The sequence below is a fragment of the Mesorhizobium sp. M0698 genome (genome assembly GCF_040320455.1).
Taxonomy (GTDB): Bacteria; Pseudomonadota; Alphaproteobacteria; order Rhizobiales; family Rhizobiaceae; genus Mesorhizobium.
The window spans coordinates 1-57,671 of record NZ_JAMYPQ010000023.1 but is presented as its reverse complement, the minus strand read 5'-3'; the positions used below and the strand labels follow the sequence as shown (position 1 = coordinate 57,671).

General features: G+C 59.6%; 48 protein-coding genes and 11 pseudogenes (1 of these 59 running past the window's edge). 42 read left to right on the top strand and 17 right to left on the bottom strand.

Translation table 11 applies throughout. The features are described 5' to 3' along the window. The 11 genes and pseudogenes from NKI16_RS29470 to NKI16_RS29420 all read left to right on the top strand — a co-directional run. Window positions 1-1,016 carry the 3' portion of a cytochrome P450 gene (locus NKI16_RS29470; RefSeq protein ID WP_352924126.1) on the top strand. It extends 274 nt beyond the left edge of the window, so only the last 1,016 of its 1,290 coding nucleotides appear in the window; its start codon lies beyond the left edge, outside the window; its stop codon occupies window positions 1,014-1,016. Further along, window positions 1,000-1,143: pseudogene (locus tag NKI16_RS29465) on the top strand (ferredoxin); the annotation flags it as partial. The gene NKI16_RS29470 and the pseudogene NKI16_RS29465, both read left to right, overlap by 17 nt. A 168-nt stretch (window positions 1,144-1,311) precedes the next feature. Then, a complete protein-coding gene (locus NKI16_RS29460; RefSeq protein ID WP_352924138.1) occupies window positions 1,312-2,157 on the top strand; it encodes an SDR family oxidoreductase in 846 nt (281 codons plus the stop codon). Then, window positions 2,157-3,500 (top strand): cytochrome P450, encoded by a 1,344-nt coding sequence (locus NKI16_RS29455; RefSeq protein WP_352924124.1) that lies wholly within the window; start codon window positions 2,157-2,159, stop codon window positions 3,498-3,500. Before NKI16_RS29460 ends, NKI16_RS29455 begins: the two co-directional genes overlap by 1 nt. Window positions 3,501-3,654: 154 nt before the next feature. Next, the gene (locus tag NKI16_RS29450; protein ID WP_352924136.1) at window positions 3,655-4,647 is read left to right on the top strand and encodes a polyprenyl synthetase family protein; all 993 of its coding nucleotides are present in this window, start codon (window positions 3,655-3,657) and stop codon (window positions 4,645-4,647) included. Then, on the top strand, window positions 4,644-4,796 hold the full coding sequence (locus NKI16_RS29445) for a hypothetical protein (protein ID WP_352752918.1): 153 nt from the start codon (window positions 4,644-4,646) through the stop codon (window positions 4,794-4,796). Before NKI16_RS29450 ends, NKI16_RS29445 begins: the two co-directional genes overlap by 4 nt. Then, window positions 4,793-6,343 carry a hypothetical protein gene (locus NKI16_RS29440; RefSeq protein WP_352924121.1) on the top strand — a complete coding sequence of 517 codons (1,551 nt, stop codon included), beginning with the start codon at window positions 4,793-4,795 and terminating at the stop codon, window positions 6,341-6,343. Before NKI16_RS29445 ends, NKI16_RS29440 begins: the two co-directional genes overlap by 4 nt. After that, window positions 6,340-7,242 (top strand): terpene synthase family protein, encoded by a 903-nt coding sequence (locus tag NKI16_RS29435; protein WP_352924119.1) that lies wholly within the window; start codon window positions 6,340-6,342, stop codon window positions 7,240-7,242. Before NKI16_RS29440 ends, NKI16_RS29435 begins: the two co-directional genes overlap by 4 nt. Window positions 7,243-7,327: 85 nt before the next feature. Continuing rightward, window positions 7,328-8,377, top strand: a complete 1,050-nt coding sequence (gene fni / locus NKI16_RS29430) for a type 2 isopentenyl-diphosphate Delta-isomerase (protein WP_352924117.1) — start codon at window positions 7,328-7,330, stop codon at window positions 8,375-8,377. Between the two features lie 257 nt (window positions 8,378-8,634). Continuing rightward, complete coding sequence (locus tag NKI16_RS29425; protein WP_502897634.1) at window positions 8,635-8,928, top strand: hypothetical protein; 294 nt, start codon at window positions 8,635-8,637, stop codon at window positions 8,926-8,928. A 44-nt stretch (window positions 8,929-8,972) separates the two neighbouring features. Further along, window positions 8,973-10,022, top strand: coding sequence for a beta family protein (locus tag NKI16_RS29420; RefSeq protein WP_352924115.1), 1,050 nt, complete (start codon window positions 8,973-8,975; stop codon window positions 10,020-10,022). A gap of 15 nt (window positions 10,023-10,037) precedes the next feature. Here NKI16_RS29420 and NKI16_RS29415 read toward each other — a convergent pair. Beyond that, window positions 10,038-10,574 (bottom strand): annotated as a pseudogene (locus tag NKI16_RS29415) (sce7726 family protein); the annotation flags it as partial. A gap of 141 nt (window positions 10,575-10,715) precedes the next feature. Here NKI16_RS29415 and NKI16_RS29410 point away from each other — a divergent pair. From NKI16_RS29410 to NKI16_RS29320, 19 genes and pseudogenes are all read left to right on the top strand, one after another. Then, complete coding sequence (locus NKI16_RS29410) at window positions 10,716-11,108, top strand: hypothetical protein (RefSeq protein ID WP_352725472.1); 393 nt, start codon at window positions 10,716-10,718, stop codon at window positions 11,106-11,108. A 494-nt stretch (window positions 11,109-11,602) separates the two neighbouring features. Then, window positions 11,603-11,779 (top strand): annotated as a pseudogene (locus NKI16_RS29405) (ISKra4-like element ISMet1 family transposase); the annotation flags it as partial. Between the two features lie 742 nt (window positions 11,780-12,521). After that, complete coding sequence (locus NKI16_RS29400; protein ID WP_352725512.1) at window positions 12,522-12,848, top strand: helix-turn-helix domain-containing protein; 327 nt, start codon at window positions 12,522-12,524, stop codon at window positions 12,846-12,848. Next, window positions 12,823-14,079, top strand: coding sequence for a type II toxin-antitoxin system HipA family toxin (locus NKI16_RS29395; protein ID WP_352725474.1), 1,257 nt, complete (start codon window positions 12,823-12,825; stop codon window positions 14,077-14,079). Before NKI16_RS29400 ends, NKI16_RS29395 begins: the two co-directional genes overlap by 26 nt. Before the next feature lie 487 nt (window positions 14,080-14,566). Beyond that, window positions 14,567-15,460 (top strand): nitrogenase iron protein, encoded by an 894-nt coding sequence (gene nifH, locus NKI16_RS29390; protein ID WP_023801970.1) that lies wholly within the window; start codon window positions 14,567-14,569, stop codon window positions 15,458-15,460. Window positions 15,461-15,559: 99 nt separating this feature from the next. Further along, a complete protein-coding gene (nifD, locus tag NKI16_RS29385) occupies window positions 15,560-17,062 on the top strand; it encodes a nitrogenase molybdenum-iron protein alpha chain (RefSeq protein WP_352924114.1) in 1,503 nt (500 codons plus the stop codon). Window positions 17,063-17,189: 127 nt separating this feature from the next. Continuing rightward, window positions 17,190-18,731 (top strand): nitrogenase molybdenum-iron protein subunit beta, encoded by a 1,542-nt coding sequence (nifK, locus tag NKI16_RS29380; RefSeq protein ID WP_352848376.1) that lies wholly within the window; start codon window positions 17,190-17,192, stop codon window positions 18,729-18,731. A 63-nt stretch (window positions 18,732-18,794) separates the two neighbouring features. Then, window positions 18,795-20,285 carry a nitrogenase iron-molybdenum cofactor biosynthesis protein NifE gene (nifE, locus tag NKI16_RS29375; protein ID WP_352924112.1) on the top strand — a complete coding sequence of 497 codons (1,491 nt, stop codon included), beginning with the start codon at window positions 18,795-18,797 and terminating at the stop codon, window positions 20,283-20,285. A gap of 7 nt (window positions 20,286-20,292) precedes the next feature. Next, the gene (nifN, locus tag NKI16_RS29370; RefSeq protein ID WP_352924110.1) at window positions 20,293-21,675 is read left to right on the top strand and encodes a nitrogenase iron-molybdenum cofactor biosynthesis protein NifN; all 1,383 of its coding nucleotides are present in this window, start codon (window positions 20,293-20,295) and stop codon (window positions 21,673-21,675) included. Then, complete coding sequence (nifX, locus tag NKI16_RS29365; protein WP_352924108.1) at window positions 21,641-22,138, top strand: nitrogen fixation protein NifX; 498 nt, start codon at window positions 21,641-21,643, stop codon at window positions 22,136-22,138. Before nifN ends, nifX begins: the two co-directional genes overlap by 35 nt. Before the next feature lie 17 nt (window positions 22,139-22,155). After that, window positions 22,156-22,635 carry a NifX-associated nitrogen fixation protein gene (locus NKI16_RS29360; protein WP_352924106.1) on the top strand — a complete coding sequence of 160 codons (480 nt, stop codon included), beginning with the start codon at window positions 22,156-22,158 and terminating at the stop codon, window positions 22,633-22,635. A gap of 27 nt (window positions 22,636-22,662) precedes the next feature. Beyond that, on the top strand, window positions 22,663-23,448 hold the full coding sequence (locus NKI16_RS29355; RefSeq protein WP_352924104.1) for a response regulator transcription factor: 786 nt from the start codon (window positions 22,663-22,665) through the stop codon (window positions 23,446-23,448). Window positions 23,449-23,555: 107 nt separating this feature from the next. Then, window positions 23,556-24,239 (top strand): universal stress protein, encoded by a 684-nt coding sequence (locus tag NKI16_RS29350; RefSeq protein WP_352924102.1) that lies wholly within the window; start codon window positions 23,556-23,558, stop codon window positions 24,237-24,239. Window positions 24,240-24,333: 94 nt separating this feature from the next. Further along, on the top strand, window positions 24,334-24,444 hold the full coding sequence (locus NKI16_RS34140) for a hypothetical protein (RefSeq protein ID WP_502897635.1): 111 nt from the start codon (window positions 24,334-24,336) through the stop codon (window positions 24,442-24,444). 1,323 nt (window positions 24,445-25,767) lie between these two features. Further along, window positions 25,768-26,937, top strand: a complete 1,170-nt coding sequence (locus tag NKI16_RS29340; RefSeq protein ID WP_352924098.1) for a TlpA disulfide reductase family protein — start codon at window positions 25,768-25,770, stop codon at window positions 26,935-26,937. 421 nt (window positions 26,938-27,358) lie between these two features. Beyond that, window positions 27,359-27,673: pseudogene (locus NKI16_RS29335) on the top strand (DUF269 domain-containing protein); the annotation flags it as partial. Between the two features lie 90 nt (window positions 27,674-27,763). Then, window positions 27,764-27,967: a CCE_0567 family metalloprotein gene (locus tag NKI16_RS29330; protein WP_023801957.1), complete on the top strand. Its 204-nt coding sequence runs from the start codon at window positions 27,764-27,766 to the stop codon at window positions 27,965-27,967. Continuing rightward, the gene (fdxB, locus tag NKI16_RS29325) at window positions 27,964-28,281 is read left to right on the top strand and encodes a ferredoxin III, nif-specific (RefSeq protein WP_352924096.1); all 318 of its coding nucleotides are present in this window, start codon (window positions 27,964-27,966) and stop codon (window positions 28,279-28,281) included. The genes NKI16_RS29330 and fdxB overlap by 4 nt, the downstream gene beginning before the upstream one ends. 83 nt (window positions 28,282-28,364) lie before the next feature. Beyond that, window positions 28,365-28,508, top strand: a complete 144-nt coding sequence (locus NKI16_RS29320) for an exopolysaccharide production repressor protein (protein WP_352924094.1) — start codon at window positions 28,365-28,367, stop codon at window positions 28,506-28,508. Between the two features lie 176 nt (window positions 28,509-28,684). On the opposite strand, the gene NKI16_RS29310 is transcribed toward NKI16_RS29320, so the two are convergent. Continuing rightward, window positions 28,685-30,001 carry a YgeY family selenium metabolism-linked hydrolase gene (locus tag NKI16_RS29310; RefSeq protein ID WP_352924092.1) on the bottom strand — a complete coding sequence of 439 codons (1,317 nt, stop codon included), beginning with the start codon at window positions 29,999-30,001 and terminating at the stop codon, window positions 28,685-28,687. A gap of 37 nt (window positions 30,002-30,038) precedes the next feature. Next, window positions 30,039-31,376 (bottom strand): diaminopropionate ammonia-lyase, encoded by a 1,338-nt coding sequence (locus NKI16_RS29305; protein WP_352924090.1) that lies wholly within the window; start codon window positions 31,374-31,376, stop codon window positions 30,039-30,041. 34 nt (window positions 31,377-31,410) lie between these two features. Between NKI16_RS29305 and NKI16_RS29300 the strand changes: the two genes are divergently transcribed. Next, window positions 31,411-31,569 carry a hypothetical protein gene (locus NKI16_RS29300; RefSeq protein ID WP_352924088.1) on the top strand — a complete coding sequence of 53 codons (159 nt, stop codon included), beginning with the start codon at window positions 31,411-31,413 and terminating at the stop codon, window positions 31,567-31,569. Between the two features lie 128 nt (window positions 31,570-31,697). Here the strand turns inward: NKI16_RS29300 and NKI16_RS29295 are convergent. From NKI16_RS29295 to NKI16_RS29260, 8 genes and pseudogenes are all read right to left on the bottom strand, one after another. Then, window positions 31,698-32,352: pseudogene (locus tag NKI16_RS29295) on the bottom strand (transposase domain-containing protein); the annotation flags it as partial. Window positions 32,353-32,421: 69 nt separating this feature from the next. Further along, a complete protein-coding gene (gene tnpB / locus NKI16_RS29290; protein WP_352924086.1) occupies window positions 32,422-32,733 on the bottom strand; it encodes an IS66 family insertion sequence element accessory protein TnpB in 312 nt (103 codons plus the stop codon). 28 nt (window positions 32,734-32,761) lie between these two features. Continuing rightward, window positions 32,762-32,890 (bottom strand): hypothetical protein, encoded by a 129-nt coding sequence (locus tag NKI16_RS29285; RefSeq protein WP_352924085.1) that lies wholly within the window; start codon window positions 32,888-32,890, stop codon window positions 32,762-32,764. A 606-nt stretch (window positions 32,891-33,496) separates the two neighbouring features. Next, window positions 33,497-33,979 carry a GNAT family N-acetyltransferase gene (locus NKI16_RS29280; RefSeq protein ID WP_352924083.1) on the bottom strand — a complete coding sequence of 161 codons (483 nt, stop codon included), beginning with the start codon at window positions 33,977-33,979 and terminating at the stop codon, window positions 33,497-33,499. Between the two features lie 360 nt (window positions 33,980-34,339). Next, window positions 34,340-35,614 (bottom strand): threonine synthase, encoded by a 1,275-nt coding sequence (gene thrC / locus NKI16_RS29275; protein WP_352924081.1) that lies wholly within the window; start codon window positions 35,612-35,614, stop codon window positions 34,340-34,342. 39 nt (window positions 35,615-35,653) lie between these two features. After that, entirely contained in the window at window positions 35,654-36,685 is a 1,032-nt protein-coding gene (gene sbnB / locus NKI16_RS29270; protein ID WP_352924079.1) for a 2,3-diaminopropionate biosynthesis protein SbnB, read from the bottom strand. A gap of 10 nt (window positions 36,686-36,695) precedes the next feature. Next, entirely contained in the window at window positions 36,696-37,682 is a 987-nt protein-coding gene (sbnA, locus tag NKI16_RS29265; RefSeq protein WP_352924077.1) for a 2,3-diaminopropionate biosynthesis protein SbnA, read from the bottom strand. 313 nt (window positions 37,683-37,995) lie between these two features. After that, window positions 37,996-38,982, bottom strand: coding sequence for a D-alanine--D-alanine ligase family protein (locus tag NKI16_RS29260; protein WP_352924075.1), 987 nt, complete (start codon window positions 38,980-38,982; stop codon window positions 37,996-37,998). 1,087 nt (window positions 38,983-40,069) lie between these two features. Here NKI16_RS29260 and NKI16_RS29255 point away from each other — a divergent pair. Next, window positions 40,070-40,637 (top strand): annotated as a pseudogene (locus tag NKI16_RS29255) (IS110 family transposase); the annotation flags it as partial. Then, window positions 40,625-41,072 (top strand): annotated as a pseudogene (locus tag NKI16_RS29250) (transposase); the annotation flags it as partial. The pseudogenes NKI16_RS29255 and NKI16_RS29250, both read left to right, overlap by 13 nt. A gap of 475 nt (window positions 41,073-41,547) precedes the next feature. Here the strand turns inward: NKI16_RS29250 and NKI16_RS29245 are convergent. The 4 genes and pseudogenes from NKI16_RS29245 to NKI16_RS29230 form a co-directional block, all read right to left on the bottom strand. Further along, window positions 41,548-42,162, bottom strand: coding sequence for a cysteine peptidase family C39 domain-containing protein (locus tag NKI16_RS29245; RefSeq protein WP_502897633.1), 615 nt, complete (start codon window positions 42,160-42,162; stop codon window positions 41,548-41,550). 458 nt (window positions 42,163-42,620) lie between these two features. After that, complete coding sequence (locus NKI16_RS29240) at window positions 42,621-43,844, bottom strand: ATP-grasp domain-containing protein (protein WP_352924071.1); 1,224 nt, start codon at window positions 43,842-43,844, stop codon at window positions 42,621-42,623. An 813-nt stretch (window positions 43,845-44,657) separates the two neighbouring features. Further along, window positions 44,658-45,295, bottom strand: a pseudogene (locus NKI16_RS29235) (transposase); the annotation flags it as partial. Window positions 45,296-45,398: 103 nt separating this feature from the next. After that, window positions 45,399-45,724, bottom strand: a pseudogene (locus NKI16_RS29230) (IS30 family transposase); the annotation flags it as partial. 308 nt (window positions 45,725-46,032) lie between these two features. Here NKI16_RS29230 and NKI16_RS29225 point away from each other — a divergent pair. From NKI16_RS29225 to NKI16_RS29195, 7 genes and pseudogenes are all read left to right on the top strand, one after another. Further along, window positions 46,033-47,631, top strand: a complete 1,599-nt coding sequence (locus tag NKI16_RS29225; RefSeq protein ID WP_352924069.1) for an ABC transporter substrate-binding protein — start codon at window positions 46,033-46,035, stop codon at window positions 47,629-47,631. Beyond that, complete coding sequence (locus NKI16_RS29220; RefSeq protein WP_352924133.1) at window positions 47,631-48,572, top strand: ABC transporter permease; 942 nt, start codon at window positions 47,631-47,633, stop codon at window positions 48,570-48,572. The genes NKI16_RS29225 and NKI16_RS29220 overlap by 1 nt, the downstream gene beginning before the upstream one ends. A 1-nt stretch (window position 48,573) precedes the next feature. Next, window positions 48,574-49,455 (top strand): ABC transporter permease, encoded by an 882-nt coding sequence (locus NKI16_RS29215; RefSeq protein ID WP_352924067.1) that lies wholly within the window; start codon window positions 48,574-48,576, stop codon window positions 49,453-49,455. Window position 49,456: 1 nt separating this feature from the next. Continuing rightward, window positions 49,457-50,464, top strand: coding sequence for an ABC transporter ATP-binding protein (locus NKI16_RS29210; RefSeq protein WP_352924065.1), 1,008 nt, complete (start codon window positions 49,457-49,459; stop codon window positions 50,462-50,464). Next, window positions 50,461-51,498 carry an ABC transporter ATP-binding protein gene (locus tag NKI16_RS29205; RefSeq protein ID WP_352924131.1) on the top strand — a complete coding sequence of 346 codons (1,038 nt, stop codon included), beginning with the start codon at window positions 50,461-50,463 and terminating at the stop codon, window positions 51,496-51,498. The genes NKI16_RS29210 and NKI16_RS29205 overlap by 4 nt, the downstream gene beginning before the upstream one ends. A 390-nt stretch (window positions 51,499-51,888) precedes the next feature. Then, window positions 51,889-53,382 (top strand): M81 family metallopeptidase, encoded by a 1,494-nt coding sequence (locus NKI16_RS29200; RefSeq protein WP_352924063.1) that lies wholly within the window; start codon window positions 51,889-51,891, stop codon window positions 53,380-53,382. Window positions 53,383-53,633: 251 nt separating this feature from the next. Then, window positions 53,634-53,720 (top strand): annotated as a pseudogene (locus NKI16_RS29195) (IS6 family transposase); the annotation flags it as partial. A gap of 550 nt (window positions 53,721-54,270) precedes the next feature. Here the strand turns inward: NKI16_RS29195 and NKI16_RS29190 are convergent. Further along, window positions 54,271-54,432: pseudogene (locus NKI16_RS29190) on the bottom strand (IS66 family transposase); the annotation flags it as partial. A gap of 612 nt (window positions 54,433-55,044) precedes the next feature. On the opposite strand from NKI16_RS29190, the gene NKI16_RS29185 reads away from it, so the two are divergent. Further along, window positions 55,045-55,242: a site-specific integrase gene (locus NKI16_RS29185; protein ID WP_352924061.1), complete on the top strand. Its 198-nt coding sequence runs from the start codon at window positions 55,045-55,047 to the stop codon at window positions 55,240-55,242. Between the two features lie 213 nt (window positions 55,243-55,455). Next, window positions 55,456-56,394 (top strand): porin, encoded by a 939-nt coding sequence (locus tag NKI16_RS29180; RefSeq protein ID WP_352924059.1) that lies wholly within the window; start codon window positions 55,456-55,458, stop codon window positions 56,392-56,394. Between the two features lie 999 nt (window positions 56,395-57,393). On the opposite strand, the gene NKI16_RS29175 is transcribed toward NKI16_RS29180, so the two are convergent. Continuing rightward, complete coding sequence (locus NKI16_RS29175) at window positions 57,394-57,618, bottom strand: hypothetical protein (protein ID WP_352924058.1); 225 nt, start codon at window positions 57,616-57,618, stop codon at window positions 57,394-57,396. Window positions 57,619-57,671 lie beyond the last annotated feature (53 nt).

The window sequence follows — 57,671 nt, the reverse complement described above, 5'->3', positions numbered from 1 at the left end:
CCACGCTAGCGATGAAGGAACCACCGACGCATACGCGTCTGCGCCGGCTGATCTCGCGCGATTTCACCATGGGCCAGATCGACAACCTGAGGCCGACCATCGCTCGCATCGTCGCAGCGCGCCTGGACGGCATGGCGCCCGCGCTGGAGCGCGGGGAGGCGGTGGACCTGCATCGGGAATTCGCGCTGGCCTTGCCCATGCTGGTTTTCGGCGAACTGTTCGGCATGCCCCAGGAAGACATGTTGGGGCTCGTCGCCGGCATCAGCGCCATTCTGGAAGGCCTGAGCCCGCACGCCAGCGATCCCCAGCTCGCCGCGGCGGACGCGGCCAGCGCCAGGGTGCAGGCCTACTTCGGCGACCTCATACAGCGCAAGCGCATCGATTCCCGCCACGACATCGTGTCAATGCTGGTCGGCGCACACGACGACGATGCCGACATGCTGTCGGATGCGGAGTTGATCAGCATGCTGTGGGGCATGCTGCTGGGCGGCTTCGCCACCACTGCTGCGGCCATAGACCATGCGGTCCTGGCGATGCTGGCGTATCCCGAACAGCGGCACTGGCTGCAGGGAGATGCCGTGGGGGTGAAGGCGTTCGTCGAAGAAGTCCTGCGCTGCGACGCGCCCGCCATGTTCAGCTCCATTCCGCGTATCGCCCAGCGCGACATCGAACTGGGCGGCGTGGTGATCCCGAAGAACGCGGACGTGCGCGTGCTGATCGCGGCCGGCAATCGCGACCCGGACGCCTTCGCCGATCCCGACCGCTTCGACCCCGTGCGGTTCTACGGCACCAGTCCTGGCATGTCGATCGACGGGAAGATCATGCTGACCTTCGGCCACGGCATCCACTTCTGCCTTGGTGCGCAACTGGCCCGGGTGCAGTTGGCCGAGAGCCTGCCGCGGATCCAGGCGCGCTTCCCCACGCTGGCATTGGCCAAGCAGCCGACCCGGGAGCCCTCCGCGTTCCTTAGGACGTTCCGCGCGCTGCCGGTGCGGCTGCATGGGCAGGGGGGCTGAGATGCGCGTCCTAGTCGATCAGGATCTGTGCGGTACTACCGGGCAGTGCGTGCTGACGCTGCCGGGCACCTTTCGCCAGCGCGAACCGGACGGCGTGGCAGAAGTGTGCGTGGCGACGGTCCCGCAGGCGCTGCACGCCGCCGTGCGGCTTGCGGCCAGCCAGTGCCCGGTCGCCGCCATTCGGATCATCGAAAGCGACGCTGGCGATGACGAGCGCGCCAGCGCCGACCCTGCGCCTTCTCCGGCGGAGGCCGAGCGGCATGCCGCGAAAGACCAATGCAATCCAGGAGACACGATGGGACGGTTTGAAGGCAAGGTGGCTGTGGTGACCGGCGCCGGCGCCGGCATCGGCAAGGCATGCGCTCTCGCCATCGCGCGCGGGGGCGGCAGAGTGGTGGTGGCCGACATTGATGGCTCGGCGGCCATCGCCTGCACCGCGCAGATCGCGGCCGAAGCAGGCCACGCGCTGCCCCTAGCCATGGATATCGCCGATGCGCAGGCGGTGGCAGCGCTGTTCGAGACGGCGGAGCGGCACTTCGGTGGGGTCGACCTCCTAGTGAACAATGCGAGCGCCATGCATCTGACCTCACGCGACCGCGCGATCCTCGACCTGGACCTGGCGGTCTGGGATCAGACCATGGCGACCAATCTGCGCGGCACGCTGCTCTGCTGCCGGCAGGCCATCCCACGGATGATCGCCCGCGGCGGTGGCGCGATCGTCAACATGTCGTCGTGCCAGGGACTCAGCGGTGACACGGCGCAGACGTCCTACGCCGCGTCGAAGGCGGCGATGAACATGCTGTCGGCCTCGCTCGCCACCCAGTATGGTCATGCGCAGATCCGCTGCAACGCCGTTGCGCCGGGTCTCGTCATGACCGAGCGTCTCCTCGCCAAGCTGGACGAGTGCATGCAACGGCATCTGCGCCGGCACCAGCTCCTGCAGCGCGTCGGCCGGCCCGAGGACGTGGCCGCGCTCGTGGCGTTCCTGCTCTCCGACGATGCTGCGTTCATCACTGGCCAGGTCGTGTGCATCGACGGCGGCATGCTGGCGCATGTGCCGACTTACGCCGACGGTGGCAACAGCTGCGCCGCGCGGCCTGCCGGCGACAGCGCCGAAGCGGCCGCGGCGGCGCGCTGCTGATGGACATGCTGCTCAACCCGCTCAACCGTCGGCACCGGCTGCGATACGACATCCCGGTCATGCCCGGCGCTTTCCCCCTGGTCGGGCATCTTCCCGCCATCGTCTGCGACCTGCCGCGCCTGCTGCGGCGCGCGGAACGGACGCTGGGCAGCCACTTCTGGCTGGATTTCGGCCCTGCCGGACACCTGATGACCTGCGTGCATCCGGATGCGTTCGCACTGCTCCGGCACAAGGACGTGTCCTCGGCGCTGATCGAAGAGATCGCGCCCGAATTGCTCGGCGGAACGTTGGTTGCCCAGGACGGCCGCGCGCACCGGCAAGCGCGCGATGCGATTAAGGCGGCGTTCCTGCCCAAGGGGCTGACCCAGGCCGGCATCGGCGACCTGTTTGCGCCCGTCATCTGCGCGCGGGTGCAGGCGTGGCGCGAGCGCGGCGACGTAACCATCCTGCGCGAAACCGGCGACCTGATGCTCAAGCTCATCTTCAGCCTCATGGGAATCCCCGCGCAGGACCTGCCGGGATGGCATCGCAAATACCGGCAACTGCTGCAGTTGATCGTCGCGCCCCCGTTCGACCTGCCCGGACTGCCCTTGCGGCGAGGCCGCGCCGCCCGCGACTGGATCGACGCGCAGTTGCGCCAGTTCGTCCGCGACGCGCGCGCGCATGCCGCGCGCACCGGGTTGATCAACGACATGGTGAGCGCCTTCGACCGTAGCGACGATGCGCTTTCCGATGACGTCCTGGTCGCCAATATCCGCTTGCTGCTGCTTGCCGGTCACGACACCACTGCCTCGACGATGGCCTGGATGGTGATCGAGCTGGCGCGGCAGCCTGTGATGTGGGACGCCCTGGTCGAGGAGGCGCAACGCGTGGGCGCGGTGCCGACCCGGCACGCGGACCTGGCGGAGTGTCCGGTCGCCGAGTCACTGTTCCGCGAGACACTGCGCCTGCATCCGGCGACCACGCTCCTGCCGCGTCGCGCGCTGCAGGAATTGCAACTCGGCCAACGGCGCATTCCGGCGGGCACCCATCTGTGCATCCCGCTGCTGCATTTCTCGACCTCGGCGCTGCTGCACGAGGCGCCTGATCAGTTCCGCCTGGCGCGGTGGCTGCAACGCGCGGAGCCGATCCGGCCGGTGGACATGCTGCAGTTCGGTACCGGCCCACACGTCTGCATCGGCTACCACCTGGTATGGCTGGAAATGGTGCAGTTCTGCATCGCCTTGGCGCTGACCATGCACCAGGCCGGGGTGCGGCCGCGGTTGCTGAGCGGCGTCGAAAAAGGCCGGCGCTATTACCCGACCGCACATCCGTCCATGAAAATCCGAATCGGATTCTCATGAGCTGGCATCGTATGCCCCGTGTGGCGAGGCAGCGGCGCCGGCGAGGCGCGGCATTGCTGCACTCGGCGCGCGCGCTCGGTGCGACGCCGGCAACACCGCGGCGGCTTGGCGCTCGCCGTGGCCATCTCGTGTCAGGTACAAGGACATGAACAACATGCAGACCGGTTCCACGCTACACGACGACCGAACTGGCGTTCCCGCGCTCGGCGGATTGGGCGCGCAGGCGCGCGCCGCATCCGGCAGGCTGCTGCCGGAGATCTGGATGCAGGACGGCGCAAAGCGGGTCGAACAGGCGCTGGCGCGTCTTCTCTGCGCCGAAGACGACGGTGAGACCGAGCTGATGGCGGCGATGCGCTACGCCACCTTGCATGGCGGGAAGCGCACCCGCGCCTTGCTCTGTCTGGCGGCCGGCGCACTGGCCGACACGCCGGCGCACATGCTCGACGACGTCGGCGCCGCCATCGAGATGATGCACGCCTGTACCCTGGTCCACGACGACCTGCCCGCGATGGACGACGACGTGCTTCGCCGCGGCCTTCCGACCGTGCACGTAAAGTTCGGCGAAGCCACTGCGATCCTGGTCGGCGATGCGCTGCAGGCGCACGCCTTCCTGACCCTGGCGAGCCTGGATGCGCCGGGCGACAACCGAATCGCGCTCGTGCGCGAAATGGCGCAGGCGGTTTCCGCCGAGGGTGCCGCAGGCGGGCAGGCCATGGATCTGTCGCTGGTCGGAAAGCACGCCGAGCTGGACAGGATCGTGGCGATGCACCGGAAGAAGAGCGGAGCGCTAGTGCGCGCGTCCGTTCGCATGGGCGCGCTATACTCCATCGCGGACGATGCCGCGCACGCTGCGCTGTACTGTGCGCTCGATCGCTATACCGCCTGTTTCGGCCTGGCGTTGCAGGTGGTCGACGACATTCTCGACGCGACAGCGGATACCGCGACGCTGGGCAAGACCCCCGGCAAGGACGCGGCGGCGCAGAAGCCGACCTGCGCGTCGATTATGGGGCTGCAGGCAGCGCGCCAGTTCGCGCTGGATTTGTTGCGCGACGCCGGGGAGGCCATCGTCCCGCTGGGGCCGCGTGCGGAACGGTTGGCGCAGATGCTGCAGCGGGCCAACGTGTATCTGTCCGCGCCATACGCATGAGCGCGTCCGTCCGCATGGACTCGCCCCTGTGCTGCTACGATCGGCCGGCGGGCGGTGCATGCTGCACTGTCCGAACCGGCGGCGACGTGCGCGGCGTCTGCCCGATCCTGGTTGTCGTCGACCGTCTGCAGAAGGAACATCCCGCGTGAACGCGCTGCCCGAACAGATCCTTTCCGAATTGCGCCACCTGCTGAGCGAGATGAGCGACGGCGGCAGCGTCGGTCCGTCCGTCTACGACACGGCGCGAGCTCTGCAGTTCCACGGCAACGTCTCCGGTCGGCAGGACGCATACGCGTGGCTCATCGCGCAGCAACAGGCCGATGGCGGATGGGGAAGCGCGGACTTCCCGCTGTTCCGCCATGCGCCTACGTGGGCGGCGTTGCTGGCATTGCAGCGTGCCGATCCTGTTCCGGGCGCTGCCGACGCAGTCCAGGCTGCAACCCGGTTCCTCGAGCGCCAGCCCGATCCTTACGTGCATGCGGTGCCGGAAGACGCGCCGATCGGCGCGGAGCTGATCCTGCCGCAGTTATGCGGCGAGGCCGCATCCTTGCTGGGCGGCGTGGCGTTTCCGCGCCACCCGGCGCTGTTGCCGTTGCGGCAAGCGCGCCTGGTCAAGCTGGGGGCGGTGGCGACGTTGCCGAGCGGCCATCCGTTGCTGCACTCCTGGGAAGCCTGGGGGACGTCGCCGACCACCGCACGCCCGGATGAAGACGGCAGCATCGGCATCAGTCCGGCGGCCACCGCCGCGTGGCGTGCGCACGCCGTGACACAGGGGAGCACGCCGCAGGTCGGGCGCGCCGACGCGTATCTGCAGGCGGCATCGCGGGCGACGCGCAGCGGCATCGAAGGTGTCGTTCCCAACGTCTGGCCGATCAATGTGTTCGAGCCATGCTGGTCGCTGTACACCCTGCATTTGGCGGGGCTGTTCGCGCATCCCGCGCTCGCCGAGGCGGTGCGCGTGATCGTCGCGCAGCTCGACGCCCGCCTGGGCGTGCGCGGGATGGGCCCGGCCTTGCACTTCGCGGCCGATGCGGACGACACCGCCGTTGCGTTGTGCGTCCTGCGCCTTGCAGGCCGCGACCCGGCGGTCGATGCGTTGCGCCATTTCGAAATCGGCGAGCTGTTCGTCACCTTCCCCGGCGAGCGCAATGCCTCGGTGTCGACCAACATCCATGCCCTGCATGCGTTGCGACTGTTGGGAAAGCCCGCCGCCGGCACCAGCGCCTACGTCGAGGCCAATCGCAACCCGCACGGTCTATGGGACAACGAAAAATGGCACGTTTCGTGGCTGTATCCGACCGCGCATGCGGTCGCTGCGCTGGGGCAAGGCAAGCCCCAGTGGCGCGACGAGCGCGCGCTGGCGGCGCTCATGCAGGCGCAGCGCGACGACGGCGGCTGGGGCGCCGGTCGCGCGTCCACATTCGAGGAAACCGCCTATGCGCTGTTCGCGTTGCACGTGATGGATGGGAGCGAAGAACCGACAGGGCGCCGGCGCATCGCGCAGGCGGTGGGGCGTGCGCTGAAGTGGATGCTCGCCCGCCACGCGGCGCATGCATTGCCGCAGACGCCGCTGTGGATCGGCAAGGAACTGTATTGCCCCACCCGGGTGGTGCGCGTGGCCGAACTCGCCGGGTTGTGGCTGGCGCTTCATTGGGGGCGGCGCGTCTCGGCCGAGGGAGCAGGAGCGGCGCCATGATCCAGACCGAACGCGCGCTGCAGCAGGTGCTGGAGTGGGGGCGTTCCCTGACCGGGTTCGCAGACGAGCATGCCGTGGAAGCGGTCAGGGGCGGCCAGTACATCCTGCAGCGCATCCACCCGAGCCTGCGCGACACCAGGGCCCGAACCGGCCGCGATCCGCAGGACGAAACGCTGATCGTGGCCTTCTATCGCGAACTGGCGCTGCTGTTCTGGCTCGACGATTGCAACGACCTTGGCCTGATCGCGCCGGAGCAGCTCGCCGCGGTGGAGCAGGCGCTGGGGCAGGGCGTGCCGTGCGCGCTCCCCGGATTCGAGGGCTGTGATGTGCTGCGCGCTTCACTCGCCGCGCTCGCCTACGATTGTCGCGACTATGCTCAGCTTCTCGACGATACCCGGTGCTACTGCGCGGCGCTGCGCGCCGGACGCGCGCAGGCGGCAGGGGCGGAACGCTGGTCCTACGCCGAGTACCTGCACAACGGCATCGATTCGATCGCCTACACGAACGTGTTCTGTTGCCTGTCCTTGCTGTGGGGACTGGACATGGCGACCTTGCGCGCGCGTCCGGCGTTTCGCCAGGTCCTGCGGCTCATCTCCGCGATAGGGCGCCTGCAGAACGATCTGCATGGACGCGACAAGGACAGGTCGGCCGGCGAGGCCGACAACGCGGCAATCCTGCTGCTGCAGCGCTATCCGGCTATGCCTGTGGAGGAGTTCCTCAACGACGAGCTGGCCGGCCATATGCGCATGCTGCACCGGATGATGGAGGAAGAACGCTTTCCCGCGCCGTGGAGACCGTTGATCGAGGCCATGGCGGCCATCCGCGCGCAGTACTACCAGACCTCGACCAGCCGCTACCGCAGCGACGCTGCGGGAGGAGGCCAGCGTGCGCCGGCCTGAACGCACGGGAGGCGGCGGCGTGCGAGCGCTGCCGTCGGTCCGATCCGACGCAACGCCGTCGCCTCATGCGACCGATGGAGCGAGCATGAGCGACACCGCCCTGAGCCGGCGCAAGGACGACCATCTGGACATCGTGCTGGATCGGCGAACGGCGTCGGCCACGGTCGCCGCCGGCTGGGAGTACATCCGTTTCGAACACTGCGCATTGCCCGAGTTGGACCTGACGCAGATCGACCTGCGCGCCTCGCTGCTGGGCAAGACCATGCGCGCGCCGCTGCTGATCAGCTCAATGACCGGCGGCATGCCACGCGCCGAGGCCATCAACCGGCATCTGAGCGAGGCAGCGCAAGCCTTGGGGATCGCGATGTGCGTCGGTTCGCAGCGCGTGAGCCTGCAATCCCGCAACTCCCAGGGGCTGACGCGCGCGCTGCGCCGCCTGGCCCCAGACATTCCCTTGCTGGCCAATATCGGCGCCGCGCAACTGCGCGAGGCCGACGGCCTGGACCTGGCGCGCCGGGCGGTGGATGCGCTGGAGGCCGATGGACTCATCGTCCATCTCAATCCGCTGCAGGAAGCGGTACAGCCGGAGGGCGACCGCGACTGGCGCGGCGTCCTGGCGCAGATCGCTCGCGCCGCGCGCAGCGTGGGCGTGCCGATCGTGGCCAAGGAAGTGGGGTCGGGCCTGTCCGCTTCGGTGGCCTGTGCGCTCGTCGAGGCGGGCGTGGTGGTGATTGATGTCGCCGGCGCCGGCGGCACCAGTTGGGCCGCGGTGGAGGGCGAGCGCGCCCGCGATGGCGCCGACCGTGCAGTGGCGATGGCGTTCGCCGATTGGGGGATTCCGACCCCGGCCAGCGTGCAGGCGGTACGTCGGGCGCTGCCAAGGGTGAAGCTGATCGCGTCGGGCGGGGTCCGCGACGGCGTCGACGTGGCCAAGGCCATCCGCCTGGGCGCGGACATCGCCGGGCAGGCGGCCGGCGTGCTGCGCGCGGCTAGGGTATCCACCGAGGCGGTTGTCGCGCATTTCGAGATCGTCATCCGCCAGTTGGCCGTCGCCTGCTTCTGCACCGGCTCGGCTGATCTGGCGGCGTTGCGTCAGGCGCGCTTGTTGCCCTCGGCGCATCTGCCCGCCGGTTGATGCCGGCGTCGCCCGCACGTGGAGGCGGGCGCCTAGTCTTACTGAGTCGCGGATGCGGGGGGATTCGCGCTAGTCGCGGATTTGTTAGGGTGCTGCTTCGTGACCAGGGCGCCCCGCCATGCCCGACTGGACAGCCGAGAGTGAAGCCGCATTCGACGCCTATGTCGATGCTTTGATCGGGGTGATCGTTCACGCCGACCGAGCTGAGCCCCTGAAGGGGTCGGAACAAGGTGCGCCGGGAGACCGGCAGGGAGTAGATGGTGCAAATTCATTGCAATGAGGACGAGCAGGCAATCCGCGATCGTGCTCTTCACTCTCTCCAAGAAGTCGGATATCGCGGCTTTGGGGATGTGACGGTGATCTCGGACGGGGCCGAAATCCTAAAGCGGCTGCCCCGCGCCATGCCCAAACCGACGACCCACATCATCGGCTGGTTTCATATTGCCATGAAGATCCAGCCCATGCAGCAGATCGCCGATCACATCGTGCGATCCCGATCCCCTTTTAAGCGCGGCGATTATATCGTTGACAAACCAGGCTTGGTTGGTTGAATTGATTGTGGTCTAGCCCCTTGGGGTTGAAATGGGGGGTTATCATGACGAGATATGTTCCAATTTTGAGATGGAAGCAGGGCGAGCGCACCGCACTTAATCATTTGGCCGCCGCTACTCGCAATGGCGTCGCACCGCATGTCGTTCTAACACAAGCTCAGTTCACCGGTTCATCCAAGAAATCATCAAACGACACCCCGCCTAAGAAGGCACCCCTGAGCGCGGCGGAACACTTTGCCAAGCAGGTATTCGATGCATGGGGGAAGAGCCTGTTCTTCCTTGATGCAGCCGATTTGGTGGGGGACGCCACCAAACACGACCTAGACGAGATTCGGAAGGCCGCAAAAAAGCTCGGACTCTACCTGGTACCTTCCGCTCGATATTCAGCGCCAAAAGAATATCGCGACGCCATCAGACGCGCCGTTAAGCAAGACGGGCTTGGGTTGGCACTGCGTCTTACCCTGAGCGACATGACTTCTGCTTCTACCTGGATTTCGTCGTGGCCGTTCCCGGTTTCGGAAACCGATCTGATCATAGACATGGGCGCTTCGGTCGCGAGTGTCCTAGCGCTTGGCAGTTCCATCCTAGTCGCATTCCAAGCACTTACGAACGGTGCGGAATGGCGCTCTATAACCATGACTGGAGGCAATATACCCGCTACCCTGACAGGCTACGTGGTGGGTCGCACCATGTTGCTAAGACCGGAATTTGCACTCTGGTCAAAACTAGTGGCAGCACCCTTGCCGTACAGCTTAGATTTTGGCGACTACGCCACCATTGGCCCTGAGGCGAGCACAGAAGACATCGGCGGGCCAGTTCCGATCAACGCGAAGTACACCATAAAACCGGACTTTGTCGTCTATCACGGCGTCAAGGAAAAGGGGCCGGTAGGGAAGCCGCGAGATCAACAATATCGGGCCTATGCGAAGGACATAACCAGTAAATTAACCAACCGACTCCCATTGGTACATTGCTGGGGCGACCAGATGATCGATGCTATCGCCAATTCGGCTCCCACTGCCGGAAGTCCTACTAGTTGGGTCAGCTATAGCATCAATCGGCATATCGAGATTACTAGAACTCAACTGCCCTAATTTGGCCCGTGCCTTCAGTGCTTCCCTTACGCTTGCCGCTAGCCTGCGATAGGAGAGCTTATTAACGAGACGGTCAGTGATTTCAGCTGACCGCTTGTTCCGCCATCCCTCCGCGAATCCATACTTGTCCAGTACTGCTAGCGCCTCGTTTTTCCACAGAAGCTGTACCAATATGTCTGGGTCGGGCGAGGGGTTGCGCTTAGCTTTACGGCGCGTGTTTAGGGATACCTGACCACTCTCCATCGTCGCGACTATGCACCCCCACCAATCGGGTATCCGGGAAAGCGCCTTCTCGTAATGTCTCCCGCCGACGACCAAGGTTATCCTGTCGAAAACCTTACCGTAAATTTCGACTTGATTTGGGAGCCGGTCGAGAGTGTCGCTGTCGCTTTTCAACTCGAAGCCGTTTAGCTCGCCATTGATGACAGCGATATCGACACGGACAGTCCCAGACCAGATCCCCATTTCTTCTACGACGCGAGTTGTGGGATCGCCTTTATGCAAGGCGTCGAGTTGGGCTTTCACAGCCTTCCTTACGTCGGCATCCCGCATTCCGACCCCGTGTCCTGAAGTGTACAAACTATCTGCTTTAACCATATAGGTCAATGAGTCTGACCTATTTGTCGCCAGATCATCCCTGTCGCATCCGCTCCGAGGAGCCTATATGCATCTAGGACGGTTGAGGAGAGGTTCATGTCAAAGGCAGCCCAGAAAAAGGCAGAAGCGGCCAAGTTTGAGGCGAGAGTGAAGTCCGTTTTGGTCGACGCGCATGCTGCCGCCAAGGCCGCCTACGAGGACTTTGCCAACACCGCAGACCGGACTCCAGAGGGTCACATTAAGGATAGCTGCGGCGGGGGCTATGTGGTTGTTTACAAGCCGTCCTATCGATTGAGGACCACGCTGAAAAAAATGAACGAAATTATACAAGGATACGGTGGCGGTTGGCACGTCTCGCATTTCACCAAGGAGGTCCATAGTCAAAGCGTGACCGCAGGCGTGAAAGCAGCCGAAGCCGCGCGAGAGATTTTGCATCGGGAGTTCGGATTGACCGATGGCGAGTTCTATACGGAATCATATATCGATTAGGCAGGTCGCCGACCGAGCAAAGTTTTCCTCGGACTCGTCTGTCCCGAGCTCTCGCGCCTTTTCGACAAACTTCTGGTACTGCCTGTCCTTAGATGACTGGTCGGTTTCCGGTTTGCGGGCGGCCTTGCGCTGAGTTTTATTGGACTTCACTGAGTTCTTCATCATCATCGTTATCAAACTCATCATCGTCGATTTCTTCGTCAATGCGATCATCTAAATCGGAAACTTGTCTTTGCAGGTTGGCTTGTTTATGCCTGAAGTTTAAGAGATGTTTTTAAGACATGCCTCTTTCCACGCGTTGTAAGCAAGAAAAGAGAAAAGGCGGTTGAGTTGCTGAGTGTGCTGAATCCCATACAGATTGGGAAAGTCCTTAAGGAGAACCTTATCTGTAATATCGTTACCAATAAACTGATCTCGGCTACGAGGATGGAGGCGTTCAAACCGACTCAGGATAACCGCCGTAATTCAGATAATCCAAAAACATTCATTAAGAGGCGATCGTCAACTATGGAAAACGCTACCGGGCTGGGCTTCGCGTCGCCACCACTCCTCGCCGAGTCGTCGGGAAACGTATGGTCAAGAAGCAGCAGATGCGCTGGTCGCTTCGCGGTGCGCACATGCTCGTGCAGGTCCGGGCGGCGGAGATCAATGGCGAACTTCGCAACCGGCTGCGGACGCCTTTCCGACTGCCAGAACTGAACGGGCCTCCAATAGCCTACGCGCTTACGGTCTATCTCAGTCGCGCTGTCGATTATATCCGCGGCAAGGGCATCGATATTCCCGCCGAGTTGCTCTCCGAGGTAACACCGCTTCCTTTGGCTCATATCGCACTCACCGGAGACTATCTCTGGAACGAAATTGACCGACCGGTCGAACGCTTCAGGCCGATCCGCGCTAACCGCTTCAGTCCAACAATTCGAAGTCCCTTAGCGGGTATTATTGTAGAAATGCCCACAGCCCCGGTTACAGGCAGCCCGCGAACGCGGGCGAAAGGGTGGACGCCGTCCGAAACAAACGCCTGATCAGCGCTCCGAAATCATCGGCATGTTAAATGAAGGCAGTCAGGCAGCTGAAATCGCTCGTCTCTTTCGCTTTCATAGGCCCCACCGTCGGGCGCATCGGACCCGAGGTCAAAATAGCCGTTCACCGAATGTTCTTTCAGTTGGCCGTTTTCGCCAGCGACGTACGCAGCGGGCCCATTCGGTAGAAACGCCATGGCCGGTGGCCATAGCAGCTGTTCTCGGAGGAACGCCGTTGCCGCGCGGCGCTAAAGGCAGGGAGGAGGATTGATCTCTTTGGATATCATCATCGTCATATATGATACGCGAACAGATCATAAAAATTTGACTTTCTCGCTGGATGAGATACCTTTGCGTATCATCACGCGTTGGAAGGGATCGTATACGTATCATGATGGACTCTGAATCGGAAGTTCTGCGCGAAATCGGTGGGCTGTTCAGGCAGGCGAGGCTGGCCGCTGCCATGACGCAGGAGCAGGTCGCTGAGTTGGCGGGTATATCCCGCCCCCGCTATCGCGACATCGAAAAGGGAGCCGCAGCGGCGCGTGCGACGACGCTTATGAATATCGCTCGCGCGCTCGGTCTGGAAATGATGCTGGTTCCGCAAGTCATGGTGCCGGCTGTCCAGGCTCTATTGCGTCCGCATGATGATGACGATCGACCCGCCTTTGTTTCTCAACCTGACGATGACGATCATGGCTCCATTCTTTCGCGCACCTAAGACGATCCCGTCGCTGGACGTGCTCTTGAACGCACTGAAGATCGGCACAATCGTTAGGACGCCGGGCGATTTCAATGCATTCAATTTCGATGAGGCCTACCGCGCGACGGGCGGCTTTCCGGTTTTCAGCCTGTCGTTCCGGGCAGCGACGGGAGGATTGCGGAAAGATCCGAAGCCTCTGGCGGGCGCCTTGCCCGCTTTCTTCGCGAACCTCCTGCCGGAGGAGAAATTGCGCGAGGCGATGGAAAAGCACCACGAAGGCAATGTGCGGCCAGGCAATGATTTCGATCTTTTAGCGGCGCTGGGCGCCGATTTGCCGGGAGCCGTACGGGCGTTGCCCAGTGACGGCGCGATAGCGGTTTCGCAGGATGCTTCAAAGGATAAGCCCAAGGCACGGTTCTCACTTGCCGGCGTGCAGATGAAGCTGTCGGTCATGAAGAACACTGGAAAAGGCGGCGGACTGACCTTGCCGATGGACGACGAGCAAGGCCGATACATCGCCAAGTTCCCTTCGACGGCGTTTCCAGGCGTTTCCGAAAATGAATTCGCCAACCTGGCGTTGGCTGCAGCGATCGGCATGGAGGTGCCTGAACGCGAACTTGTCGAGAAGTCCGATTTCGAGGATATTCCCGAGGAATTCAAGACGCTGTCAGAGGGCAAGGTCCTTCTCGTCAAACGCTTCGATCGCGGCGCTGAGGGCGAGAGGATTCACATCGAGGATTTCGCTCAGGTCTTTGGTGTCTATCCCTCGCGCAAATATGAGGGGGCCGCTTATCACGACATAGCCTTGGCCCTTGGCGTGGCCGTCTCGCCTACGGCGGCTCTCGAATTCGTCCGCCGCCTGGCGCTGACGGTCATCACTGGCAATGGCGACATGCACCTCAAGAACTGGTCTTTGATTTATCCAGGCAACGGCGACAAGCCGGTGCTTGCACCAATCTACGACGTACTGTCGACCGTGCCATATATTCCCGCCGACGCCATGGCGCTGTCGCTTGGAGGGGAGCGCTCGTTCAAGGCGCTAGCAGCACCGCGATGGAAAGCATTTGCGAACCGTGCAAGGCTTCCGGAGCCGGCAGTCCTGAAGGCAGTGGTCGAGACGGTCGAACTCGTCAACGAGCACTGGTGGCATCTGCCTGAGCGCGACGTTGTCGCAGCGAAAGTGCTCGAGCGGATCGACGAACATGTGAAGGCGATGACGCCGATACTGAACTCCTGCGCCGATAAATGAGCCGAGTCCCCTTGGGTTGGTGATATGGCGGAATTATCCGCCCGTGGCCCCGGATGGATGGGCCGTGGATCGATGGTATGCCAGCGTGGAGCGCAAGATTCCGCGCACTGTCGATGATGACACGCGAGACCAAGCACGTCAGCTCGCCGGAACAGAAGAGTTCGCAGCATCCCGCAATTACGCAAGAGGGTCGAGATGCTGTTCGCCCAGCTCAACACAACGATGCGGTTCGAACGGATGTGGTGACTGAGGATCGCGATCCGACGCTTTGTGTCGCCATTGTCGGGTCCGCTACACGGCTTGTTCCGACGATCCTTTCTTTGGCCTCAAGCTAAATCCCTGAAAAGCAACCATGAAATTATTCTTCGGTTCGATCAGCCAAATTGGCACGAGTCTTGAGATCCTAGGGTGCGAGGCGGCGACAGCTGCCCGACCGGCATTCATGTCGCGGCAGCCGCGATGAATGGAACGAAGGAAGGAAAGCTACATGTCAGGTTTGCGTCAGATCGCCTTTTACGGCAAGGGCGGCATCGGCAAGTCCACCACCTCCCAAAATACGCTCGCCGCCCTTGTCGACCTCGGGCAGAGAATCCTTATCGTCGGCTGCGACCCCAAAGCCGACTCCACCCGCCTGATCCTGAACGCGAAGGCGCAGGATACGGTCCTGCACCTCGCGGCAGAGGAAGGTTCGGTGGAAGACCTGGAACTCGCGGACGTGCTCAAGGTCGGCTACAAAGGCATCAAATGCGTGGAGTCGGGCGGCCCTGAGCCGGGTGTCGGCTGCGCCGGCCGCGGCGTGATCACCTCGATCAACTTCCTCGAGGAGAACGGTGCCTACGACGATGTCGACTATGTCTCCTACGACGTGCTCGGGGATGTGGTGTGCGGCGGTTTCGCGATGCCGATCCGCGAGAACAAGGCCCAGGAAATCTATATCGTCATGTCCGGCGAGATGATGGCGCTCTATGCCGCCAACAACATCGCCAAGGGCATCCTGAAATACGCCCATTCGGGCGGCGTGCGGCTCGGCGGCCTGATCTGCAACGAGCGCCAAACCGATCGCGAGCTCGACCTCGCCGAAGCGCTGGCTTCCAGGCTCAATTCCAAGCTTATCCACTTCGTGCCGCGCGACAACATCGTCCAGCACGCCGAGCTCAGGAAGATGTCTGTGATCCAGTATGCGCCGGACTCCAAGCAGGCCGGGGAATACAGGGCGCTAGCCGAGAAGATCCATGCCAATTCGGGCCAGGGCACCATCCCCACCCCTATCACCATGGAGGAGCTCGAGGACATGCTGCTCGACTTCGGCATCATGAAGACCGACGAGCAGATGCTTGCCGAGCTTCAGGTCAAGGAAGCGGCCAAGGCGGCCGCACAGTAGCGACCGCTGCCGACATGAGGCGCGGCCTTGATCTGGTGCGCCTTTCGAAGAACGGCGCCTCGTTGGTGAGGCGTCACCCTGAACCTTGAAAGGGGTCCCATGAGCCTGGAATACGAGAATGACGGCGCCCTCCATGCGAAGCTTATCCAGGAGGTGCTGTCGCAATATCCTGACAAGGCGGCGAAGCGCCGCAAAAAGCACCTGAGCGTCGCAAAGAGCGGCGACGAGGCTGGCGAGGAAAGCGAGGTCCTTTCCGAATGCGAGGTCAAATCGAACATCAAGTCCATCCCCGGAGTGATGACAATTCGCGGTTGCGCCTATGCCGGCTCGAAAGGCGTGGTGTGGGGTCCAGTCAAGGATATGGTCCATATCTCGCACGGCCCGGTCGGCTGCGGGCAATATTCCTGGTCGCAACGCCGCAACTACTACGTCGGCACGACCGGCATCGACACGTTCGTGACGATGCAGTTCACCTCCGATTTCCAGGAGAAAGATATTGTTTTCGGCGGCGACAAGAAGCTGGAACGGATCATCGACGAGATCGAGGAACTGTTCCCGCTGAACAAGGGCATGACTGTGCAATCCGAATGCCCGATCGGCCTGATTGGCGACGACACCGAAGCTGTGTCCCGCAACAAGGCCAAGGAGCACGAAAAAACGATCGTGCCGGTGCGCTGCGAGGGCTTCCGCGGCGTATCGCAATCCCTCGGCCACCACATCGCCAACGATGCGATCCGCGACTGGGTCTTCGAAAAGAAGGACATCGAGTTCGAGGCCGGCCCGTACGATGTCAATGTGATCGGCGACTATAATATCGGCGGCGACGCCTGGGCTTCGCGCATCCTGCTCGAGGAGATGGGCCTGCGCGTGGTCGGCAACTGGTCGGGCGACGCTACGCTGGCCGAAATAGAGCGCGCGCCGAAGGCCAAGCTCAATCTCATCCATTGCTACAGGTCGATGAACTACATCTGCCGGCACATGGAGGAAAAGTATGGCATCGACTGGATGGAGTATAATTTCTTCGGCCCCTCCCAGACTGAAGCCTCTCTGCGCACGATAGCCAAGCATTTCGGACCGGAAATCGAGGCCAAGGCCGAGGCGGTCATTGCCAAATACCGGCCGTTGGTCGATGCCGTCATCGCCAAGTACCGGCCGCGCCTCGAAGGCAGGACGGTGATGCTCTATGTCGGCGGCCTGCGCCCCCGTCACGTCGTCACGGCATATGAGGATCTGGGCATGGTGATCGTCGGCACTGGCTATGAATTTGGCCATAACGACGACTATCAGCGTACCGGCCATTACGTGAAGAAGGGCACGCTGATCTATGACGACGTGACTGGTTACGAGCTGGAGAAGTTCATCGAGGGAATCCGTCCTGATCTCGTGGGCTCCGGCATCAAAGAGAAGTACCCGGTCCAGAAGATGGGCATACCGTTCCGTCAAATGCATTCCTGGGATTATTCCGGCCCGTATCACGGCTACGACGGCTTCGCCATCTTCGCCCGCGACATGGATCTGGCCATCAACAACCCGGTCTGGAACCTCTACGACGCCCCCTGGAAGAAAAAAGCCGAGCCGTCGGCGGCGATCGCAGCCGAATGAAAACCTGGCCTCCCGTAAGCCGGGAGGCCGTTAAACGCCTGTGGCCCTTTGTCCGCGGGAGACATGAAACGTTTCGACGTCCCTGTGCCGCCGTATGGCGGGCCAGATGGAGAAGAGGTAACCACCCATGCCGCAGTCGGCTGAAAAAGTTCTCGACCACGCGCCCCTGTTCCGCGAGCCGGAATACAGGCAGATGCTCGCCGAGAAGAGGCTGAATTTCGAATGTCCGCACCCGGACCAGGTCGTTACCGACCAACGCGAATTCACCAAGACGTGGGAATACCGCGAAAAGAACCTTGCTCGCGAAGCGCTTGTCGTGAACCCCGCCAAGGCCTGCCAGCCGCTCGGCGCGGTGTTCGCGGCCGCAGGGTTCGAGCGAACCATGTCCTTCGTCCACGGCAGCCAGGGCTGCGTGGCCTATTACCGCTCGCACCTGTCGCGCCATTTCAAGGAGCCTGCTTCGGCAGTTTCCTCGTCGATGACCGAGGACGCGGCAGTGTTCGGTGGCCTGAAGAACATGGTCGACGGGCTCGCCAACACGTACCAACTCTACGACCCGAAGATGATCGCCGTCTCGACCACTTGTATGGCCGAGGTCATTGGCGACGACCTGCACAGCTTCATCGAGAACGCCAAGGACGAAGGCTCGGTCCCGCGCGACTTCGACGTGCCCTTCGCCCACACGCCGGCCTTCGTCGGTAGTCATGTCGACGGCTATGACGTAACGGTCAAGGGCATTTTGGAGCACTTCTGGAAAGGCGAGGAGCGAACGGAAGCCGAGGGAACGATCAACATCATTCCGGGTTTCGACGGCTTTTGCGTTGGCAACAACCGGGAGCTCAAACGCCTGCTCGATCTGATAGGCGTGTCCTATACCTTCATCCAAGACGCCTCTGACCAGTTCGACACGCCGTCGGACGGCGAATACCGCATGTACGACGGCGGCACGAAGATCGAAGACGTGAGGAAGGCACTCAACGCCGAGGCGACACTTTCGCTACAGCATTACAACACCCGAAAAACACTGGAGTATTGCGAGGGGGTAGGGCAGACGACTGCCTCGTTCCATTACCCGCTCGGAGTCCAGGCGACCGACGACTTACTGATGGAGGTCTCCGCGATTTCCGGCAAGCAAATCCCCGAGGCAATCCGCCTGGAGCGCGGCCGACTTGTTGACGCCATGGCGGACAGCCAATCCTGGCTGCACGGTAAGAAATACGCCATCTACGGTGATCCGGACTTTGTCTACGCCATGGCCCGCTTCATCATGGAGACGGGCGGCGAGCCGACCCATTGCCTCGCCACCAACGGCACCTCGGCATGGGAAGCGGAGTTGAAGGAACTGCTTGCATCATCGCCCTTCGGCAAGGATGCTCAAGTCTGGGCGGGCAAGGACCTCTGGGCGATGCGCTCGCTGCTCTTCACCGAGCCGGTGGACCTGCTGATCGGCAACTCCTATGGCAAGTATCTGGACCGCGACACGGGCACGCCGCTGATCCGGCTGACGTTTCCGATCTTCGACCGCCACCATCACCATCGGTTTGCGCTTATGGGCTACCAAGGCGGGTTGCGCGTCCTGACGACGATCCTCGACAAGATCTTCGACAAGCTCGATCGCGAGACAAGCGAGACGGGCGTGACGGACTATTCGTATGACCTCACCCGCTAAGCGTGGCGGCCGGCTCTTCGCTGAGCCCGGTCGTCTTCCCGAGGGACTTTGGAGACCGACGCAATGTCCTCGCTCAGAGCCAAAATCCAGGATGTCTTGAACGAGCCCGCCTGCGAGCAGAACCGCGGCAAGGATGCCAAGGCGCGCAAGGACGGCTGTTCGAAGCCACTGACCCCCGGGGCGGCGGCCGGCGGCTGTGCCTTTGATGGCGCCAAGATCGTGCTGCAGCCGATCACCGACGTCGCGCACCTGATCCATGCGCCGCTCGCCTGCGAGGGCAATTCCTGGGACAACCGCGGTGCGGCTTCGTCCGGGCCAACGCTGTGGCGCACGAGCTTTACGACCGACCTCACCGAACTCGACGTTGTGATGGGGCAGGGCGAGCGGAAGCTTTTCAAAGCGATCCGCGAGATCAAGGAAGCGTATGGGCCGCCGGCTATTTTCGTCTATCCGACCTGTGTTACGGCGCTGATCGGCGACGACATCGAGGCCGTCTGCAAGCGCGCGGCGGAAAAGTTCGGCCTACCGGTGGTGCCGGTCAATGCGCCGGGCTTCGTCGGCTCCAAGAATCTCGGCAACAAGCTTGCCGGCGAGGCGTTGCTCGAGCATGTCATCGGCACGGTGGAGCCCGACGATGCCGGCCCTTACGACATCAACATTCTTGGCGAATTCAATCTCTCGGGCGAATTTTGGCTGGTGAAGCCGCTGCTGGATCGGCTCGGCATCCGGGTGCGCGCCTGCATTCCGGGTGACGCGCGTTACCTCGACATTGCCTGCGCGCACCGCGCCCGGGCGGCTATGATGGTGTGCTCGACCGCGCTCATCAATCTCGCCCGCAAGATGGAGCAGCGCTGGGACATCCCGTTTTTCGAGGGCTCCTTCTACGGCATCACCGACACCTCTGAAGCGCTCCGACAGATCTCTCAGCTGCTCGTGAAGAAGGGTGCCGATCCGGAGATCCTCGGCCGCACCGAGGCATTGATTGCACAGGAGGAGGCGATCGCCTGGAAGAAGCTCGCCGCCTACCGCCCGAGGCTCGAAGGCAAGCGCGTGCTGCTCAACACGGGCGGTGTGAAGTCCTGGTCGGTCGTCCATGCGCTGATGGAGATCGGCATCGAGATCGTCGGCACCTCTGTCAAGAAGTCGACGGTCGAAGACAAGGAGCGCATCAAGCAGATCCTCAAGGACGACAACCACATGTTCGAGCAGATGGCGCCGCGCGAGCTTTACGCCATGCTCTCAGAACACAAGGCCGATATCATGCTGTCGGGCGGGCGCACGCAGTTCATCGCGCTGAAGGCCAAGACACCCTGGCTCGATATCAACCAGGAGCGCCAACACCCTTACGCCGGCTATGACGGCATGGTGGAACTCGTACGTCAGATCGACCTCGCCATTCATAACCCGATCTGGTGCCAGGTGCGGGAGCCGGCACCATGGGATTGCCAGCCCGCGATGAAGGACGAACTGCCGAGCACAAAGAGCGAGACCGCGACCGTCCAGGCTTTCAAGAAATTCGCCGGCACGATGGCCGACGATCTCGGCGAGTGTTGAGGAAGCGATGGTCCGCATCCTTCCCCAGACCAAAGCGGCGGCGGTCAATCCGTTGAAGTCATCGCAGCCGCTCGGTGCCGCCTTGGCCTTTCTTGGCGTCGACGGCGCGATGCCGTTGTTCCACGGCAGCCAGGGGTGCACCAGCTTTGCGCTCGTGCTCTTCGTGCGGCATTTCAAGGAAGCCATCCCCTTGCAGACAACGGCGATGGACGAGGTGGCGACGATCCTCGGCGGGGCAGACCATCTGGAAGAGGCGATCCTTAACCTCAAGGCCCGCACAAACCCAATGCTGATCGGGATCTGCACGACGGCGCTGGTGGAAACCCGGGGCGAAGACTGCGCAGGAGATATCGCCAATATCAGGCTCAAGCGCAGGCAAGAACTCGCGGGTACGGAGGTGGTGCTAGCCAACACACCGGATTTCGACGGCGCGATCGAAGAGGGCTGGGCCAAGGCTGTCACCGCGATGATCGAAAGGATTACGCGTCCCGGCGAGCAGGCGCGGCAGTCGAAGAAGATCGTGATCCTGCCTGGCTGGAACCTCACTGTGGCTGATATCGAGCATTTGCGTGAGATGCTTGAAAGCTTTGGACTGAAGCCCGTGATTCTGCCGGACGTCTCCGGCTCGCTCGACGGTACGGTGCCCGACCGCTGGGTCGCGACCACCTATGGCGGCACCAGTGTCGAGGATATCCGTGAGCTTGGCACGGCCGAGCAATGCATCGTCATCGGTGAGCATATGCGCCGCCCGGCCGAGCTGCTGCAGAGGTTGACCGGCGTGCCTTACGTGCTGTTCCAGTCGCTGACTGGATTGAAGGACGCCGACCGGTTCGTCTCGCTCATGTCCGCGGTTTCGGGCGCGGCGGCGCCGGCTGGGGTGCGCCGTCGCCGGGCGCAGTTGCAGGACGCGTTGCTCGACGGACATTTCCACTTTGGAGGCAAGAAAATTGCGATCGCTGCTGAACCAGACCAACTCTACCAACTCGCGAGCTTCTTCATCGGCATGGGCTCCGAAATCGCGGCGGCGGTCACCACGACCGACATGTCGAAAATTTTGGAGGAAGTACCGGCGCAGTCGGTTCAAATCGGCGATCTCGGCGATTTGGAAGCTCTTGGCGCCGGCGCTGATCTTCTCGTCACCCATTCCCACGGCCGCCAGGCGGCGCAGCGCCTCGGCATTCCGCTCATGCGGGTCGGCTTCCCGATCTTCGACCGGCTCGGCAGCCAGCACAAGCTCACAATCCTCTACCAGGGGACCCGCGACCTGATCTTCGAGGTTGCCAACATTTTTGAAGCCAACCGGCACGCGCCGACGCCTGAGGCGCTTGATCCACTCCGCAAGCGAGAAATGCCAGATGAGCTCCGTTCGTCGCCTCTCGCTCGTCACTGACGAGGTTCACGCACCGAGGCCGGAACGCCAAGCCGGCGCATTGCGCGTGGCGATCGCCACGCACGACATGAAGAACCTCAACGCCCATTTCGGTTCGGCCAGGCGCTTTGCTGTCTACGACGTGACGCGCGAGGAGTGGAATCTCGTGGAAGCCGTGGCCTTCGATGACGTTTCCGACGAGAGCGGGAAGCATCGAACTGAGGGCGACGACCGCATCACCCCGAAGGTGGAGGCGCTGAAGGGATGTCATCTCCTGTTTTGTCGGGCGATCGGCGGACCTTCGGCAGCCAAGGTTGTTTCGGCAAAAATTCATCCGATCAAAGTGCCGCAGCCGCAAACCATCCAAGAGGTGCTGTTGCGCACGCAGATGATGCTCAGGACGTGTCCTCCCCCTTGGCTGCGCAAGGTGCTGGCGCAGGCAGGTGTCGCCGAACAGAAACCGTCCTTCGAGGACGAGGACTGAAATGAGGAGTGGGCGAAATGTTTGAAGCCGCTGTTAGCCCGGCCGTCACCGAGGACGAGGCGGCCCTTGCCACCCCGTTCGTCAAATGCCTCGTGCGGCTGGTCCGTGCTAATGATTCCCACGGGTCATGGGAAGGCAAATCGGACGCCGAGCTGCTGGGCGACTTCATCATCACCAGGGAACAGCGCCGTGCAATTCCGATCATCGGCGATCCCGATCCGGACGTGCTGTGGAGGCTCGATAAGTTCTACACCGCCGTCGGGCTTGCGATTGAGGAACGCTCCGGCCTGATGGCATCGCCGATGATGGAGATGAGCCACGAGGGCTTCGGGCGCGTGCTCTTCACGGCCGGGCGACTGGTCGTTCTGTCCAAGACCCTGCGCGACGTCCACCGGTTCGGCTTCGAGACGTTTTGGAAGCTCGCGGCGGCCGGCACGAAACTGGTCGGCGATGGCATCGCAGCCATCGAAACCTATCCCGACGTGGCGCGTGCGTGATGAAACGGATTTTCGATCAAGGGGATCATGTCAGGCCTTGAGGACATGCGATGGCCAGCCCTCTCAATCGAGGCGGTCGAGGCCGATGTGGTTCTTGGGGTAGCGCTGATGAAGCCACTGGTCCTGATCTGTTCGCAAGATGCTGAGTTGTATCTGTTCCTCAGCCACATTCTGGGAGTGGACGGCTTCACTTGTGAGCCGGCAGGCGGCGTGAAGGAAGCAATTGCATTGGCCGATGAACGGGAGCTCCAGGCGGTAGTGCTGGACTGCGGGCCGGCAAGCGCGACAGGCTCCACAATCTGCGCCCGGTTCAAGGGGGAGCCCCGGACCGGCGGCCTGCCCGTAATTGCGCTGATCGCGCCCGGCGCCGAGAACCAGCACCTCGATCTCTTGAAGGCTGGTATTGACGAGAGCTTTGTGCGGCCCTTCGCGCCGGCCAAGCTGCTTGACTGTCTACGGATGAAGCTGGCGCTGCCAAAGCCGGGTTCGAACGGGATTGAAAACGGCGGCTGGATCTCCTGTGGCGACCTTGAGATAAGGCTCGATGCCCACCGCGTTCGGGGTAATGGCCACGAAGTCCACCTTGGGCCGATCGAGTTCAACCTGCTGCGGCTTTTGCTTGAGACTCCCGGCAAGGTCTTCACCAGAGACGAGCTGATCAGCGCGGCCTGGCCGGCCAATATCCATGTCGGTGTACGCACCGTGGATGTCCATATCAGCCGGCTCAGAAGGGCTCTGAAGGCGGCCTCCCCCTCCAGCGTCATTCGTACCGTCAGGTCGGCCGGCTACTCGCTCGAGTGGCCGGACGGCTGAATAGATAACCGATGTGGTGCCACTCCGCATTTCCGCCGTGCTGAGGGCAAGTCTTGCGGCTTCGAAACGCGCCGGCAGGTACGACATATTCAGAAAGAAGCAGTCAAATGGCTTTCAGAAGCGTACTCAGTGTGACGGGAGCTGACCACTCCGATCAGGATGTCAGAACAGCTGCCAGCTTGTGTGCCGAAGTCGGCGCGTATCTTTCCGTACTGGTGATGTCGCCTCCGCCGCTCATTATGCCGTCTCCGCTGCTCGGCGATGGCATCCCCGAGTGGCCTGGACAACGCGCACAGGCCATCGCCAGACTGGACAAACGGTTTAGGCAGATCGAAAGATTTTCACAGGACATGGCCAGACTGGAAACAACATCCAGGGAAATTCAGAAACAGCTGAGAGCCATGCGGCTTTGCTATGACGTCGATACCCACTACTGCGATCAGGCCAGCGTCGGTGACGCGGTGCGACAGCGGGCGCTCTGCAACGACCTGACAATCGTCGGCCCTGCACTTCTCAATGACATTAATCTCGGGCCTCTCGTTATAAACGGCAGTCTGTTCGATACCGGAAAGCCGGTGCTTGTCGTGCCGGAGGGCGCTGAGGCGACTCTCTCTCCACGGCGCGTGCTGGTCGGCTGGGATTCGCGAGTCGAGGCGTCCCGTTCGGTTCGGGAAGCGCTGCATCTGCTAGCCGGTGCTGAGAAAGTTCGTGTCGCACTAGTCGATCCGGAGGCGACCTGCACCGGAAACGGTACCGAGCCGGGAGCCGATATCGCTGCCTTATCTCACTAGGCACGGTGCTCGGGTGTCGGTTGACCTGCTGGCGAGCGCCGGAAAATCGGCAGCCACGGTGCTCGCGCAGCACGCAATCGACACGCCTGCAGAAATGATAGTCATGGGTGCTTACGGCAACCGCAGGCTACGTGAGCGACTCTTCGGCGGCGTGACGCGATGGATAGTTGGGAAGCCGTCATTGCCCTTGTTTTTGGCTCGCTGACGGATTCCAAAGCAGCACCGACGCTGTTCGAAGCTCTACGCCCTGGTCACCTGGCGCGAAGTCGCAGAAAGCTCGCGGCAAAGGCGCAGGTTTCGCGAAGCTCCTCGAGCCACTTGCGAGCGCCGTCGCCAAGAACACTCCCCGGGCGGCTCTGACGCGCGCTGGCGTCTGCTCTCCGGACGATCCGTAACGCGCAGACCAACGGCCCGGCAGAGGCCCAGGCGTCCTCAATGCGCTCAAAACACGGATACTCGAGCCGGCGTCAGGTCGAGAAAGAGAGTTGTTTCAGCGCGGCAGGCCGCGTTCGGACCGAAGCCGCATCGTATTGGCGCTATCACGATTCCCTCACCACCGGCCGGGACCTGAACACCGCAATGTGCAGCGGCCAAGGCACCGGCCTTCGGGTCGGACGGTCGGGCTCTAGCCGCGGCCGGCGGGAATCCATCGCATAAATCACGCTATCATGGTCTGGAATGGCAGGCCTGGTTAGGGGTGAGGACGCTCATCTTCAGCGTCTTCATCGGTCAGGCCCAACCGGCGTGGAGACCGAGTGGCCTCTGGCCGGCCATTCCGGCACGCTCATCTTCGCATCTGGCGGTCCCTGAAGGCCTATGCACAGGGACACAGAATGCCAAAGCAGGGATCCGGGAGAGTTCACCGGGTCGGCACATGCCGACTTTATCCCTGCCTTGTCCGCCATGATCATTATCGTCGATCTGGCGAGGCGGTATGGCGAGCCGCAGCTGGATCGGCTCCGTTATGAACAAATGCCATGGCGCGCCAGCGAGGATTCAATCGCGCAAGAGGGCAGGGCGCAGGCGGCGCTGGATCAGGATGGAGCGCCTCCCTGATCGCAAATGGCGAGATACGCCACCGCCTGAAGGGCTGGAACGGCCATACGCTCAAGCCGGTGGCGTGAAGCGGACGATCATGACGGCCTGACGATAGCCAACGCAGTCATGATGTCCATCGGCCTCGTCCCTCGGCCCGAATGCATGAATCGTCCGGGCCACGCTTTTCTGCCGACGCGAAGCGCGTGATGCTTGTCCAAAACTTGACAGCGGCAGAAAACATGTCGGCTTCAATACAACCGGCCATCTTGGCATTTGGGGTTTTTCTAGCGGTTCATGCGCTTACTGCCGCTGAGCGCGCTGGCACGGCCTTTGCTGATTGTGATGTGGCAACACTTAAGTGAAGGCTGACTGCATGCAGATGCGCGAGACGAGAGCCGCTCTCCTTTCCTTGAAACCCTTGTGCCCCTCTCTAAGCGGGAAACAAGCTCGCGCAAGTCACGCAACCTGTGGCACAGCTTTGGAGAGCAGCATGGTATTGCAGATGAAGTCACCGGCTCCTTCGATCAAAGTGGACACCTGGCTGCGTGGCGAGCCCCTGACGAACTTCCAACCCGGCAAAGTGTATATCGTCAAATTTTGGGCAACTTGGTGCGAACCATGTGTGGCGGAGATGCTCGATCTGATGCGGCTCCAGGAAAAATACAGGGACAGCGGACTTGAGGTCGTCGGCGTCGCGGCTAATGAAGACGCTCCAACGGCCGTTGAGGCTCGCACCAAGTTGGACGCGTGGTTGACCGAAAAGTGCTCGCATCTGAGCTATCGGATCGCGTTCGACCACACAGGTGAAATGAACAAGCTTTGGATGAAACCCAGCTTTTCTGTTGGAATTCCGACCTCGTTCGTGGTCGACCGAGACGGCCACATCGCCTTTATCGGTCATCCCAACCAACTCGATGAGGTTTTGCCGAAAGTGCTTAACGGCAGCTGGCGCATCAGCGATAAAGCTAAAGCCGCCGATACGGAGCGGATCGCCACAAGCGAACCCATGGCGCGCGAACAAGCGTTGAAGCAGCCGATCGATGACAGATTCTGGGCGGCGGTGAAGTTAGAAGATTGGAAGACGGCGCTCTGGGCGATCGAAGAGGGCATCGCTTTGATGCCGGACCACATCAATTTCCGCCTGGCTCATGCGCATCTGTTGCTTCACAAAATTCAAGACATGTGGACCGGCTTGCCCGTGATGCGCCAATTGGTTCGCGACGCGATCGACAAAAACTCCGAGGACTGGATGGTTTCGGCGCTAGACCAACTTTTCCATCCGGCCAATGACCATTCGCGCCTTCCCCCTGCTGAGCGCTTCGCGATGGGCAAGGAGCTGTCCGAACACATCCTGGCGCTGAATCCCCCGCAAGGGGACAGCCCTAAGTTCCGGTCCTATCCCGCGGTCGCCCGATACTGTCACGAGAACGGCAACAATGATCGCGCGATCGAGTTGGTCGAACTGGCACTGACGTCGCTGGACCGTCCGGAGCCTACCCCGGCCGAATCGAAAGAGCAGCATCTGCCGGATTTGCTGCAGGCCCTCGCCAAGTACAGGGGTGCGAAGGCTTGTTGCGGCGCTCTCTTTGCGGCTGCGCAAACCAATTTCCCGAAGGTGCCAAAGCGCGGTCGGCCGAGGAGGAAAGATAAAAAAGGGTAATTGGTCGAAATGGCTTACTGGCCAATTCGTCCATTTCCCTGGCGTCACCGCAGCAGGAGGGTCCATGCAGCACTTGGTCGATGGTTTGCAGCAGGATCGACGCTCAAAAATTCATGGCCTCCGGCCGCATTGCGGCGGAAGTGATGTTCGACGCGAATTCACGTTGAAGACTTCGCAGTCAAGGACGTGTTCAAGGTCGGCCAGAGGGATATCAATTGCGTGGCATCAGCCGCGCCGAGCCGGGCGTCGGCTGCGCAAGTGTGCCCGAAGTAGGCATCCCAGAAAACAGACATCGTGCTTCGACGAAGAGGACTGAAATGAGGAGAAGGCGAAATGTCTAGTGCTGCGGTCAGCCCGGCTGTCAACGAGGACGAGGCGGCCCTTGCCATGCCTTTTGTCAGATGCCTCGTGCGGCTGATCCGTGCTCAGAGCCTCCGGGTCACTGGAAGGCAAATCGGACGCCGAACTGCTGGCCAACTTCATCGTCACCAGAAAACAGCGCCGTGCGATGCCGGTCATCGGCGATCCCGAGCCGGACGTGCTGTGGAGGCTCGACATGTTCTACACCGCCGTCGGGCTCGCGATTGAGGAGCGCTCCGGCCTGATGACATCGCCAATGACAAAGATGAAACCCATGGGGGCTTCGGACGATTGCTTTTCACGGCCGGGCGGTTGGTCGCTCTGTCGAGACATCCACCGGTTCGGCTTCGACACGTTCAGGAAGCTCGCGGAGGCCGATACGAAACTGGTCGACGATGCGACTGCAGCCATTGAAGCCTATCCCGACGTGGCACGGGCGGAAGAAACCGATTTCGAGGAAGGATCTATGTCAAAGCTAGATGAGATGGGGAAGAAAGTCCGAAAGCTTCAGCTGCGCGCGGCAGTTGCCAAGATGAAATTGCGCGACCTTGCAGAAGATCTCCCGGGAAAATGGACGGAGATAGAGGAAGTTGCCGAGGAAACGTCGGCCGTTTTTGCCGAGTTGGATGGTGCCAAGAGAGAGCTCGCTGCAATGAAGAAGTTACGATGAGGAGCACATTCACCACCCGCGACGGCTCCGGATGGATGCCGGAATATCTCACCGCAATAGACGGCACGACCTGCATCGGCTGCGGCCGCTGTTTCAAAGTCTGCTCTCGCGAGGTCATGCATCTTTACGGCGTCGATGACGCGGGTGAAATCCTCGGCGCCTGCGACGGCGAAGACGACGATTTCGACGGCGAGCTCAATCGCATGATCATGGTCGTCGACCATGCCGGCCGCTGCATTGGCTGCGGAGCCTGCGGCCGCGTCTGCCCGAAGAACTGCCAGACCCATATTGCGGCCGACCAGGTCGCAGCATGATCTGAGGAGACAAAACCAGGAGAACGGCGTTGCCCTTTAGAATCTTTTGTCGCGCCCTGGGAATAGTCCTGTGCAGCACCGCTGTGACTGTCTACTTCGCTTCTCATTCCATCCGTACCGTAGTCGTCACGACGCTGGCTTGTTCGCTGCTCCTTCAGTTGGCCTATTTCGCAAGCGTGCTCTTTCTGATCTGGTGGTCTGGCTGCGCTAACAGAGCAAGCGGCTGACATACGCATTTGTAGACGCGTCAGCTTGAGCGGCAGTGGGCGCTGCGGCGCGAGCGGGCTCGTTATGAGGCGGAAAGAGCACGGCGCCAATATGATGCGGTAGACCCTGAGAACCGTCTGGTGGCGCGCTCGCTTGAGCGCGTGTGGGAAGAGAAGCTTCGCGCCGGTTCAGTGCGTTACGTTGCGGCGATCAATGTCAGATGCCGATAGATATCTCGAGCCAACGTCAGTTGCTCAATTTCGATTGATTCATCAATCGTATGCGCCTCCTCCTCCCGTCCGGGACCAAGTCCAATCGTAGGGATGTTGCGTCTACCCGCCGACTCCGACCCATTTGTGCAGAACCGCCAAGTGCCCACTGACGGCTCGACACCTGAAGCCTCAACTGCAGCGATGGCGTTCTTAAGAAGCATGTTGTCGCTTTCAGCCCGCCATGCCGGCAGCCAGCGAGGAGGCATAGCCGTCTTACCCGTATAAGTGATCACGGGGTCCTCCGTTATGGCTAGGTCGAAGCCGCGAATTTCAGCTTGGTGAAGACAATCCTCGATAGAGCTCAGGATATCATCCTTGCTTTCTCCGGGTAGCGTCCGTCGATCGAAGCGGATTTCTGCGGTGCTGGGAATCATGGAGATCGATGGGTAAGGGGAGGAGATCACGTCGGTAGGAACCAGAAGCGCTTCGCCAAAATCACGATCCTGGGGAAGCGGCAAAGCCTGTAGTGCCTGAAGTGCCTTTGCCGCAGCGTAGAGTGGGTTGATTCCGCACTCGGGAGACGCCGCGTGTGCCGGCTTTCCATGTAGGGTAAGAAGAATCTCAAGTCGGCCTTTTTGTCCCGACTTGATTTGCAGCTTCGAAGGCTCGCAAATAACTACGGCCTGTGGACGGCAGGAATCCAGCACTGCAGAAAGTGCATGACCTTCAATAACCTCCTCCAGCACGCTCGCGGACACTGCGACACGACGCTTCAGCTTGCCCTCCCGAGCCGCGGCGGCAACACCACATATTGCGGCAGCAATGCCGCCCTTCATGTCCGTGCTCCCTCTCCCATAAAGCCGTCCTTCGCGAATTTCGCCTCCGAACGGCTCGACGGTCCATTTCCCCGCAACCGGAACGACGTCTAAATGTCCATCGAACAGTATCGCGAGGTCGCTTTTCTCAGGGCCCACCGTGCCGAGAACCGATCCGTTGTGGTCGATACTTACCTCAAAACCAAATTCCCGCATCCGTTGTGCAACAAGCGATGCTACGCGGCCCTCTTCGCCGGACAGACTAGGTGTTTGCACAAGCGCTTGGGCAAGGGACACAACGTCGCTATTTTCCATGTTGTCTCCAATGTTTTTTATTTGATAATCGCATTCAGCGATCAACAAAACATTTCGCCATTTTGAAAACCAATGGGGAAGGAGCAGATCAAGGGCAGCCGGAAATGCGTCAATAACAAGGCATTTAGGGACCATCCCTCGAGTCGTCCCAGCCCGGTGAAAGGCGTGCATGATCCATTCCGAGGTACGCAGGGTGGACCGCAGTCGTTTATGCAGTCTTCCTTATGGCTTCCGCGGGCTGGCCCACGATCTGTAGATAAAGCGCGGGATCCGTAGCACCTTCGCTGCCAAACACCAGAATACGGCTAGTCGAGTTAAGACCCAGAGCAGCGCGTTGAGCCAAATCTTGCGCGGACCCTAAAAAACCCGCCAGCCCCCCCACTGCCGATTCCCCTGCGACAAGAGGATCGTCTCCAGAGCGCCCCTCCGCCAAAAACGTCATAAGCTCGAGCGCAGAGTGATCGTCGATAGTCAGGAATGCATGTGCGCCGATGCGAAGGATTTCCCAAGCCAACAGCGATACTTCGCCGCAAGCTAGACCAGCCATGACGGTATCTAGCTCCCCATGTACAGCGACTGGATGGCCGGCTTTGGCGCTTTCGAAGAGACAAGCCGCCTTCGCAGGCTCGACAATAATAACGCGCGGTCGCTTTGGACCAAGGGTCTCCCAGAAATGGGCACACACCGCCGCAGCCAATCCTCCAACACCTCCTTGCAAGAAGATGTGAGTGGGCAATTGATCCGACGGCAATTGGCGAAGAACTTCTTCTGCCATCACCGAGTAGCCCTGCATCACGTCCCGTGGCACATCGAGATAGCCTTCATACGAGGTATCGGAAACCACAAACCTGCCATACTTTGCCGCATCAACTGCGGCCTGCCGCACAGCATCATCGTAATTGCCCGCTGAGCGTACGATCTGTGATCCGTATTTTGCAATCGCATCTACCCTGCCTTGACTGACAGCCGCATGAACATAAATTAGGCACTGACAGCCGAAGCGCTGCGCGCCCCAGGCAACCGAACGACCATGATTTCCGTCGGTCGCGCAAGTCACCGTAATTCTATTCGTAATTTCGGTGTACTTGCCTGACAGAAGATCATCGATGTCGACTTTTTCTCGTCCTGTGCATGCGCGAATCTCACGAGAAAGTAGCCGGCTGACTGCATACGCCCCACCCAGTGCCTTAAAGCTACCAAGACCGAACCGACTCGCCTCATCTTTGTAGTGGATAGCTTCGACATGCGTAGCACGCGCCAGTCCGCGCAAAGGAACGAGCGGCGTGGGCTGATATCCGGCCCAACGTTCGATCTCGCTGGCCGCGTTTGCAGAAGCAGCCAGGCTAAGAATTTCGCGCTGGGTAGCTCCATACTCAGCGTTCGGATCGGCGGCCGCATTTAATGCGCTCTTAAGCTCCACCTTGGGTATCAAGGTACCAAAGCCGCAGCAGACGGTGTCCACGCATGCCATCATATCTGTCACCTCCGTCTCGGTTACCTGCAGGGATCGCCGTAGCACCTGCAGCGCAAAAAAGACCAGCGCCACGAAGCTGCAAAAAGATCACCTCACACGTGAGTCGATGGACGAGTTCGCACTGCCCTTTTCCGACCTCGGGGAGGCGAAGTGGTGCCAACTCATGGCCATTGCGCGAGCCAACAAGGTGACCCGTGGCATCTGGGTGGTCATGGTCGGTCTCTCCGGGATGCGTGTAAACATTCACGTTCTCGAGAAACTTTGACTGGGAATGGCGGCCTCGACCGGTGCGCGCCCGCAGAGAAAAGCTGCGCGCGCTGCTATTTCGGCTGCCCTCCTTCATTCCGTAGGTGCTATGGCTCCTGCCGCAGGCCCGTTTTTGCGAAATGCGCAGTCGGCGAGGGTCGACAGGGTCAGTGGTACGCCCTCGCGCGCGAAACGTTCAGCCTGGCAATTCATTGGTTGATGCTGGCCGTACTTGTCGAACAGCAGCATGGCGAGCAAGCCAGGACCTGCCCAGCCACGCGGCACCACATGGAACGGCGCCGGCGGCTGGGTGATCGTCAGTTCCGGCACGAGAACTTCTCGCGCACCGTCTGGATACCTTCCACTGGCGCGGGATCACCTCCAGCGTCTCGGTTACGGTCCTCGCTGAGCTTCGAAAGCCGCGCCCCGCCGCAAGTCGGGCACGAACACGGCGGGGATGACGATGCGTTCACGCCGCAGATGCTCGGGAACGGCTTCTTCACTGGCCGTTTGAGCTCGAAGGCGGTGACACTGGTCCTCCTGGTCGCCGCCGCCTCGGCGGCGAGGTCATCTTCGCTGGCGGTCGCTTCGACTTCCTCGATTTGCAACTCCAGTTGGCGGCTCCTTGGCGCTGGGGCCATACTGCTCGCCTGAGCTTGGCGATCTGCAGGTTGAGGTGCCCGATCAGAGCTTCCCTAGCCCACGCCTTAGCCCTCGCGGCGGCAAGTTCGGCGCCCATAGAAACAACCAGCGCCTTAAGCGCTTCGACATCGTCCGGCAGGGGCGAAACGGCGGCTTCCATGGCCGAAATGAATCAGCACCTGTTTCGGTGCAACCGAAAAATGCCCCTTTGGCCGAGGAAATCCGCGTACTATCCCGCGCTCGCCGGACGCCAGCTGTATTGCAGGTTGCGCCAGTGAATCCTGCCGAGCAGAGATGCCAGCTGAGCGCTCGTCAGCGACACTGCACCGTCCTTCGTCTGGGGCCAAATGAAGCGGGCCTTCTCGAGCCGCTTGGCGTAAAGCGACATGCCGATCTGCCGATCCGCCATGCCAGATGATCTTTGCCAGCGATCCGGCGCGTCCGCGGAAAACGTAGAGATCACCACCGTGGGGATCGCGCTTAGGTGCTGCTGCAAGCAAGCCAGGCCCTGCAGGCCCTTCCTCATGTCGGTGTGGTCCATCGACAGCCATACCCCGCGCCCGACGGGATCACCGCAGTGCCTTTACCACTGCCGTAACCAGCGTGGGCGTCGCTCCCGCGAAGATGCTCACCCGGCCGCCCTTTACCAGCCACGACAATAGCCGGCCGGTGCTCCAGTGGATCGCCAACGTCTTCATCGACAATCACCGCCTCTGGAAGGCACGAGTCCGGGCCCGTGTTCGCACAGCTTGCGACGCCATGTGCCGTCGAAAGGTCATGCCGCTGCGTCACCTGCGTCACACAGGCTCCGGGCGAAAACGCCTGCTCCAAAATCTGGCGCCGTTCCTCCTCTTCCACCGCCGCCGACGTTCGGGGCCTATGAGCAACGTGATCCGACCCATCAACCGCTCCCAAGTGCGCTCATAAGAGCTCGCTTAAGACCACTCGTTAATCACCCGAACAAAGCGCGACACGCCGGATGGATACCCTGAGAACAGCGGTTTCACGTCACCGCCTCAAGTCGCCGAAAGTAATCCGTGCATCACCTGGTTAGCTTCCCTATCGATTCCGCGAACTGTCTGTCAGAAAAGAGATTGCCGGTAGCGTCTAAGTTGACTTACCAGGTCGGCAGTCCGCCGGGCACAAATTCAGTTCTTTTACGACACTGCTGAGTCGCTGTGAGACGCACGCGGGTGAAGCTATAGTCCAGGCCCTAGAGTGGCTTCGACATGTTTGAGAATCTGATCGGGAATCAGAGATCGGTCTCGCAGACCAAGGTTTGGCGTTGGCTAAGTTGCCTGACCTTACGTGATGCCGTTCGCGCAATCTTGGTTTGGCTGCTGCAATTCATCCTTGCGATGGAACCTGTCATTAAACCTCTTCAGAAAAAAGTAGTGCTCGAAGCCTGGGGGCTGGTCCCCGATAGTGCCAAAGATCGTGTAGCCCGAGCGCTCATAGAATGCCGGAGCTTGAAAGCTGAAGGTGTCGAGATAAGCGCCAATACAACCACGCTGCCGGGCTTCATGTTCAGCGCGAGAGAGGATCAGTACACCAATGCCAGCGCCCCGAAGATGCTCCGGCAGCCATAAAAGCTCAATGTGAAGCCAACACGCAAAAATGCGACCGATAAGGCCTCCCACAACGTCCCCGGACCGATTTCTGGCGAGTACGCTAATAGGCTCCGATGTGCCTACTCCGCGTGTCTCATTGAAGGATCTGAGGCCGTCTAGGACTACTTGGTGATCGGTAGGAGTTGGCGAGTTCGTTGTGTCGATAAACACTTGCATGTACATATGCCGTTTGATGAGGAAGGTCGTGGATAGTCTCACTGTGGTTGTTGGTGTTCCTGACGGGTTTGGTCCTATCCGCAGCACAAGCGTCAGGCGCGATGGTGTGCGATGGATTGTCGTCTTGTCAAAAAATTCAAATTCTCCGGTCTCTTCGTTTCGGGTAATCACATTGATAACGATTGTATACGCAACATCTTTATTATGAGATCCTCTTGCCTCGCGAACGCTACTACGTTGTGCCCCCACCATTAACTGTCAGACCATTCCCTTGAGCGAAATAGGTAGTATCAAGAGACCGTCGTTCGGGATCATCATTTCTAAATCGTCGAGTCGTGGATGTGGTCAGTCTTTCCCCGCCTACTCGATTTTCTGCCATTCGCCAGGCTTCACCAGTGGTGCGTCAGCACACTTCTGAGATTGAAGCACTGGCCGGAGGTCCTTCAGACCAGTGCCTGTTAGAATAGTAACTACGGTTTGGCCAGGCTGCGTCATGCCGAAGCTTACCAGACGCTCAGTAGCGGCATACGCTGCTGCTGCCGACGGCTCCACAAAACAGCCGTGCTGGCGGGCGAGACTGTGGACGGCGTCGATAATCTCAGTGTCAGCCAGCTCGATGGCGGATCCGCGAGAGGTGTATAAAGCCCGGACTGCGAGGTCTGCGTCTCTCGGCTCACTCACGCTGATACTATCGGCCAGAGTCCGGGGTTGTGCGACAGCACAGTGCTCTCCCCTGTAGCGGCGAGCAATAGCGTTAGAACTTTTCGCTTGCGCCGCAATGAGCCGGGGCAGGGAAGTGATCATTCCGAGGTTGAATAGCTCCTCGAACCCCTTCGCGATTCCAGACAGAATGTTGCCGTCCCCGGTAGGAACGACAACCCAGTCCGGAGCTTGCCATCCGAGTTGCTCAGCGATCTCGAACGCACACGTCTTTTTGCCTTCGCGGGTGTAAGGGTTCCGTCCCGTGTTACGATTGAGCACGTCCCGATGTCGGCTGACCTCGCTTGCTAGGTTGAAGGCGTCGTCGTAGGTGCCTTCAACCCTGTAAACCCGCGCACCATAAGCTACGCTTTGGGCGAGTTTAGCGCCTGGGACGTTCTCAGGCACAATGATTGTTACAGAAATTCCCCTAGCTGCGCCGAGACAGGCCAGGGATGCCCCAGCATTGCCCGTAGATGCCACAATCACATTCCTGATGTTATTTTGTGCGGCTAGAGCAATCACAACTTCGCTGGCCCGATCCTTGAGCGATCCACTTGGATTACGAGTCTCATCCTTAAGTAGAAGGCGGACGCGGCCAATGCTCCCGGCCTCGATTAATGGAGTCCATCCTACATCAAGGCGGCTTGCATAATGAGGATGCGCCGGAAGTAATGGCGAATATCTCCAAAGGGACGGTCTGCCGGTCGAGCCAGTTGAAGCGAGTAGAGCGGCCTTAGTTCCCACGCCAGTACTGTACCGGATCAGGAGATTTGATTGTCTTGTGCACGAGCAGACGGACAGATCGGGCTTAGCTGGATACGAGGCACCACACGTTGAACATACGGCCAAGAGCTGCTTGCTAGCGGCCTGGGGCAAATCCGATGTTGAATTCGCATTAAGGATCGGCTTGGGATACTCAGAGGTCTGGATCATGGAGTGAATCCTGTAGGCTTCATACCCATGGCCGCCGCCTCATACTCGCGTAAGGTCATAGAAGAAATCAGGGATCTCAGTAGCCGACCCGTTGCGCACTGTCGCGTCGAGCACATACGATCCAACAGCGAGGTCGAGAATTCCCATTCCAAAGGGGGAAAAGATTATCGGCCGTGATCTATCGGGAGCGGGAGCGCCACAAAGAATAGCGGGCAGTGTCCATCCCACGAAGTCTCGGCGCCCGGTCTGTTGATGGGCCAAGTGGAGCGACGTGTTCGCCTTGAGGCAATGATCAACATCGTCGACCACATTGTGTGCCGAAAGAATAACTTCCGGAGAGAGGTCACGAAGCGACACATGAAGCACAAGTGGGTTATGCGAAAGCGCGGCTGGATCTGTTACGTAGGGGCTCGACGCAGAAGTCGTAAAAACAATTAGATCGGCGGTTCGGGCCAAGTCTGTTGCCGAAGCGTGTTTTTTTACGCATCCGACTGATTGTCCAAACCGGAGGGCAAACGCCTCTGCCGAATCCGCATCCATGTCGTTCAAGTGCAATTCTTCGAAGCGCCACCCGGTACGCAAGAAGAATTCCACAATATAGCGGGCGATGAAGCCTGTACCGACTATCCCGAGGCGGGGAGCAAAACGGCTGTGACCGTTTAGCCAAAGAGCTCCGAGCACCGCTGACGCCGCAGTACGCGCTGCGCTGATCACGCTCGCCTCAAGGCACGCCAGCGGATAGCCCGTGGATGGGTCGTTGAGAATCAGCGTAGCCGAAGCACGTGGTATGCCCCGCGACAGGTTATCGGGGAAGCTCGCAATCCACTTGATACCGGTTATGGATCGTCCGGGCTCTTCGATGTGTGCAGGAAGGGCTATTATGCGGTCTCGTTCTCTGTTCGGGAAGTATAAGAAATAACTGTCTGGATTGACGGTATTCTTCTGTTCGTGTGCCCTGTAGGCACCCTTTACCGTCTCTATAACAGTGTCTATAGAGGAGTAGATTGTCTCGTATGCGTTTCGCCCGGAGACAACGCGAAAGCATGGCACCGGTTTTGCCTTATAACTCATGATCATTTGGTTAGGCCTGCAAGGATTTAGAGGCTTGGAGCCCGGGGAAGTTCTGCTCGACCCACTGGTCATCGAAGATCGTATCGAGATACTTTGATCCGAGATCCGGTGAGATCGTAACGACCGTGCTGGTCTCAGCTATTCGGTCTCCGATCCGAGCAATTCCTGCGAGTACCGTGCCAGTGGAGCCGCCGACAAGGATACCTTGCCGCGCAAGCGCACGGCACATGGATATTGTCTCGGTTTCATCTATATGGATGACTTCGCTGGGAAGGGTAGGGTCAGTAATCTCCGGACAGCGGCTAGTACCAAGCCCTGGTATAAGCCGGCGAGCCGGGGGTGTTCCGAAGGTTACGGAGCCTTTCGCGTCGACCGCAACAATCCTGGTAAGGGGCGAATTACGATGGAAGTACCGAGCACATCCCATCAGCGTTCCGGTTGTCCCGGCACCAATCACCAGCCAATCGATTTTTGGGAAACAGCTCAAGATTTCTGGCCCGGTTATGTCATAATGCGCCTTCCAGTTGCTGGCGTTCGCATACTGGTTAACCCAGACTTTTGACGGATCCTCGGCACACATGGTCTTGATCAGTTCGATACGAGCGCCGAGATATCCCCCGTTCGCATCCTTGGTTGTGACAACTATCACCTCGGCTCCCAGAGCACGCATGGTCTTAATACTACTAGAAGCCGTATTTGCGTCACTGACACAGATAAAGCGATATCCGCGTGCTGCGGCGATCATGCTAAGTGCAATTCCAAGATTTCCGGATGATGACTCTACGAGTGTGCTTCCCGAAGTGAGAGTTCCTGCGCGCTCGAGATCATCGACGATTCGTATGGCGGCCTTCATTTTGACCGAACCCGCTGCATTTAGACCTTCGCATTTTACTATCACCGGTGCTCGCACGATGTTCTCGAGCGTGAAGAACAAGTTTGGCGGGACTAAATCTAGGATGGATCTGGCAACGCCCGAGAAAAAAGGTTGGTTGGACATAGGTGATTCTAAGCTGGTTTTTATATGGTTAGAAGGTGTCACAAGAATATCCTTCTAAATGATCACTGCCGCAGGGCATCTTGATCGATGATTTCGTTAAATTTCCTTGATTGATTTGTTTAACTCGGCTTGAGGGCGCGAATCTCCAGATCTCTGCGAGGAACATAGCGAATTGCAAAACAGGTCAGTAGGACGAATTCCGAACGCTGCATTTTCCGCGATGAGGCTGAAGCGGACCCACGTGTCGACCTTTTTTGCGCTATTAGCTGGCGTGCGCTGCTGCAGTGTGCTGGATATCCCTTGAACATTGGTCTCATTTTAGCTGCCCAGGAATTTGCACAGCAGTGGTCAGTGTGAGGAGATCTTCGAACGAGAACCGCGATTGGAAGGAGTGTGCCACATTGCTGCCAGGGTACAGTCCTGGGATGGTGTTAGCTTCGAGATAGACGGGGGCGCCGTCGCTATAGATAAAGTCGAAGCGCACAAGCCCTTTGCAGTTCAGCTGCCTATAAAGCCTGAGGGCATCATTGCGGATACGTTCTGCTGCCGGTCTATGGAGTATCCTGGGTGTGGCACGCTCATCGACCAATTTCAGCTTTAGCCGGTCGTCGTAGAATCGCCAGCCGTCTGGAAGGTCGAACAGTACAGCATCGCCTATAATAAGCTCTGGGCCACCTTGAAAGATGCCGACGGTGCCGAATGGCCCTTCGATAAATTCTTCAAGGCGCCATCTGGAGCGGTCAGCGGGTTCGATTCTGGCAATCGCCTCTGCGGCTGCAGCCTGGCCATCCAGCATCTTGATTCCTAGACTGTCCCCCTCGTCAATAGGTTTGAGGACCAGTATCCGCGCTTGCTGGAGTTCGCGCGGCCAGGACCGAGGATCTCCCAGGGTTGTTACTAGGCAGCCATGTGGGACCGGATACCCCGAATCTCGGAGCAACGAGACAAAGATCTCTTTGTTCATTCCGATTGCGGAGGGCAGGGTGGATGGCCCGGAGTAAGGAACGCGTAAGATGTCAAAGAACCCCTGTATCGTACCGTCTTCGCCTCCCGCGCCATAGACAACATTTAGTACGAAATCGCATTGGCGAGCGGCGCGGAGCAGGTGGTCTACATCGTTAGGGTCAACAACTTCAACTGAACGGCAAAGTTTTTGAAGATACGGCACTAATGCATCCCTCGTTGTAAGTGAACTCCCGCGCTCAGTTGATGAGCCTCCTGCGAGAAGAAGGAGGCGCGTGTTCGAAAGAACCTGACGTGCGGCAGAGAGCATTGCGGCGTCATGCATATTGTCATCCATATTGTCATTCTCCTTGAATGCAAGCCCGGACCGAGTACTCGTCTGCGCGGCATCGTCGACCTACAAGCCCAAGTGTTTTGTTGAACATCTCGGCCCGGAGCCGGCGCCGTCCTTCACTAGGCTGAGCTAAGAGACTGAAAGAGCGCTCCCGGCTTCAGAGATGGCGGTGCTGCCCCGACGTGTTGCTTTCCTTCCGTTCCGACGATCGCGGTTCCCCGCGATACGAATGTCCGTCGGCAGCCCTGCCGCCTCACAACAAAGGCAGCAAAAGTCGTTCCAACTGCGCAGAAGAGGCTCAGAGAGAAGTTTTTAATGTACTTCAATGCCTTAGACAGTGCAGTAGGAGCCCCAGCCCAACACCATCGTGTCGCTGACTCAACACGCCCGCCATTTGTCGGTTGTCGAACATCTTCCCAGGGATAGCTGACAGGACCTCGGTGGGTAGTGGCGATCAGACCTGATGTAGTGGCGGCCCCGGCTCTTCAAGGTGCCATAGTGTGGCTGTCACAAGCAAAGCCGCCCCGCTACAGATTTCAGCGAGCAGAGCGTCAGCTTCAACGCAAGCCGATCAATATAACGGTCGATGTTGCCCTTCAGCACCGCTTCGTTCGAGTTGCCAAGCCAGGAACTGTCGAGCTGAACCCACGAGACGCGTCGATGCTGGCTGGGCAAAGCCACGCTCCTCGTTAAGCCAAGTCTCGTATTCGTTGCAGATCGTGAATCGCAGTGCATCGGCGGCGCAGGTCGCTTTCGTGGCTGGTAGCCACTGCCCCTGCACAACCCGAAGCAGTGCGTGAATGGTCGCACACGGAATCTGGTGCCAGCGCGGACCGGGACGTCGACCACGACGCTGCCGGAACAGGGCGACCGAATCGCGCAGATATCGCTCCACTTGGGATTCGGTCACATCCGAGACCAGGATATATCGCCGCGCAAGATGATCGAGGAACCCGCAATAAACTCATTAGATGGGGTATTCGGCTTGCGCCCCTTCTTCAACGGTGATGCAGGAAGGTGCTGCGCTTCGAGCTGATGATAAAACGTGGTCTGTCCAAACAGCCACAAGCATCAGGAAAGGAAGCGCAGCATGAAGCACTTTATCGGTTTCGATGTCGCGGTAAAAGAAACCGCCGTTTGCATCGTTGATGAATCCGGCAGGATCTGCCGCGAGGTGAAGGTCGTCAGCCACCCTGACGATCTCCTCGCCGTCCTGAAGGATCCTGCCTTGAACATTGAACGGGTTGGCCTCGAGGCCGGGCCCTTGTCGCAATGGCTTTTCGAGGGACTGGCGAGCGCCGGGTTGCCGGTCATCTGCATCGAGACGCGCCATGTGAGAGCGTTCCTGAAGGCGCAGCCGAACAAGACGGATCGCAACGACGCGCGCGGCATCGCGCAGATGATGCGGGTCAACTTGTACCGCCCGGTGCACCGCTGACGAGCCAGATGCGGCGAGCACTCTTGACAACCCGCAAGCTGCTGCAGGGAAAGGCGATCGCCATCGAGAACGACATCCGCGGTCTTCTGCGCAACTTCGGCTCAAGGTCGGTGTTGTGGGAACGGTGAAGTTCGAGGAGCGCATTCGCGAGCTCGTCGAAGGCATGCCCAATCTCGAAGAGATCATGGAGCCGCTGCTTGCCGCCCGGCGGAAGCTGCGCGCCGGCCTGCGCGGCGGTGCGACGGCCGGCTTCTTCCGGTGAAGAGCGAAGAGCAGCAGAGTGTGCTGATGCTGCATCGAGTCGAGAGCTCCGGATCGGCAGCCGGCAACGCTGGTCAACGCCTTGCACGGCCAACTTGGCTGAGTTCGGAACCGTTACGCGCCAGCGCATTATTGCGTCGAGATGATAATTGAACTCGAGTATAATGAGAAAACAAGTTCATCCCACCGCTCGCCCGAATTTCGCTTAGCCCCTTGGTCCAGCAGCTACGGGCGGCGTATGAGAAGGTCATTGCCCTGGATCGTCAGATCCACGCTTGGCACGGCTCGAATGAATTCTGCCGGCAACTGGGAGACAATACTTGGAACTGGCCCGTTCACCGCAAGTGCGATCGCGGCGACGGTTACAGACGGGTCGCTGTTCAGATCCGGGAGAGATAGTCGGCTGCGTGGGTAAGGCCGCCAGCGCAGCGTCATGCGGAATAATTTGTCACTAAACACCTTGCTGGTTACTGGCAGCCCTGCGGACCTTAGCAACTGTTTCGCGATGTCCTGGTCCAGCGGGTCGCCGAACCGAGAATGCTGTAACTGACGAGCGGCACACCTCGACGTCTGCAAGGCCCCTGCACGGAGCCATCTTCCCCCATCGAGCCATACAGATTTCTCCGGGGCCGCTTATGTTGCCGTGTGGTAGCCGCGTCCATGTGCCCGCGTCCGCCAGGGACGGGATAACCTCTTCCGGTTGATGGTGTAGCGAGCGCTGCAATGCTCATCCGCACACAACCATTGTCCTCGCAGGTGACAAAGAGCGGAAAGGCGTGGTATTTAGCTGGCTCCAGAGCCTGCATGACTCGTTGCAAAAGCACCGAAATGTACTCCGTAAAGCGCCTTAAGAAGGGCTTTGTGTAAGATCAGAAGCCGATCGCGACGCCGCGTTTTGCAAAAAAGCGCTCGAAGCTGGCGTGCGATAGCGTCACGCCGGCCTGACTCGTCTTGTCATGACCAGATGGGTTGTGGAAGCGGATGGCCTCGGAAGACGCTGCTGTCACCAGCACCAGATGCCCACCTTTGGATGGCGGCTCTTGCTCTGGCCAGCGAATCGAGTGATGCACAGAGGCCATGAAAAACTGCCGCCTTGAGAGAGACTGGGGAAGGGCGACAGTTTCGAGATTCGTCATCACTTCTGCTTCCAACCCGAAACGCTCGGTGATGAACGTGACGAAGGGCGCGTAGATAAGCCCCTTGATCGAGGCATCAAGCTCGTTGATGACATAGCCACCATAGGTCGTGCAGGCGCGCGCGAGGCTGAGTGTTGGGTGTAGTTCGCCGCGCGCCGCAAGGATCATCTTCAGGCAGGCCATGCCGCAAACGTTGCCAGCCCAGCGCACATATTCCTCAATCGTCTCCGCACCGGAATTGCGCCACACGGGGTCATGCTGCAGGACCGATGGTCCGTCCACCAGTACTGGCAATGTCATTGCCGGCGTTTCCCATTGGGAGAAATAAGGGACGGTGAGCCCAGCCATTTTCATATGCGATTACCCTGACCGAGGTATCAAAGCACTCAAAATTACGTCGTTCTCTTGTTCCGGAGATGGCGGCAACCCAAAGCTAACACATGGCCGTCGGACCGTCAGGCAAATGGGGCCGGCGAGCTCCGCCACCGATGCGCATGCTGCATCAGGGTTCAGGTCCGCTCGCGGTCTGCCGCATACAAGTCTGCCGCGCGACCTCCGCGCCTGGCTCCGGCGAGCTCGCCTAAAGGGTATCTTTAGTCAGCATTTGGCCCCGGCGGAAACGGCTGGACCCGGCAAAGTCCTGCCGCCAGTGCTCGTGAGCGTCAATGACAAAGTCGCATGGCGTTGGCTGCAGCCACCCTTGACCGTCACCGGCGCAGCGAAAGCTCTACCGCATGCTTACATCTTCCATCTCCGTCGACGATCACCTCTTACCGGACGCCATCTTTGCTGGTGCGGCCTGCAGATTATTCGGCAGCGGTCGGAAATGGCGTAATCGACCAATCGATTAAGTCGACGGCACGCTGAAGGATCATTTTAGTCTCAGCAAGGCTAGATGAAACGGCGATAACATATCCCAGAGAGTCTCGGTAATCGCCTTTTCTGACAATCGGCACTTTGGGTTCCTTAGATTTGACCTCCACGACACCTGGTACCGCAGCCGCGCGGCTGCCGCCATCCATCCGTTCGAGGATGCCATCGCGATCAGCATTTAGCGACCGCTGGACCACACCCTTCGAATGCCTTTTGCGCAAATCCCATTCTTCGCCGATGACAAGCTTGATATGAGCAGTGATGAGATCGACACCGTAAGCCAGCTGAACGAGTTTAGAATCCCCGCTCGCCATACGTGGATTGACTTCAATGACGACCGGGCCACGCTTTGTCCATCGGAATTCAATGTTCGTTGGCCCCCAGCCAAGGTCGAGAGCTCGCAAACAGCTCAGCGAAACATCGGTGATATGTTTATACTCGTCCTCAATTAGGGGGGCAGGAAACGCGTATTCATGAAAGACGAAATGCGGTGGGGGGCCAAACTCAGCGGCGGCAATCGCAATGACCTCGTCTCCCATTATGTTAGCGCAGTAGTGTGGGCCTTGTGCGAATTCTTCGACCAGCATCCTCGGCGACGACCGCCAAATGTGCTTGCCGCCCAACAGATAGGTCGTATGTTCGGCCAACTCGTCGACGTCGCGGCATAATCTGACGCCGTAGCTGCCGTTGCCGACGGCTGGCTTCAGAATTACCGGCAGGCCGATCTCCGCGGCAGCGTGTTCTACGTCCTTTGCATCCGCTGCCAAGCGATAGGCAGGTATTGGAACGCCGGCCTCGGCGAGGAGCTGACGTTGAGTGAATTTTTCGCAGCATCGTTCAATGGATGCGGGGTTCGGTCCCGGCAGATCGAAATGCCGGCAGAGCTTGCCTGCTGTCGCATAAACCGCCTCCCTGGCGCTCGTAATGCCAGCAATGTCATAAATCGCGCTTAGCCGGGAACATTCTCGGATCAGCGCATCGAGATTGTTTGTATCAACACAGATTGCCTCAACCCTTGCCGCCGCAAGATTGTCGTACTGAACTGGGTCGGCCGACAGGGTTATTGGGTGCAGACCAAGACTCTGGGCCGCGAGGACGTATGGCAGACAAGCCTCTTGCGTAGTGCCTTCAAGCAGGATGAGCGCTCTTGTTGCCATTGCTGTTACCTCAACGTTGCGTGCAGTGTGGCGGCCTGTGCGTAGATTGGCCGGCTTTTTCGGCCGTGCCTCACCTTAGACCTTGCGGTGAACGTATCATTGTCAGCGATTTGCGCTCGCAAAGATTCTGTAAAGTTATTTGAAGGATCTGTTGGGCGCGAGAGTCTCAATGAATTTCGGAGGGGTTGCGAGTTCAAGGGACACCAGTCTGACCTGTAAGAGTTCAAACTCTGACAGAGGGCGACATAGGCTACTCTAAAAGCGTGCCGGGGTGTGAAGAAGCGCTCGGCACCAGCCCCCGTGACTGTGCCGGCGATAGCAAAATCGCTTCCTTCGCATTTTGCGCGCCATGGCCCGCCGGAGCGCATCGTCATTGGCGGATTCAGACAGACCGAGAGGCCATCGTCTCCCAAGGCGTGAAGCCTGCCTGGTCGATAAAGAAGGGAATTGAGTATCGCTCGCGGCCCGAGGTATTCACCAAGGAGGTGCGGTCACCAGTTCTGAGCCCACCACGCTGGCGGATCAGGTCGGCTCTGTGCCGCACGCGCTGATCGACGTTATGTCTTTGCTGCTAAGCTGTGCACGATGGCGGCCCCAGCCGATCCTGGCGAGCGGCAAAGGCCAGTATCGGTTCAGCTAAGCCCAGGTCCTAACTTCTCGCCCAATGGCGAACCGTGGCTGACTGCGCTTACAGTTGCGGACATTACCCGGCATCGTCATACACCCTAACACGATCGCCGAATTCCCATCCGTCAATGTGACGATTCTGCGTATGTCTCTCCGCAACGGTTGTGTCCGAAGCTGGACATGCGGCTTCCAGGCGATGCGGGCGATCTTGTTGGCGAGCACCACCGCCTCCAGCTTCGGTTTCTTCCTTTGCAGTAGTTCGGCGAGCCGTCGGGAAGCATAGCTGCTTCGAGCTGCTCTGACGTGCTGAAGAAGAGCAGTCGCGTCAACGATCAATATGCTCCTCAGCATTTCGTCCCCACGCGCGTGATGACGCCCAGTCTGACCTTGCCTCCGGTCGAATGTCGTTGGGCGGGAGCTTTATCTAGCCGGCAAAATCGTGACCCAGACTTGGACGTTCAGGAATCTGGGATCTTCATCATCAAAAGCGATGGGCTGACCGGTCACGCGCGGAATTTCGGCCAGGCGCCTGCTGCATTGACCGGAGCGATGCAACGAGGGCAGTTTTTCATCGACGCTTTCGTGAATCTTTCTCGACGCCGATCAGCATCAACGCCGCTTGCTAAGCCGCGGTCTTCACCGGCATGAGCCGCATGGCGGGTGGCTCATTGCGTCATGCAAAACTTCCGCTTCCGCCGCGTCGTTCTTGCCGCGTTTCACACAAGGCTTCGCCAACTGGGAGGCGCGATCAATATCACCTCATGACCAACGAACTTAACAGCCTTGCCCAAATGATAAGCGCCGAAACAGAATTCGAGTGCCACGCCGTTGCTTAATGCTAGCGCCTTCCGGCCTACCCTGTTCACCATTTTGATTGTCGTACCCTAGGCGGATTCAAACGGTCGTCGCAACACCGATTGTGTTCACTCATCGCAGCAACTCGTCAAGCGCTTCTGTGGGCGTTTTCCAGCCGAGGGTCTTTCTCGGTCGGGCATTGAGGGCACCGCTGCTACAGCGGCAATCTCGTTGGCGCTGGGATGCTCAAGTCGGTCCCCTTTTGGGAAGTACTGACGCAGCAGCCCATTGGTGTTCTCGTTTGTGCCCCGCTGCCATGAGCGTCGCGGATCGCAGAAGTAGACCTGGACGCCCGCATCAATCGTGAGACAATCGTGCTGCGCCATTTCTGCTCCCTGACCCCAAGTAAGCGAATGGCGCAGTTCTTCAGGCAAGGTGATGATGGTGCGGGTAATTGCGTTTGAATCCGCCCAATTCTGCGTCCTTTTTATGTTTAGGCCCTCATCCGCCGTCATTTGGCAGTGTGCAAAAAAGTCGCCTGAGGCTTTACTTTAATTCGGTTGCAGGCCCACCGCCTGCTGCCTAATCTTCCAATCGTTAAAGCTAATGTGACGCGGTCCCGCGCCAGGGCCGGGTTCAACGTTACGGCGCCGGGTTCAACGTTACGGCAGGTGCTCGACGAGGGTCCCACCGACGACATCAGATTGCAGAAAACTGCTTCACAAAGGCGCGATCGTTTGCCCACAAACAAAAGGGGAATTGAAGCATGGCAATCTCTCGACGCAACCTCATCAAGGTAGGCTTGGCCGCTGGAGCGGCGATGTCTGCCCCATCTGTCCTGCGGGCGCAGGCAGCAGCTCCGCGAACTCTGCGGATGGTAAAAGGAATCGACCTGCGCGTCTTCGATCCGATCTGGACGACGACGAACATCACCGCCGATCACGGCTTGGCAATTTACGACACGCTGTTCTCGGTCGACTCCAAGTTTATGCCTCAGCCGCAAATGGTCGGCAGGTGGGGCGTTTCCGACGACAAGAAGACGTATACATTCGAACTGCGGGATGGCCTCGGTTGGCACGACGGCACCCCTGTCACCGCGGCGGACTGTGTCGCCTCCATGCGGCGCTGGGGCCAAGTCGCTCCTGGTGGGCAGTTGATCATGGGGCGGGCCAGCGATATCTCGAAAAAGGACGACAAGACCTTCACCATTACGCTCAAAGAGCCGCTGGGGCTTTTGATAGATATCTTGGCGGATGTGACGCCGCCGTGCCTGTTTATCATGCGCGAGAAGGACGCCAGTCGCCCCGCGACTGATCAGGTCACCACGAATGTCGGATCTGGTCCGTTCAGGTTCAATGAAGCTCTTGTCAGGCCGGGCTCAAGTTACACTTACGACCGCAATGAACAGTACGTACCACGCAGTGAACCGTTCGACGGACTGGCCGGCGGTAAGATTGTGAAGGTCGATCGCGTCATCTGGGATAATATCGCTGATGTGCAGACTGCATTCGCGGCTCTGCAGGCGGCCGAGATTGACTACTGGGAGGTGCCTGCGGCGGACCTTTACCCAGTAATCGAGGGCGATCCCAATCTTGCACTTCAGGTTCTGAGCAAGTCGGGATCAGACGCGTACGTCCGTTTGAATTGCTTGCAACCGCCATTCAACAACGTGAAAGCCCGTCAGGCGATCCTTCACCTGATCGATCAGGAGGCGTTCATGAGGATCATGGCGCCGAACTATGGCCGTCCGGTTATTTCGATATTTAGCAATGATAACCTTGTATCTAACAACGAAAATACTGGGTGGTACAAGAAAGGCGGCGATCCCGAAAAGGCCAGGCAGCTGTTCAAGGAGGCCGGTTATGCCGGCGAGAAGGTCGTCATTCTCGATCCGACTGATTGGCACGAGGCTGACAATGCCTCGCAGTTTCTAGCGGCGGAATTACGCAAAATCGGCATCAATGCCGAGCTTGCGCCGAGTGACTGGGGCGGCGTTAGCACGCGCCGGGCGAAAAAGGACTCCGTCGAGAATGGCGGCTGGAGCATGTTTATCTCGACCCAAGTTGCTTATTCCTTCGGCAATCCGCTCATAAGTCCGGGAATGCTCGCGAGCGGCGACAAGGCTTGGTACGGCTGGCCGAAAAACGACGAATATGAGGGGCTGCGGGCCAAATGGGCGGATGTCGAAACGCTCGAAGAGCGCAAGGCACTGGCGCGCAAGATGCAAGCAATCTGGTGGGACTTCGTCGGCGATGTGAAGTTGGGAAATTATGTCGGACCGATCGCGCGCCGCAAGACCCTTACAGGCATCATCGGCATGCCCCAGCTCATTCCCATGTGGAACGTGCAGAAAGCATCCGCCTGATGGCGGCTTACCTCCTACGCAGGTTTGTTTCGACCATCGCCGTCATGGCGATGGTCGGGATGTTCGTTTTCCTGCTTCTCAGGCTGGCGCCTGGCGATCCGGCGGCCATGATGGCTGGCAGGTCGGCCACGGCGGAGATGATCGCCGGCATCCGCAAAACCCTGGGTTTGAACGATCCTATGCCGGTTCAGTTCATCCGTTGGGTGCGGGACATGCTCGGCGGCGATTTTGGCATCTCGATCTTTTCCGGACGACCGGTTCTCGAGCTCATCTCGCAGCGGCTGGAACCGACCCTTTCCCTGTCGATCCTGACGATGATCCTTTCGGTGTCGGTAGGGGTCTCTGTCGGCATCCTTGCCGCGTGGCGAACTGGCGGCCTTGTCGACCGCCTCCTCGCGGCCTTTTCGGCAATTGGTTATTCCGTCCCGGTCTTTGTCATCGGCTTTTTTTTCATATACTTCTTCGCCATCAGGACACATTGGCTACCGGTGCAGGGGTACATCCCGATCGACGACGGTCTCGGGCCTTGGTTTGTGCATCTGATCCTTCCCAGCGTGGCTCTTGGTCTTGCCTATATCGCATTCATTGCCCGGGTCACGCGGGCTAGCATGCTGGAAGTCTTATCGGAAGACTATATGCGGACGGCCGCTGCCAAAGGCGCTTCATCATATGCCTTGCTTTTCCATCATGCGTTGAAGAATGCCGGCGTCCCGATCCTGACCGTGATAGGCATAAGCTTCGCCTATCTGATCGGCGGGGTTGTCCTCACGGAAACGGTGTTCAACATCCCCGGTATCGGTCGTCTGGTCGTGGATGCGATCAATAACCGCGACTATCCTATCATCCAGAGCGTTCTCATCCTGACTTCGGCTCTGTATGTCCTTATCAATCTCGCGGTCGATCTGGCTTATACGCTGATTGATCCCCGAATCCGGTACTGATATGACGCTCATCTCCGCACCAGTTGAAGCGGTGCCGATGGGTCGGCTGCAGCTATCTGATGTTCCCCGTCTGGCAAGGCGGCACCCCCTGGTTTTGATAGGCGGCGGCCTCCTGGTGCTCCTGATCATTCTGGCGATCGCTGCCCCGCTTTACGCTGGCGATCCATCGGAAATGGATCCATTTACGCGCCTTCAGCCGCCTTCGGCCGAGATGTGGTTCGGAAGCGATAATCTGGGCCGTGACGTCTTTGCGCGAACGGTGTTCGGCGCCCGAATCTCTCTCATGGTCGGATTGATATCCGCGTTGGGCGCGGCTCTTGCCGGGCTTCTGATCGGTGTTGTAGCCGGCTACAGCCGCAGCTTCGACAACGTCGTCATGCGGGTCATGGACGGCCTGATGTCGATCCCGACGATTCTGCTGGCGATTGCGCTCATTTCTCTGACAGGACCCGGAATCGGCATCCTCATCGTCGCCATCGCGATCCCAGAGACGCCAGCCGTCTCGCGGCTGGTTCGTTCGGTGGTTCTGGGTGTTCGCGAACGTCCCTACGTGGAGGCCGCACTCTGCGGCGGTGCGCGCCTGCCCAAGGTGCTGTGGCGGCATATCCTGCCGAGCACCTTTCCTGCGCTGATGGTCCAGGGAGCTACTGTCTGCGCCAGTGCGATCCTGACAGAGGCGGGACTGAGCTTCCTCGGCGTGGGCGTGCCGCCCGACATTCCGAGCTGGGGCAACATGATCGCCAGTTCGCGCCTGTATCTTTCCATCGCCCCATTGACGATCTTCGCCCCAGGTATCTGCCTTGCCGTCACGGTCCTTGCCGTCAACCTGCTCGGGGATGGCCTGCGCGACCTGTTCGACCCCCGCTCAAAGCGGAGGCGTTGACATGCTGATGCAAAAAACCGCAGAAGATGACGTGCTTCTCGACGTTCGAGACCTTGAGACGCACTTTCACGGCGAAGAGAGCGTCACCCGCGCCCTGGGCGGCATAAGCTTTCAGGTCAAGAAAGGCGAGACGCTCGGCATCGTCGGCGAATCGGGATGCGGGAAGAGCGTCACCGCCCTCTCCATCCTTCGCCTGCTTCCGAAGCTGGCCGCCAGGACTGTCGGCGGCGAGGTCCGCTTTCACGGACGCGACCTCCTTGAGCTGTCCGATCGGGAGATGCGACAGATCCGCGGCGACCAGATCGCCATGATTTTCCAAGAGCCGATGACGAGCCTGAACCCGGTTTACACGGTCGGTCTCCAGATTGCTGAGGCGGTTCAGATACACACCAATGCCTCGCGGTCGGTTGCGCTGGCAAAGGCCGAAGAGATGCTGCGTCTTGTCCGCATCTCGGACCCCGAGCGTCGCGTCAACAACTATCCCCACGAAATGTCGGGCGGCATGCGCCAGCGCGCCATGATCGCGATGGCTCTTGCCTGCTCACCGGAACTATTGATCGCCGACGAGCCAACTACTGCGCTTGACGTCACCATCCAGGCGCAGATCCTGCGGCTCATCGTTGACCTGAAAGAGCGCACGGGAACGGCCGTGATGTTCATCACGCACGATCTGGGCGTTGTAGCCGAGACATGCCAACGCGTGATCGTGATGTATGCTGGCCGTATCGTAGAACAAGCGAACGCAATAGATCTGTTCGCGCGTCCCGCGCATCCCTACACCCAGGGCCTCATGCGATCGGTCCCTGACCGGCGGCGCGGCCGGCAGCACCGGCTTCCAGAAATTCCCGGCATTGTGCCAAGCCTACGCGAGCCTATTGTCGGGTGCAGCTTTGCGCCTCGCTGCCCGTTCGCGATAGATATTTGCCGCGAGAAGACACCCATTCTTGATGATGTCACGCCGGGCCACGCCGCGGCTTGCTGGCGCGCCGAAGAGGTGATGGGCGCATGAACGGTCCTCTGCTGAAAGTCGAGAATCTGACCAAGCATTATCCGCTTGGCTCGGGAATCCTGAAGAAGACCATTCCGGTGGTCCGGGCGGTGGAGGATGTATCCTTTTCGGTCGAGGCGGGCGAGACACTCTGCATTGTCGGCGAATCCGGCTGCGGCAAGTCAACCGTCGCGCGGCTTTTGATGCGACTGGTGGAGCCGACGGGCGGGCGCGTGCTGATCGACGGGACCGACATTGCGGGTCTCAAAAAGGACGCGCTTCGGGATTGGCGCCGTCGGATGCAGATGGTCTTTCAAGATCCTTACTCGTCGCTGAATCCGCGCCTTACCGCCGGACAGATCATCACCGAACCCGTCGAGAATTTTGAGTGCCTCAGCCGCAAGCAGCGCCAGGCACTTGCTGCGGACCTTCTCCAGAAGGTCGGAATGTCGCCCGATATGATGCACAGGCTTCCGTCCGAGTTGTCGGGCGGTCAGCGGCAGCGGCTCGGTATCGCGCGGGCGCTGGCCCTCCAGCCTTCGCTCATCATCCTCGACGAAGCGGTGTCCGCCCTTGACGTATCCGTGCAGGCACAGATCTTGAATCTGCTTTTGGATCTGCAGCAGCAGATGGGCATGGCCTTCGTCTTTATCTCACATGACCTTGGCGTCGTAGAGCATATTGGCCATCGCGTCGCGGTCATGTATCTAGGGCGGATCGTGGAGCTATCGCCCTGCGAGGCGCTCTTCGCCAAGCCGGTCCATCCATATACCGAGGCACTGATCGCCGCGGCCCCCGTGCCGGATCCCACCCGAGTTCGGCTGGAGGCGCCGGTGGAGGGCGAGGTGCCAAGCCCTATCAATCCGCCGAGCGGGTGCGCGTTCCACCCGCGCTGCCCGCTCGCTGTCGAGCGTTGCCGCATCGACGTGCCGGCCTTGGTACCGATGCCAGACGGGTGCGTCGTGGCCTGTCATGTGCGCGCTCCAGCGACAGACACTCCAGGCCAGCTGGCTGAAGCGGCGAATGCCACGACCGCGATAGTTTCGGCAGTCTAGTAAACAGTCAACATATTGAGAAGCAATGAAAGAAAATTCACACGAGAACAGTTTTCATCCAACCCCGCAGGCGGACGACTACGATACTCGATTGCAACGAACGTGGGACAATTCACGATGGTCGCAGTTGCGGACCCTCTTTTCACGCGGCGAGTGAGCCAATACCCGAACTGGCCGATCATGCCCATGCCGAGGTTTTCGATTGGCCTGATGGTGGGCAGGTCGGCCTGTTCCGTTTAGTGCGGCAGCAGCGGTGTAACCAATCCCGACGAGATCGATGCCTTGACGGGGGGTATGCCGTTCTCGACGCCGACCGACTTAAGCCTCTAGATCGCATCCATACTGGGTCGCGGTCAGCAATTTTCGCATTGACCAAATAGGAGCTTCATTATGTCCTACAATGTTCTCACCGCCGTATTCGGCCACGAGACCAATACCTTCAACAAGTATCCCACGGACTATGATGCCTTCGCGAGGTATTCCATTTACTTCGGCGACGATGCCATCAAGAAGTATGGCCAAGCCAACACGGAGCTGGCTGGTTTTTGCGACTGCGCGCGCGACTACGGCTGGAAACAAACGCATGTTCTCAGCGCTGGCGCCGAACCGGGAGGTGTTGTAACTCGGGACGCTTTTGATCGCTTGGGCGGGGCCATCACTAACGCCGCAGGTGAACACAAGGAGAAGCTCGATGGCATCCTGCTTGCGCTTCATGGCGCCATGGTCACCGACTTTTGCGAGGATGGGGAAGGCGAGCTTCTGGCGCGACTACGGGCAGTGGTCGGACCGGATAAGCCCATTGCGATCACTCTCGATCCTCATGGGAACGTGACGCAGAAGATGTGCGAGCTTGCAGATATAGTGGTATCTTACAAGACTTATCCCCATATAGATATGCGCGAGATCGGCCGACAAGCCGGCGCAATTCTTCATAGGACTATGAAGGGAGAAATTCGACCACGCACCCTGCGCGTGCACCGTCCGATGTTGTCAGAAGTGAATGGCGGGCGCAGCGATGTCGGTCCGATGGTCGAGTGGATAGCGAAATCCATAACCTATGAGCAAGAACCCGGCGTTCTCGCCGTCAGCATCAATGCTGGGTTCGCATATGCTGACATCCGTGAGATAGGTCCGACGGTCACAGTCACCTATGACCGCAATGAGGATAAGCATCGAGCCTTCGCTGAAGCGATCGCTGATGATATATGGAAAAAGCGTTTTGATGTAATAAACTCTTATCTTTCGGTCGAGGAGGCAGCGAAGATCGCCAAAGCATACCAGCGCCATACAGGCCCTCTAATCATCGCGGACTATGCTGACAATCCCGGGGCTGGAGCTTATGGCGATTCGACCAATCTGTTGAAGGCGATGATAGAGGCCGGAATCGCTGATGCCGCGTTTGGACCGATAGTTGATGCAGAAACAGCCAAGCAGTTGCATGGCCACGGCGTGGGTGACCGCGTGCTGGTAGAACTGGGCGGCAAGTTCGATCCGCGCTTCGGAGGGGGGCCCTTGGAACTCGAAGGCGAGGTCTGCCTTACAAGCGATGGTTCCTATACTTGCGACGGTGCGATGTACGGCGGATTGAGTTTTTCCTGGGGTGAAACTGCAGTCTTGCGCGTCGGGCGAATCGAAATTCTCGTGGTGAGCGAGCCAACACAGATATTGGACCTACAGCAATTCCGTACCTTTGGCATCGATCCTGCTGCAAAGGCCGTAGTCGGCCTGAAATCAATGCAGCATTTCAGGGCCGCTTTCGAGCCTATTGCCGGTAAGGTAATTGTCTGTGATAGTGGGGCTCTTAGCACACCGAATTGGGAAAAACTCGCTTATCGAAACGTGCCTCGGCCAATCTTCCCACTCGACCGAGAAATGACTGTCTGAGTAAGAAAGTTACGGGTGTGCTGGTGCGATGTCGAGAGCACATGATCACACGATCTGGTCAAATCGCGTAAGTCGGATAGCACTTTAACTAAACTATTGTAGGACTTGAGTGAATGTTCCTGCGATGAATACTGCTCATCCAGCGGTACGACCGCAGCGTGGGACAAGGGCGACTGATGTGGATGTGTTGGATCGTTTCGATTGGCGGAGCTATGGCAGACGCTTTCGACATTTTTCGAAAGGACTAGACGTTCAAGGGCCGCCAGTTCGACCAGTCAGTAATCCTGCTTTGCGTATGCTGGGTACCGGCCTACAATCTCAGCCTGCGTGATTTTGAGGCGCCTCCCTGCGTTCCAAGCCGATAGCATTCTCATCCTCATTAACGCAAGGCTCGCCGTTTTGATTGTCGCCGCAACCGGTGCCAAATGCTTGATGGGGTGATAGATGGGGCCAGCAGGACAGGTCTTCCCACCCTTCAGGCCATCGTCGGTTAGACCTCTGTCCAGCAGCTGGGCTTCGTCGCCATTTGATGGCTGCCACCCTTCAGTGGTAGGCAGGCATCTTATAAGGGTTGTTTGTCTCTATTCGCAGCGGTGGCGTCAGATTGGTCGTTCAAGGCAAATCTAGCGTGCTCAAGAGCTGCCAGGAATGCAATGATTTCGAAAGCTGCTTCGGCCCGGAAGATAGTTAAAGCCGCCTTGCGTGGATCCAGACAGGATCTCGCTGGACCGGCGCGGTTGCTTTGCTCAAAGTGACGAGCCGCCCTGGCCTTGATCGCTGTCAAGCCAAGAGCGTTTTGCACGCGTCGTTGCACGGAGGAGGGGATGTTCATGCCTCGCGACATTCTGTGACCGTACCGCGCGCAACGTCGATGCCGGTCTCCTTCAGCTGGACGTAAGCGGGCAGCTGATGCCGTTCAGCGCCGGTAATTCCATGGCATGAGGGCGTTTGCAACGTGGTCTCATCGGTAAAGACCCGCTCACCCTGCTTGATGCGGGCCAGTGCGTACTCGGCGAGCGGCTCGAGCTCGAAGCCGACCTTGCCCATCCACAGCCTGGTGGCGGGCATATCGGCATATAGCCTCCTGGCGGTAAGATGTTGCGCACCAACTTATGCTGCGGAGGCTACCGGTTCTCCCTAAATTTCAGGCGATTCCAGGCAATCTCCGCAACATAATTTTCTGAAGCACATCCGATGTCTTGATCCAGGCGCCAACAACAAGGAGACTTGGGTTATGTTTGATGTTTTCTTTAGCCGACCGTCTGCGATCGCACGGTATCATTCCGCTCCATTGCTCAGGGAGCGCTCCTCTATCTTACCTTGTTGCTCTTCCTCTACAACACCGGGGCGCGGGTCTCGGAGGCGAAGATTGCAGGTCGCAAATCTCCAGGTTGGCCGGCACCGCGACGATCATGCGCTCGCCACCCTTTGCGGCAAGGGCGGCAAAATCCGGCAATGCTCACTGTGGCCACGCACGGAAAAACGCGCTTGGCGAACTCGTTCGAGGACGCGCAAACGGTGACCCCGTCTTCGTCAGCCGCCATCGAAAGCGCTATACGCGGTTCGGTGTCTATCGGCTGGTCGAGCGATGCGCGGTGCGCGTACCAACGCTTCCCGCAAGAGCAATCACGCCGCATGTGATCCGTCTAAGGCGCCTGTCATGTGCTGCAGGCAGGTGTCGACCTTAACACCATACGCGCATGGCTCGGACACGTCAGCCTTGAGACCACCAACATGTATGCCGAAATCGATCTCGAGATGAAGGCGAAAGCGATGGCGCTGTGCGATGCAGCGGCTTCGGGGCCAGACCGGCCTTGGAAGGAGGACAAGGGTGTGATGGCGTTCCTGAATGCAATTTGACTTCAGAAAATTATGTTGCGGAGATTGCCTGGAATCGCCTGAAATTTAGGCAGAACCGGAGCCTTCCCAGCATAATTCCGTGCGCAACATCTTACCGTTTATGTTGTAATCAACATAAACGGTAGAGCGTACCTCTCCGGTGAGGCTTTCAATTATCCACATCGTCGGCTTTATCCAATGGAGATGCCGAAGGCTATGTCGTGCAAACGGGTCATGCCGCGGTATGAGGGTGCGCGGACCCACGATGTGCAGGACGGCAGGGACCAGGCCACCTGGCGCAAGAACGCCCGCTTCGACCTGAAGACCTGGACCGGTCAGGAAACCGAGCTAGGCACTCTGAAGACCTACACCGAAATCCGCTTCAACTTCGGCAGCCGCAACGCTTATTCGGGCCCGGACAGCCCCCAGAACTATGCCTTCAACAAGGGCGTCACATTGAACTTCGCCTGGATCCAGCTCGGCGGTCTGCGCGTCGGTAAGGACGAATCGGCCTTCGATGCGTTCATCGGCTACGCCGGCAACGTCATCCAGGATACGCTGGTTCCCTACGGCGACTTCGACACCAATGTCGTCCAGTACTACTTCGATGCCGGCAATGGCTTCTCGGCCGTGGTCTCGCTTGAAGAAGGCTCCGGCGTCAAGGGCACGATCGACAGCTATGTGCCGCATATTGTCGGCGGCGTGAAGTACACGCAGGGCTGGGGTGCGATCACCGGCGTCGTTGCCTATGATAGCAATTATGAAGAAGTGGCCGGCAAGGTTCGCCTGGACGTGAGAGCCAGCGACGCGCTGTCGCTCTTCGCCATGGCCGGCTACGGCACCGACGACAACCTCACGGACCCGACCTCGGCAATCCCGGCCGGCGGCCGCGGCTTCTACAAGCAGTGGGGCGGCAACTGGGCAGTCTGGGGCGGCGGCACCTACAAGTTCAACGAGAAGACCTCGTTTAACGCCCAGCTCTCCTATGACGAATGGAAGAACTTTGGCGTCGCGGCGAACGTCGCCTACGACATCGTCCCCGGCCTGACGATCACGGCCGAAGTCGACTACCTGCATGCAGGCAAGTTCGATGACGCCGACTTCTCGAACTGGACGAATGCCGACAAGAAGGACAGCGTCGGCGGCGTCCTCCGCTTCAAGCGCTCCTTCTAACGGATCGAACCATTAAACCACAGCGCCCGCAGCATACGACTGCGTGCGCTGGACTTGCGCGTCCAGCGTGCGCGCTAAGCGGGATTCCCCAAAAACTCCCGAGGTGCTTTAGGTCCGTACCTCCCGGATCGAAGCGTGCCGCCGATGCGAAGGGCGCCCCTGACCCAAGGCGCCCTTCATTCTAGGCATACCCATTGATGTGATTCCGCCCAAGTGGCGACGAAGGGGAGGAGTGGCGTACTTAAGACCTACCCGCGTAGGCTGACGTCAGCCGGCGCAGCTCGATCGTTCATTTTGGCCGTCTGAAGGAGCGTGGCGATGGTCGCCTAAGTTGTGGCTGCCCGCGAAAAGGCCTGTTGTTTCTTGTGATTGTTTGCCGAATTGCCCGCTCGACAGTATTGGAATCGATCTAGATCCGCCCTTCGGTCAGTTAGCATTCAAGGGCGGCCCGTCTGGAGATGGCGTAGCGGGATCGCCTCGGCGAACTTGGACATTCCCGGGGCTTCGTTCAATCGTAAGCGCCACGCCGCTCCCCTCGTGCGGCGCATGAGGTGAATGTGCGAAGAATCCCCCGGATCGCGAGAGACGGAGGGCCTACGTGGGAGCAGACGGCAAAATGGACGTCCATTTGGACGTCCCAACGGCTGGCTACGCAGGCCGGCTCGAGGTTCTGGATGGTCCAACGGGACGGCGGGTTCGCTCGGAGGCCGAGAGAGCCCGGATTTGCGGTCGAGTGCCTGATGCCGGGGGGTCGGAATGCTGGTAGTTCAAGGCTAACCCCGGTAGCGAGGCGGGAGCTTCTATGTAGACATATTCATTTGGAATGCAGAGCCGGCCATCGCCGAAATTAGGCGCCACAGATTGTACGCGCTGTTGCTTGCAGCAAGCGTGTAGAAATTTCCACAGTTCCATGTCACGCATCCATATTTGAGATGCGCAGACAATGCTGTTGGTACATCATCCAAACGTCCGTCGAGGTTCATTTGTTTCAGAATGATTTCATTTTTTCCATTTTATATCATCTGGATTGAAGAAACGCGCTTTATGTCCGTGATCTTTCTGCAGCTCACGACGTAAGTATTCATCAGCGACAGCTTGCTTGAATTTTTCCAGGAAGAGAAACACCTCGTCGTCTTTCAAATGACGTGTCACAAAGCTGGCGCTCGACGCCATCCGACATTCTGTCAGCTTCGTTAGGTCTGCGACGCAGGCTTGTTTGGCCAATTTCTTATTTCGCCTCAGGCCAAATAGCTGAAGCAGTCACAAAAGATGTTTTT

Excerpts from the sequence above, each read along its gene's own strand:
- NKI16_RS29460 (WP_352924138.1), top strand. The coding sequence starts at position 1,312 with ATGGGACGGTTTGAAGGCAAGGTGGCTGTGGTGACCGGCGCCGGCGCC.
- NKI16_RS29455 (WP_352924124.1), top strand. The coding sequence starts at position 2,157 with ATGGACATGCTGCTCAACCCGCTCAACCGTCGGCACCGGCTGCGATAC.
- NKI16_RS29450 (WP_352924136.1), top strand. The coding sequence starts at position 3,655 with ATGCAGACCGGTTCCACGCTACACGACGACCGAACTGGCGTTCCCGCG.
- NKI16_RS29445 (WP_352752918.1), top strand. The coding sequence starts at position 4,644 with ATGAGCGCGTCCGTCCGCATGGACTCGCCCCTGTGCTGCTACGATCGG.
- NKI16_RS29435 (WP_352924119.1), top strand. The coding sequence starts at position 6,340 with ATGATCCAGACCGAACGCGCGCTGCAGCAGGTGCTGGAGTGGGGGCGT.
- fni (WP_352924117.1), top strand. The coding sequence starts at position 7,328 with ATGAGCGACACCGCCCTGAGCCGGCGCAAGGACGACCATCTGGACATC.
- NKI16_RS29425 (WP_502897634.1), top strand. The coding sequence starts at position 8,635 with ATGGTGCAAATTCATTGCAATGAGGACGAGCAGGCAATCCGCGATCGT.
- NKI16_RS29420 (WP_352924115.1), top strand. The coding sequence starts at position 8,973 with ATGACGAGATATGTTCCAATTTTGAGATGGAAGCAGGGCGAGCGCACC.
- NKI16_RS29410 (WP_352725472.1), top strand. The coding sequence starts at position 10,716 with ATGTCAAAGGCAGCCCAGAAAAAGGCAGAAGCGGCCAAGTTTGAGGCG.
- NKI16_RS29400 (WP_352725512.1), top strand. The coding sequence starts at position 12,522 with ATGGACTCTGAATCGGAAGTTCTGCGCGAAATCGGTGGGCTGTTCAGG.
- NKI16_RS29395 (WP_352725474.1), top strand. The coding sequence starts at position 12,823 with ATGGCTCCATTCTTTCGCGCACCTAAGACGATCCCGTCGCTGGACGTG.
- nifH (WP_023801970.1), top strand. The coding sequence starts at position 14,567 with ATGTCAGGTTTGCGTCAGATCGCCTTTTACGGCAAGGGCGGCATCGGC.
- nifD (WP_352924114.1), top strand. The coding sequence starts at position 15,560 with ATGAGCCTGGAATACGAGAATGACGGCGCCCTCCATGCGAAGCTTATC.
- nifK (WP_352848376.1), top strand. The coding sequence starts at position 17,190 with ATGCCGCAGTCGGCTGAAAAAGTTCTCGACCACGCGCCCCTGTTCCGC.
- nifE (WP_352924112.1), top strand. The coding sequence starts at position 18,795 with ATGTCCTCGCTCAGAGCCAAAATCCAGGATGTCTTGAACGAGCCCGCC.
- nifN (WP_352924110.1), top strand. The coding sequence starts at position 20,293 with ATGGTCCGCATCCTTCCCCAGACCAAAGCGGCGGCGGTCAATCCGTTG.
- nifX (WP_352924108.1), top strand. The coding sequence starts at position 21,641 with ATGAGCTCCGTTCGTCGCCTCTCGCTCGTCACTGACGAGGTTCACGCA.
- NKI16_RS29360 (WP_352924106.1), top strand. The coding sequence starts at position 22,156 with ATGTTTGAAGCCGCTGTTAGCCCGGCCGTCACCGAGGACGAGGCGGCC.
- NKI16_RS29355 (WP_352924104.1), top strand. The coding sequence starts at position 22,663 with ATGTCAGGCCTTGAGGACATGCGATGGCCAGCCCTCTCAATCGAGGCG.
- NKI16_RS29350 (WP_352924102.1), top strand. The coding sequence starts at position 23,556 with ATGGCTTTCAGAAGCGTACTCAGTGTGACGGGAGCTGACCACTCCGAT.
- NKI16_RS34140 (WP_502897635.1), top strand. The coding sequence starts at position 24,334 with ATGATAGTCATGGGTGCTTACGGCAACCGCAGGCTACGTGAGCGACTC.
- NKI16_RS29340 (WP_352924098.1), top strand. The coding sequence starts at position 25,768 with ATGGTATTGCAGATGAAGTCACCGGCTCCTTCGATCAAAGTGGACACC.
- NKI16_RS29330 (WP_023801957.1), top strand. The coding sequence starts at position 27,764 with ATGTCAAAGCTAGATGAGATGGGGAAGAAAGTCCGAAAGCTTCAGCTG.
- fdxB (WP_352924096.1), top strand. The coding sequence starts at position 27,964 with ATGAGGAGCACATTCACCACCCGCGACGGCTCCGGATGGATGCCGGAA.
- NKI16_RS29310 (WP_352924092.1), bottom strand. The coding sequence starts at position 30,001 with ATGCACGCCTTTCACCGGGCTGGGACGACTCGAGGGATGGTCCCTAAA.
- NKI16_RS29300 (WP_352924088.1), top strand. The coding sequence starts at position 31,411 with ATGGACGAGTTCGCACTGCCCTTTTCCGACCTCGGGGAGGCGAAGTGG.
- tnpB (WP_352924086.1), bottom strand. The coding sequence starts at position 32,733 with ATGGACCACACCGACATGAGGAAGGGCCTGCAGGGCCTGGCTTGCTTG.
- NKI16_RS29285 (WP_352924085.1), bottom strand. The coding sequence starts at position 32,890 with ATGAAGACGTTGGCGATCCACTGGAGCACCGGCCGGCTATTGTCGTGG.
- NKI16_RS29280 (WP_352924083.1), bottom strand. The coding sequence starts at position 33,979 with ATGCAAGTGTTTATCGACACAACGAACTCGCCAACTCCTACCGATCAC.
- thrC (WP_352924081.1), bottom strand. The coding sequence starts at position 35,614 with ATGATCCAGACCTCTGAGTATCCCAAGCCGATCCTTAATGCGAATTCA.
- sbnB (WP_352924079.1), bottom strand. The coding sequence starts at position 36,685 with ATGAGTTATAAGGCAAAACCGGTGCCATGCTTTCGCGTTGTCTCCGGG.
- sbnA (WP_352924077.1), bottom strand. The coding sequence starts at position 37,682 with ATGTCCAACCAACCTTTTTTCTCGGGCGTTGCCAGATCCATCCTAGAT.
- NKI16_RS29260 (WP_352924075.1), bottom strand. The coding sequence starts at position 38,982 with ATGGATGACAATATGCATGACGCCGCAATGCTCTCTGCCGCACGTCAG.
- NKI16_RS29245 (WP_502897633.1), bottom strand. The coding sequence starts at position 42,162 with ATGGCTGGGCTCACCGTCCCTTATTTCTCCCAATGGGAAACGCCGGCA.
- NKI16_RS29240 (WP_352924071.1), bottom strand. The coding sequence starts at position 43,844 with ATGGCAACAAGAGCGCTCATCCTGCTTGAAGGCACTACGCAAGAGGCT.
- NKI16_RS29225 (WP_352924069.1), top strand. The coding sequence starts at position 46,033 with ATGGCAATCTCTCGACGCAACCTCATCAAGGTAGGCTTGGCCGCTGGA.
- NKI16_RS29220 (WP_352924133.1), top strand. The coding sequence starts at position 47,631 with ATGGCGGCTTACCTCCTACGCAGGTTTGTTTCGACCATCGCCGTCATG.
- NKI16_RS29215 (WP_352924067.1), top strand. The coding sequence starts at position 48,574 with ATGACGCTCATCTCCGCACCAGTTGAAGCGGTGCCGATGGGTCGGCTG.
- NKI16_RS29210 (WP_352924065.1), top strand. The coding sequence starts at position 49,457 with ATGCTGATGCAAAAAACCGCAGAAGATGACGTGCTTCTCGACGTTCGA.
- NKI16_RS29205 (WP_352924131.1), top strand. The coding sequence starts at position 50,461 with ATGAACGGTCCTCTGCTGAAAGTCGAGAATCTGACCAAGCATTATCCG.
- NKI16_RS29200 (WP_352924063.1), top strand. The coding sequence starts at position 51,889 with ATGTCCTACAATGTTCTCACCGCCGTATTCGGCCACGAGACCAATACC.
- NKI16_RS29180 (WP_352924059.1), top strand. The coding sequence starts at position 55,456 with ATGCCGCGGTATGAGGGTGCGCGGACCCACGATGTGCAGGACGGCAGG.